This is a genomic window from Pseudomonas alloputida, assembly GCF_021283545.2.
GTDB lineage: Bacteria > Pseudomonadota > Gammaproteobacteria > Pseudomonadales > Pseudomonadaceae > Aquipseudomonas > Aquipseudomonas alloputida.
Genome location: NZ_CP128540.1, coordinates 4,826,490 through 4,880,432, shown reverse-complemented (window position 1 = coordinate 4,880,432; position 53,943 = coordinate 4,826,490). Strand labels below are relative to the sequence as shown.

The window sequence follows — 53,943 nt, the reverse complement described above, 5'->3', positions numbered from 1 at the left end:
CTTGCTGGCGGTGTAAGGTGCGGTGAACGGGCGTGGGGTGTGCGCCGAGATCGAGCCGTTGTTGATGATCCGCCCGCCTTGCGGCTGCTGGCGACGCATAAGGCCGAAGGCGGCGCGGGCGCACAGGAATACACCATCGACGTTGGTGGCGATGACGTTGCGCCAGTTCTCCAACGGCAGCTCGTCGACGGGTACAGCGGGGGCGTTGATGCCGGCATTGTTGAACATCACATCGAGGCGGCCATGCACCTCCTCGATGGTGGCGAACAAGTGCGCGACGCTTTGCTCATCGCGCACGTCAGTGGGAACGGCCAAGGCCTCACCGCCCGCTGCTAGCGCTTGCTCGACGACGGCTTGTAGCGGTTCGGCGCGGCGCCCGGCGAGGACCAGGCTGAAGTTGTCCTCGAGCAGGGCGAGGGCGACGGCACGGCCGATGCCACTGCCAGCACCGGTGACCAGCGCGACTTTCTTGTTTTGGCTCATCGATAGGCTCCAACAGGTTCAGGCGGCGTTGGCGGTATGCCCGACAGGGCGAGGACCGACGTGCAGGTGCAGTTCGCCGATACCATCGATGCCGGCGTGAAGGGTGTCGCCCGGGTTCAGCGGTGCCACGCCGGGCGGGCTGCCGGTCATGATCAGGTCGCCCGGGCGCAGCGGCAGTTGGCGAGACAGCCTGCTGATCACTTCAGCCAATGCCCAGGTCTGCTGGCTGAGGTGTGCACGTTGGCGCTCCTGGCCATTGACCTGCAGCCATAGCGACGTATCCAGCGGCCAGTCGCATTCACTGGCAGGGACGATGGCGGTCATCGGTGCCGAAGCCTCGAATACCTTGGCGGCTTCCCACGGCAGGCCCTCGGCCTTGGCCTTGCGCTGATGATCGCGACGGGTCATGTCCAGACCGGCGGCAAAGCCGAACACGTGCTCCAGGGCATGCTCGCGGGCGATGTTGGCGCCGCCTTTGGCGATGGCCGCGACCAGCTCGATTTCATGGCAGAACTCGTCGGTCTGCGGCGGGAAGGGCAGTTCGCCCAGTGCCTCGACCACGTTGCTTGCCGGTTTCATGAAAAACACAGGCTCCTGCGGCGCCGCGCCGTAGGATTCCGGCCACGGGTAGTTGCGGCCGAGGCAGAACACCCGGCCGACCGGGAAGCGCGCATCGCTGCCGCGGATCGGCAGGCTGACGATGGCCGGCGGGTTGAACAGGTAAGTCATGGGTGGATCCTCCTTACTGGAGTGGTCAGCGTATCCAGCGGCTGGCCGGCAAAGTTGGACGAAAGCGGGGTTGGGTTGGACTATCCAAGGCACCTGTACCGGCCCTTTCGCGGCTGAAGCCGCTCCTACAGGGATAGCGTCAAACCCAGGGGCAATACCGTCCCCCTGCAGGCACGGCTTTAGCCGCGAAGAGGCCGGTACCGTCAATACACGCCTTGGCTCAGCCCGCAGTCTTCAGCTCGATGCGATACAGCTTCCCAAGCAGCAGCGAGTAAGACAGTGTGCCCATCAACGCCACACCACCGATGAACCAGAACGCCATGGCGAACGAGCCACTGGCGTGCACGATGGCGCCGATCACGATCGGTGTGACGATGCCGCCGATGTTCGCCGCCAGGCTGGTAATGCCGCCGGTCAGGCCGATCAGCTCTTTTGGCGCCACTTCCGACACGGCAGCCCACGACGACGAGGCTATGCCCTGGGCAAAGAACGCCAGGGTCAGCACGGCGATGCACAGCACATTGGAGTCGGTGAAGTTCACCAGCACGATCGACATCCCCAGCATCGAGCCCACCACCAGCGGCAGCTTGCGGGCAAACGACAGCGAGTAGCCCTTGCGGATCAGCAGGTCGGAGACGATGCCCGCCAGGAGGATGCCGACCGTGGCACCAATGAACGGCATGACCGCGAAGATGCCGACCTTGATCAGCGTCAGCTGGCGTTCTTCGATCAGGTAAGTGGGGAACCAGGTAAGGAAGAAGTACAGTGCCGAGGTGCTGGCGAACTTGCCCAGGCAGATCGCCCAGACCTGGCGATAGCGGAACAGTTCGGCAACCTGGCGCCAGTCGAAGCGCGTACGTTCCTGGCTGCTCTTCACCAGGCCACCGCCGTTCTCGATGTAGGCCAGTTCTTCCTTGCTTACCTTCTTGCAGTTCAGCGGGTCGCGGTACAGCACCAGCCACACGACGCCGAACAGGATGCCGACCAGACCGGTGCTGTAGAACACGTGGCGCCAGTCATAGGTGGTCGCCAGCCACAGCAGCGCACCGGTGAACAGCGCGGTGCCCAGGTACTGGCCACATACGTAGATGCTGCTGGCCATGCCGCGCTCGCGAGCGGGGAACCATACCGTAACCGCACGGCTGTTGGCCGGGAAGGCCGGGGCCTCCATGGCGCCGACCGCCAGGCGCAGGCCGAACAGTGAGGCGAAGCCGCTGGCCAGGCCCTGGGCCACGGTGACCGCCGACCAGCTGATCAGCGACACGCCATAGGTCAGGCGTGAGCCGAAGCGGTCGGCAATGAAGCCAGCCGGTACCAGGGCCAACGCGTAGGTCCAGGCGAATGCGGAGAAAATCAGGCCCATCTCGACCTTGTCCAGGCCCAGGTCTTTGGCCATGAACGGCGCTGCGATGGAAATGTTCACCCGGTCGACGTAGTTGATGATGGTCGCCACCAGCAGCAGCGACAGCATGAACCAGCGGCGGCGGGTAGGCAGGCGCTGGGCGGGGGCCGCGTCCAGCGTGTACGACGACGCGGCGCGGGGGGTAGGCGTGCTCGACATGAGTCGACCTCGTTTGTTGTTGTAGGTAGAGGTTGGGCTGCAGTCCCTTTTCTAAGGTGGTCGTACAACGCGGTGAATGCAACGGGGTATTTAGACCGTTTTTTTCATTGGAGGCGGGGCAGTGCTGTGCTGTCCAAGAAATTTCTCAGCCAGGGTTTCGCCCGAAATATTGGCTGAATAGCGCATTCTCAGAGGGCTGCGTGGATTTTCGGTTGCGCAGGTTTTTGCATAAGGGGTTAAATTGCAGAGTTTGGACATCGTACAACTTAAAGCGCCCGTATCCCGGAGATTGCCCATGCCCCCCAAGCGCGAGGTTCCGACCTATGTCATGCAGCAGCGCAGCGAGCTGATGGATTTCTACATCCGCGACCAGCGCGGGCGTCCCGCCGAGACCGCGCCGCATCGTCATGAGTACTTCCAGATCCAGGTCAATCTTGGCGGCGACACGGTGCAACACATCGGCAGCGTGCAACGCCCATTCAGACGCAACACCCTGGCCTTCATCCTGCCGCACCGGGTGCATGTAATACCGCATCCGGCGGACAGCGACTTCGTGGTGATCAATTTCTCCCAGACGTTCCTGCTGCCGCACCTGGCCTGCGACCCGATGGACCTGGAGGAAGTGTCGATCCTGCAGGCGCCGGAGCTGTCGCCGTTCCGCTTTCAGGAGCATCTCGACTTCCACCTGAGTGACCCGGACTTTGCCGAGGTACGACAAACCCTCGAGCGCATGCGTGCGCTGGATGCCAACCGCCGTTTCGGCACCCGCGAAATCCTCAAAGGCCTGTTGCTGCAGCTGATCGGCCAGGTCTGTGGCCTGTATGCCGAGCCGCTGCGCGAACTGGCCGACAGCAACGCGGCCCAGCTCAGCCGCCGCGCCGCGCTGGGCCGCATGAGCGACTACCTGCGCCGGCATATCGACGACCCCGATCTGAACCTGCAGAAAGTCGCCGCCGCCACCTACCTGTCGCCGACCTACCTGACCCACTGGCTGCGCAAGGAAATCGGCAAGACCTTCAGCGAGCTGGTGCTGGAGCGGCGCATGCACGCCGCACGCAACTACCTGCTCAACGGCAGCCGCCCGGTGGGCGAGGTGGCGCGACTATGTGGCTTTGCGGACGAAGCCTACTTCTCTCGACGTTTCCGCCAGATCCACGGCCTGCCACCTGGCCAGTTCCGCCGCCAGCAACGTGACCCGGATACGCCGCAGGCGGCAATGCTTTAAGCCTGCCCGCTTCTGCCGTGGCGTACTACTGGTCCGGTTTCAGAGAGAGGGCGAGCAGGCAGGGGAGTCGGTAGCCCTGCTGTACGTCTTCCCCGCTCACCACCATGCGCTGGTTCTCGGTATCGACTACTATCGAATTCTCGGCGGTATAGAAACCATCCTCCGGCGAAAATGCGCCAAACTGACCGTAGCCGTGAGGGGATACGAAGCGAGTGTCGAGTTGGCCGTCTGATTGGTAGCGCACTGCCAGGTTGAAGTAAAAGAAACCACCGTACCCGATTAGCCCCCCCTCGGTTTCTTCAATATGGGACCACCCGCCGTCGATGCCGAAACGCACTACCTGCCCCTGGTTGAACTCGCGGGCAGGCTCGCCAGCATAGTCCAGCCGGTAGAGGGTCGGTTGGCTGCGATCGTCGTCGATCGAGTAGTGCTGGCCGTACAACGTGATGCGTTGGCTGCTGTCTTCTACCGTGAAGCCGCTATTGATGATCCCTTCGTCTGACCAGTGGTGGCCCACCTCGCCGAATTTGTCATCGAGACGCCCCGTCAGCGAGAGACCACTGGTTACTGAATACCAGCTCGAATCACATTTTATGTAAGTGCAGATCACGATGCGCTGCACCCCGGCGGTTGGGGAGATGACGGCAATGCCTTCAAGGCTGTGCAGTGAGCCTTCGGGAATCAGATTGCTCAACGCGAGCAGCCCATTTTCCCCGAATTGGGGGTCCCTTCTACCATTGCTGTCCAGGGCGACAACCACCGCTTTGAAATCCCCTGCTTCGTATCGAGCCGCGGTCGCCACCAACCCTTCCTGGTGGCAGGCCACTTTGTCCAGCACAAGATCTGCACCGAACAAGGCACGGGTGTCGATATAGCCCTTTCCTTGACCAAAGCCCAGATCGGGTTCGCCTTTTGCAATCAGCTTCCACAAATGAGTGGTACTTTCCCCAAAAAGCTCCACGGTCACCAGCAGATTGCCTGCCATGTCCTCCACTACTCCGGTGGCGTTGCGGTAGCGATCCGTGGTCAGCGTGTTGAAATTGACCATGCCGCTACCATTGAACGTGGTGTCAAGCTTTCCATGTGCGTCCAGGCAGGCAATGAAAACACTGTGTAGCCCATCGGGATCGGTTTGATGCCCAGTCACATAGAACCGGGCCGGCCGCACTTTGCTCCTCAGCACGCTGGTCGTCGACCCCATGTTGCCGCGGCCGCTTTGGGTGAAGTGGCCATGGCCTTTGTGGCCATAACTGAGATCGATGGGGGCCACGGGTAGCTGCTGAAGAGCCTTGGGGGTGAAGTGGTCATGGCCTTTGTGGCCATAACTGAGATCGATGGGAGCCACGGGTAGCTGCTGAAGAGCCTGGGGAGAGGGCGGCACTGGTTGGGTAGAAGGGAAGTGCTTCTTGGTTCGAATCATGGCGTTGAGCTCCATTCACAATAAAACCGCTGAACGCCTATTGAGCGATGCTTGGCCAGGATCGGCTACTGGCAGAAGTGACAGGTGCGTCAACGGCCTGGACATGCATGCATAGGTGTGAGCATGGGGCGGCAGACCTGGATACGCCGCAGGTAGCGATGCGGTAAGCTTGCTGCCATGAACCTCGACACCCGCATCAAATACCGCCACTTGCTGTGCTTCCTGGAGATTGCCCGGCAGGGCAGCCTGGCCAGGGCGGCCGATATCCTGTCGATCAGCCAGCCGGCGATTTCCAAGACCCTCAAGGAGCTTGAGGACCTGCTCGAGGCGCGCCTGTTCGAGCGTAGCCGCCAGGGTGTCGAGCTGACCCCGGCCGGCACCCGCTTCATGCGTTACGCCGGGCCCAGCGTGCAGGCGCTGCGCGATGGCGTCAGCAGCCTGCGCGGTGAAGCGCGGGCGCCGTCGCAGGTGCGCATTGGCGTGCTGTCCACGGTCGAAGGCCTGCTCATGCCCGAGGTGCTTTGCCGCCTGCATCAGCGCCATGAAGCGCTGGTGATCAGCGTGGTCACCGGGGTCAGCGCGCAGTTGCTTGGCCAACTTCACCTGGGGGAGCTGGAACTGGTGGTTGGGCGCATGACCGACAGCCCACAGATCCAGGGCCTGTCGTTCGAGCACCTGTACAGCGAGTCGATGAGCCTGGTGGTGCGCCCGGGTCACCCGCTGCTGGCCAGCACGCCCGTGGAGCGAGGACAGGTGGGGCGTTACCCGCTTGTGCTGCCGCCGGCCGGCACCACCATCCGTCAGCATGCCGACAGCCTGTTTGTGCAATGCGGCATCCAGATGCCGGCCCAGCGCCTGGAAACCCTGTCGCTGGCCCTGAGCCGGCGCTACCTGCTGGGTAGCGATGGCCTGTGGGTGGCGCCGCGTGATGCCGTGCTGCTCGACCTGCGCCGTGGCGAACTGGTCGAGCTTGACCTGGGTGTGCGTGAGCCGGGAGGGTCGGTGGGGATTTGCCGCAATGCCGCCTTGCCGTTGAGTTTGCCGGGGCAGTGGGTGGGTGAGGTGCTGCGGGAGGTGGCAGGGGAATATCGAGAGGGTAGGTATCCTTGAGGTTTCGGGGGGCTGCCTGGCCTGATGTTTCCCTCCTCAGAACCCGCAGAAATAAAAGGCCACAAAAAATCGGCAAACCAGGCACAAAGGGTCAATACTGGCCAATGGCTGTAAAGCTTCGATGAAGAAGCTTTTAATGACTGAACTTCCTTACGAAAACCCGCTCCTATGCCGGTAGCCATTGGTCATGGCCGCCTGATAAGCTCGCGGCTTTACCCTGATTGCCCTCATGGCGCATGAACAAGGAAATAGCATGAAACAGCATCGTTTGGCGGCTGCGGTTGCCCTGGTAGGCCTGGTACTGGCTGGCTGCGATCAACAAGCCAGCAGCCCCGAGCTGAAGACTCCGGCGCAGAAAGCCTCCTACGGTATCGGCCTGAACATGGGCAAGAGCCTGGCTCAGGAAGGCATGGAAGACCTTGATTCGAAAGCAGTCGCCCTCGGCATCGAAGACGCCGTTAGCAAGAAAGAACAACGCATCAAGGATGAAGAGCTGGTAGAGGCCTTCACCGCATTGCAGAAACGCGCCGAGGAGCGCCTGGCCAAGGCCAGCGAAGAAGCCGCCTCCGCCGGCAAGAAATTCCTCGAAGAAAACGCCAAGAAGCCAGGCGTGGTTACCACTGCCTCGGGCCTGCAGTACGAAGTGGTCAAGAAGGCCGACGGCCCGCAGCCCAAACCGACTGACGTGGTCACTGTCCACTACGAAGGCAAGCTGATCGATGGCAAGGTCTTCGACAGCTCCGTCGAGCGTGGCAGCCCGATCGACCTGCCGGTCAGCGGTGTGATCCCAGGTTGGGTCGAAGGTTTGCAACTGATGCACGTCGGCGAGAAGTACAAGTTGTTCATCCCGGCTGAACTGGCCTATGGCGCACAAAGCCCAAGCCCGCTGATCCCGGCCAACTCGGTACTGGTGTTCGATCTGGAACTGATCGCCATCAAGGACCCGGCCCAGTTGCAAGGTGCCGAGCCGCAGGCCGAAGCCCCTGAAGAAGCACCTGCCAAGTAACATTGGCTGGTTGTCGGAAACGCCCCACATTGTTGGGGCGTTTTCGTTTGTGCCGATTGGACGAACCTGCAACAGCTGATACTGTCCGAGGAAATGCAGCGTGAAGAAGTAGGATGTTTCTGACGCAAATCGTTTGCGCCGCAGGTAGTCATGGCGTGAAACGACTGTGTAAAAAACGCCCGATCTGACCGGGCCCCTTGCCTGGCAGGCACCTGGGGGCGGAAACGTCGCCCTGTTCACAAGGTTATCCACAATAAATGTGGATAACCTTTTCCTCTCGGAGGCTCCATGAGCGCACCCTGGAATTTTGCCCGTTTCCTGCCATTGGCCGAGCGCCTGCTCAGCCGCGGTCGTTTGCCGGCCTTGTTGTTCGCGGTGGCGCGCAAAGGCCCGCGCCTCGGCCAACTGCGTGAAGATGTGAAGCTGCTGCAGTCGCTGTGCCTGGCCTGGTGGAGGGGGGAGTACCGCGCCATCAGCCCCAAGGCACTGGTCACTGTCGTGGCGGGCCTGCTGTATTTCGTCAGCCCCATCGATGCCATCCCGGACTGGTTGCTGGGGGTGGGTTTCCTCGATGACATCGCGGTGCTGGGCTGGGTACTGAAAACCGTGGCCGACGAGTTGGCGCGCTTCAAGGCCTGGCGCGATAGCCAGGCACCCGAACGGCTGCGCGTGGTCGAGCGCCTGCCGGCTACCCCGGAAGCGCTGCGGCTGGAGCGCAACAAGTAATGAAACCGGCCTGAATCTCACCTCAACTGCACAGACCTCGGAGTTGGTAATATAATTGGCATAAGGGTTATGCCTACGGATTACATGCTGTAATCCTTTTTAAAGGGGTTTGTAATGGGTATTCAGGTCATCAGCCGGGACGGTCAACCCGAGTACGCCGTAGTTCCCTGGGAGCAATACCAGGCGTTGCTCAGCGCTGCAGGGCAGGCACCAGCCGAGGCGGTTTCCAGTGAGGCGCAGGGCGTTGCTGCCAGTGCCCCTCTGCCAGCCTTCAGCGAAGTCGCCCAGATTCGCCAGGCCAAGGGCATTGCCCCGGAGCAACTGGCGCGCAATGTCGGGGTGAGCCCGGCGTATCTGGCCATGATCGAATCGGGTGAACGCCAGCCAGATGCTGCCATCCGCCGCGCCCTGGCCTGGCATCTGGGGGTGGCTGGCTGGAGCGAGCCATCATGAGCCAGGTCAGGATCAGCCGTCAGCACTGGGATAACCTGCTGGGCGAGCTTGACCTGGCCCGTCGTCAACGTCACTTGCTGACATACCGAGCGCTGATCGAGCGCTTGCAGCTCCCCAGCCCGGCCATGCAGACGCTGACTGCCGCGCTGGAATACCTGGCGGTGCTGGATGCCCGTGCCGAGCAGCCATTGCGCAGTTCGCTGGTGATCAGCCAAGGCGCCAGCCGGTTGCCGCGTACTGGCTTCTTTGAGTGCGTCGAGCGCCTGGGGCGGTTTACCGGGCCGGTCGATGGCATGGAGGCCGCCTCGTGGCATGCCTCTGAGGTGGTTCGGGTGTTCGAGTACAGCTATCCCGAAACGGCCTGAAGCGTTGCCCATTCCAGCCTATTCGTTATAGGTGGTGACCCTGAGCGAAAAGGCAGGGCCTGCTGGCCAATTTCCACCCGTCGTTCTCCGTTGCCGCCGCCACCGTATTCGCGGGTAAACCCGCTCCTACGCCTGATTGGTGATTGGGCACAGGCCCCCGTAGGAGCGGGTTCACCCGCGAATAGGCCGGCACAGGCAGCGCATCCCTGTGAATCAACCCGCACCCCCTGCCATCGGCATCCACCACTTCCAATGCCTCCAGGTGCTGGTATCGGCCAAACAGCTCCAGCAGCTGCCCGATCGTGGCATTCAAGTGCACTGTCGGTTGTTCAGCCAGTGGCACCTGCGTCAACGCTGGTAAAAGCCCGCTGTCGCGCACCCCCATCTCCTGTGGCCGCCCTAGCAAATAGCCCTGCACCAGGTCCACGCCCATCTCCACCAGCACCGCCAGCTCTTCCGCCAGCTCGATGCCCTCGGCAATCACCTGTGCCTTCGATGCGCGGGCGATCTGCAAGATAGAGCCAACAAACTCGCGCTTGAGCGGGTCACGGTGGATGCCGTCAATGAAGTGCCGGTCGATCTTCACGTACTCGGGGCGCAGCTCCGACCACAGGCGCAGGCTGGAATAGCCCGCGCCCAGGTCGTCGATGGCAATCGAGAAGCCCATGTCGCGATAGTGGTGCAGGGCATTGGACAGCAGCTGGAAGTCGTCGGTGGGCGTGTGCTCGGTCAACTCGATCACCACCCGGCTGGGCGGCAGGCCAACCTGTTCGAGCAGTTTCAGGGTCAGGCCGGAGGGGTAGTGCGGCTCCAGCAGCGATTCAGGTGAGATGTTGAGAAACAGTTTGCCCTGCAGTTGCTGCTCGCTGAAGCGTCGGCAGGCGCTTTCTCGGCAAGCGGCCTCCAGCTCGGTCAGGCGGCCGGCCTGGCGGGCGATGGTAAACAGGTTGAGCGGCGCATGCAGCGGGCTATTGGATGGGCCACGGCTCAGCGCCTCATGGCCGAATACCCTATGTTCACTCAGGCACATGATTGGCTGGAACAGACTGTGAATACTGCGCTGAGCCAGGATGGCACTCAAGGCACTGAGCTGTTCGGCAACGGTCATGATGGATTCCTGAAAAGTAAGGGCCGGGCATCTGCATGCCCGGCCCTCATATTTCACGACAGCACGATGACTGTTTGATGACAGATCACATTATTCTGCCATCATTGCTGAGGTGCCTTACTTCTTGGCCACCTTGGTGCTGGCACTGAGGTAGTCGATCAGGATGCGACCGGTTTCCGCGAGGTAAGCGTCGTCTTCCGGCTTGGTATTTTCATCCTCGACCGGCAGAGCGTCTTCGTCCTCTTTCTTCAGCTCTTTCAGCGGTTCTTCACCCTTGGCCTTGCGGCGGGTGTTTTCCAGCGCCAGTTGCTTGCTCTCGATGCTGTCGTGGCGTGCGCGGCGTTCCTGCTCGTTGAGGCTGACGGTTTTCTCGTTCATCAGCTTCTGGGTCAGGGCCAGGCGGTCGCGGATGTAGGTGAACTCGGCATCCTTGTCGCTGCGCGCCTCATGTTGCGCCTTGAGCTGGGCCAGGAACGGCCTGAACGGATCGGCCGCAGGCTTGACCACCGGGCGGATGGTGTCCCACGGCATGGCCTCTGGCAGGGCGCTCTCGCCGATTTCCTTGGTGTCGATGATCGAGGGGTAGTCGATGTCCGGCAGTACCCCCTGATGCTGGGTACTCTGCCCGGAAACCCGGTAGAACTTGGCCAGGGTCAGCTTCAGCTCGCCATGGTTGAGCGGCTGGATGGTCTGCACGGTGCCTTTGCCGAAGGTCTGGCCACCGATGATCAGCGCGCGGTGGTAGTCCTGCATGGCACCGGCGAAGATCTCCGATGCCGAGGCCGACAGGCGGTTGACCAGCAGTGCCAGCGGGCCCTTGTAGAAGGCCCCCGGGTTTTCGTCTTCCAGCACGTCGACACGGCCATCGCTGTTGCGCACCAGCACGGTCGGGCCTTTCTCGATGAACAGGCTGGTCAGCTCGGTGGCTTCCTGCAGCGAGCCGCCGCCGTTGTTGCGCAGGTCGATGACCACGCCGTCGACTTTCTCTTTCTGCAGTTCGGTGAGCAGCTTCTTCACGTCACGCGTGGTGCTCTTGTACTCGGGGTCGCCAGCGCGGTAGGCCTTGAAGTCCAGGTAGAAGGCCGGGATCTCGATGATGCCCAGCTTGTAGTCACGCCCGTCCTGCTTGAGCTTGAGCACCGACTTCTTCGCCGCCTGTTCTTCAAGCTTCACCGCTTCACGGGTGATCGACACAATCTTGCTGGTCTGGTCACTAGGCGCATTGCTGGCCGGGATGATTTCCAGGCGCACCACCGAGCCTTTCGGGCCGCGGATCAGCTTGACCACTTCGTCCAGGCGCCAGCCCACCACGTCGACCATCTCCTTGTTGCCCTGGGCCACGCCGATGATCTTGTCAGCCGGTGCCACCTGCTTGGTCTTGGCTGCCGGGCCCGCTGGCACCAGGCGCACGATCTTGACCTGGTCGTTGTCGCTTTGCAGCACTGCACCAATGCCTTCGAGCGACAGGCTCATGTTGATGTCGAAGTTTTCGGCGTTGTCCGGCGACAGGTAGTTGGTGTGTGGGTCGTAGGACTGGGCAAAGGTGTTGATGTAGGCCTGGAAGATGTCCTCGGCACGGGTCTGGTCCAGGCGCGTGAGCTGGTTCTTGTAGCGCTTGATCAGGGTTTCCTGGATCTGCTTGGGTTCCTTGCCGGCGATCTTCTGGCGCAGCACTTCGTCTTTGACGCGTTTGCGCCACAAGTCGTCGAGCTCGGCCTGGTTCTTCATCCACGGCGCGTCCTTGCGGTCGATCAGCAAGGTTTCCTTGGTGGTGAAGTCAATCTTGTCCACACCCTTGTTCAGCTCGGCCAGGGCGAAGTCCAGGCGTTGCTTGACGCGGTCGAGGTAGCGCTTGTAGATGGTGAAGCCCGGGTCCAGGTTGCCGCTCTTGAGGAAATCGTCGAATTGCGTTTTCCATTTATCGAATTCGGCAATGTCGGCAGCGGTGAAGTAGCTGCGCGCCGGGTCCAGCAGCTTGATGTAGCTGTCGTAGATAATGACCGAACGGGCATCGTCCAGGGGCGGCTTGCTGTAGTGGTGGCGCTTGAGCAATTCCACCACGTTGAGGCTGGCGACGATCTCGTCGCGGTCGGGCTGCAGGCTGTCCCACTTGTTGGCGGCCGCCGCATTGCCGCCGAGCGTGAGGCTGCCCAGGCCGATCATCACAGCCAGTGCGGTGCTTGGAAGGAAATGCTTCATGCTGATTCGACGTGGAGGCAATTGATCACGCATAGTAGGCCGTCTTTTCCGTTGCCGGTTCCATGGAGCCGGGCAAATACTGCAAAAGGCCTGAGGTAAGCGACCTCAGGCCCAGTCATGATTCAACTATGGAGGCACTGTGAAGGCATTGCAAGGCGTTGACGGACATGTGGAGTGGGTCGAGGCCGAACGCCCGACCTGTGACGCGGGCCAAGTGCGCATTCGCGTGGCCGCTGCGGGGCTGAACCGCGCCGACCTGCTGCAGATGAAAGGTTTGTACCCGCCACCACCAGGTGCCAGCCCATACATGGGGCTGGAGTGTTCCGGGGTGGTTGAAGAGGTGGGGGCTGGTGCCGCCTGGCGCGTGGGTGACCGCGTTTGCGCCCTGCTGGCCAGCGGCGCCATGGCCGAGGAAGTGGTGGTCGATGCCCGTCACGTATTGCCGGTACCCGAAGGCCTTGGCCTGCATGAGGCGGCAGCGTTGCCGGAGGTGTATGCCACCGCCTGGCTGAACATCTTCCAGCTCGGTGCAGTGAAGGCTGGCGAGAAGGTGCTGGTGCACGCCGGCGCCAGTGGCGTTGGCTCGGCCGCCATCCAGCTGTGCAAGGCGTTCGGCAGCCCGGTATGGGTCAGCGTCGGTTCGCAGGACCGCTTGGCCTACTGCCAGGCGCTGGGCGCTGCGGGTGGTGTGGTACGTAACGAGAACCTGGACGCGCTGGAAGGTTTTGGCCCGTTCGATGTGATTCTCGACCCGGTGGGCGCCAGCTACGGTGAGCTGAACCTCAAGCTGCTGGCCCGTGACGGGCGCTGGGTGATCATCGGCCTGATGGGCGGACGCAAGTTCGAGCTGGACCTGGCCCAAGTGCTGGGCAAGCGTCTGGAAATTACCGGTTCCACCCTGCGCAACCGTGATGACGGCTTCAAGGCCGAGCTGTTGCGCGAACTGCAGCAGCAAGTATGGCCGCTGTTCGCCGAGGGGCGGTTGTCGCCGCAGCTGGTCGACACCTATCCGGTGGAGTTTGCCCAGGCGGCGTATGCCGAGCTGGAGACCAACCAGGTGTCGGGCAAGCTGGTGATGGTGATCGACCCTAGCCTGGTGTAAGCGGGGCTGGCCCCTTCGCGGGTTTACCCGCGAAGGGGCCGGCACAGCCCATAAAAACCTTCAGCTCCAGCTCAGAGTCGGCCACCCATTGATCTCGGCATGCTCGCGCAACACTGCGTCCGGGTTCACCACATGCGGGTGATCCACTCTCAACAACAACGGCAAGTCATTCCTCGAATCGGAATAGAAACTCGCGCCCTCCAGGTTTTCCTGCTCCTGATCCAGCCATTCCAGCAACCGCGTGATCTTGCCCTCACGATAGGTCAGCACCCCGTGGGTCTTGCCGGTGTACACCCCGTTCACTGCCTCCAGCTCGATGGCCAGGTACTCATCCACGCCCAGTCTCGCGGCAATCGGCCCGACCAGGTGCGTCCCCGAAGCGGAAATGATCAGGGTGCGATCCCCACGCTTGCGGTGCTCGGCAATGCAGCGGCAGGCGTCACCGTAAATGATCGGTTCGATCACTTCTTCGACCCACGGTGCCACCAGGTGCTCGACTTCTTCCAGGGTACGCCCGGCAATCGGCTCCAGGCTGAAGGCCATGTAGTCCTCCATCTGCAGGTGGCCCCTGCCATAGGCTTCCATCAGTTCATGGTCGCGGCGCAGGAAATCCTTGCCGTCGACCCAGCCCAGCCGGGCCATCTGCTCGCTCCACAGTGATGCGCAGTCGCCGTGGATCAGGGTTTCGTCCAGATCGAAAATTGCCAGTGCCATTGTGTTGAGTCTCCTTAAGCCACTTCCCGCAGCGCAGTGGGGTCGATCGACACGCTTACCCGTTTTCCGTCCGCGTGCAAGTCGGCCGGCGAGCGGTTGAGCACATCGACCACCAGCTCCACTTCGCGTACCCGTACCCGGTAGCGGATCACGTTGCCCAGCAGGCTGTGGCTGCGCACCTCGGCGTCCAGCTCGCCGTGCTCGCCAAGGGTGATCGACTCCGGGCGGATCGCCAGGCGGCTGGCCACCGGGCGCTGCAGCAGGCGGCTGGCGCTGTCGGCGTCGAGCAGGTTGTAGTTGCCGATGAAACCGGCGGCAAACAGGTCCACGGGGGCGGTGTAGAGGGTTTCGGCATCGCCGCTCTGGACGATGCGCCCCTGGTTCATCAGGAAGATGCGGTCGGACATGGTCAGCGCTTCCTCCTGATCGTGAGTGACGAAGATGGTGGTCAGCCCCAGTTCGCGCTGGATGGCACGAATCTGCTCGCGCAGGTGCTTGCGGATACGCGCATCCAGCGCCGACAACGGTTCGTCGAGCAGCAGCAGGCGCGGGCGGGTGACCAGTGAGCGTGCCAGGGCCACGCGCTGGCACTGGCCGCCGGAAAGCTGGTGCGGGTAGCGCCCGGCGAACTTGCCCAGCTCCACCAGCTCCAGTACCTCGCGTACCCGCAGCTGGCTTTCGTCGGCCTTGACCTTCTGCATGCGCAGGCCGAAGGCGACATTCTGCTCCACGGTCATGTTAGGGAACAGCGCGTAGCTCTGGAACACCATGCCGATGCCACGCTTTTGCGGGCTTAGCGGCACGATGTCGTGGCCGTCGAGCAGTATCTGCCCGCTGTCCACCGAGGTCAGCCCGGCAATGCAGCGCAGCAGGGTGGACTTGCCGCAGCCGGACGGGCCGAGCAGGGTGACGAATTCGCCGCGTTCGATGTGGCAGTCGATGCGCTCGAACACCGGGCTGCCGGCGTAGCTTTTCTGCAGTTTCTGTACGCTGACGAAGCTCATGTCAGGTCTTGTCCTTGTTCAGGCGGTTGGCGACCCAGGTCAGTACCAGCACGAAGGCGAAGTAGGAGATGACCAGCGCGCTGTTGAAGTGGCCGCTGCTGTTGCGCATGTTGTTCAGGTACACCTGCAGGGTCTCGTAGCGGGTGCCGACCAGCAGGTTGGCAAACACGAATTCGCCGAACAGGAACGAGAACGACAGCAGCACTGCCACCATCAGGCCCTGGCGCAGGTTCGGCAGCACCACCAGCAGTGCGGCCTGCCAGGTGCTGGCGCCGAGCAGCTGCGCGGCGTCCATCAGGTCGCGCAGGTTGATGGCCTGCAGGTTGTTGGTGATGGCCCTGTACATGAACGGCAGGGCGATGGTGAAGTAGCAGCCGATCAGGATCCACGGTGTGCCGACCATGGCCATCGGCCCGCTGCCATACAGCTGCAGCAGCCCCACCGACGACACCACCGGCGGGACCGCGAATGGCAGCAGGATGAGGATGTTCATCAGCGCGTCGAGCCGCGGGAAGTGGTAATGCACCACGAACAGCAGTGGCAAGATCAGCACCACCGACAGCAGCAGCGCGCCTACGCACACCAGCAGCGACTGGCCGAAGGCCGCGAGGAAGCGCGGCTCGCTCCACAGCGCCGCATACCACTTCAGGGTCAGGCCACTGGGCAGCAGGCTCGCCGACCAGCTGGTGGCCAGCGAGTAGAGGAGGGTGCCGGCCAGGGGCAGCAGCAGGATCAGGAACAGCAGGTAGACCACGAGGCGGTGGTACCAGCCGCCGGAACGGATGTCAGCGCGCATGGTAGCTCCTTTTCAGCAGCCATTGATGTACCACCGTGACCAGCGTCATCAGCCCCACCAGCACCATCGCCAGGGCGCTGGCCAGGTTCGGATCAAGGCTGATGTCACCCGCCACCAGGCCGGCGATGCGGATCGGCAGTACGTTGAAGTTGCCGGTGGTCAGTGCGTACACGGTGGCGTAGGCGCCCAGGGCGTTGGCCAGCAGGATGACGAAGGTGCCCAGCAGTGCCGGGGCCAGCACCGGCAGGCCGATGTGTCGCCAGAACTGCCAGTGGTTGGCGCCCAGCAGTGCGGCTGACTCGCGCCAGTCTTCGCGCAGAGCGTCGAAGGCGGGGTACAGCAGCAAGACGCCCAGCGGGATCTGGAAGTAGGTGTACACCAGGATCAAGCCGCTTTTGGAATAGATACTGAAGTCCTCCAGCAGGCCGACCTGCTTCAGCAGCAGCGTCAGCGCGCCGTTGAAGCCAAGCAGGATGATGAAGGCAAAGGCCAGCGGTACGCCGGCAAAGTTGCTGGTCATGTTGGCGAAGGCGCTGACGAAGTCGCGCAGCTTCGAGTCCACCTGGCGCAGTGAATAGGCGCCGAGGGTAGCGATGACGATGCCGAACACGCTCGACCAGAAGCTGATTTCCAGGCTGCGTTGCAACGCCTGCCGGTAGAACTTGGAGGCGAACACCTTGCTGAAGTTGTCGATGCCCCAGCCGGCCTCCGATTGCAGGCTGTTGATCGCCACCCAGGCCAGCGGGGCGACCTGGAAAATGACGAAGAACACGGCGAACGGCAGCAGGCAGAGCAGGGCCAGGTAGCGGCCACGTATGCCGCCATTCACTTCAGCAGCTCCCGGCAAACCGTCTTGTCGTGCGCGGCACCCAGCAGCTCGCAGATGGTGCCGCACAGTTCGGTTTGCAGCGGTTTGGCGGCCGGGTCCAGGCTGAAGGCATCGCCGAAGACGAACAGCGGCACTTCACGTTCTTCCGCCAGCAGGCCGTTGTGCGAGCGGTCGTTGTTCATGCCGTGGTCGGCGGTGACCAATACCTGGTAGCCCTCTTCGAGCCAGCCGGGCAGGTAGTCGGCCAGCAGGATGTCGACGCTGCGCGCAGCGTTGCGATACTGGCTGCTGTCCAGGCCGTGGCGGTGGCCCACGTCGTCAACGCTCATCGGGTGCACCAGCAGGAAGTTGGGCGCGTGACGGCGGCGCAGGTACTCGCCATCGGCCAGAAGGTGCGAATCGGGGTAACGGTCGTCCCAGTAGAACAGCCCGTGCTGGATCGGCAGCTTCGGCGCGTGGGTGTGGCGGTCACGCTGCGGGTCGAAGGGCGAGCGGTTGTACAGCTCGCTCATCCAGTGATAAGCCGCCGCTGCAGTGCCCAGGTTGGCCTCGCGGGCGTAGTGAAACACGCTGCGTTGGTTGGACAGGCGGTTGATGTTGTTGTGCACGATGCCGCTGTCGATCGGTGGCACGCCGGTGAGGATGCATTCGTACAGCGGCCGCGACAGCGATGGCAGCTCGCATTCCACGCGGTACAGCGCGGCGCGGTCGGCCTCGACGTAGGCGTGCAGGTGGCCCATCGCATGGTGGGCGACCTGATAGTTGAGGCCGTCGAGCAGGACCAGGATGACGTTGTGTTGCATGTTTTCTCCAGTCATGAACCGCGTTGGCACCTTCGCGGGTAAACCCGCTCCTACATGTATCGCGTATCCCTGTGTAGGAGCGGGTTTACCCGCGAAAGGGCCGGATCAGGCACTACAAAGCCCAGCCCCTTACTCCATCTCGATGATCACCTGCTCCTGCCACATCTGCGGCAGTTTCTTCGAGGTGGCTTCCCAGGCTTCGGCATTCTTGATCGGCTGGGCGGCAGCGTACTGGTCGTTGGGCAGCAGCTTGGCCTGCACATCCGCCGGCAGCTTCAGGTGCTCGGCCCGGATCGGCCGCGCATGGCCCTTGGCCAGGTTGATCTGCCCGGCGTCGCTGAAGATGTATTCACGGGTCAGCTTGGCCGCGTTGGGGTGCTTGGCGTACTTGTTGATGACCGTGGTATAGCCGGAAATCACCGAGCCGTCCGAGGGGATCAGCACTTCAAAACGCTTGGGGTCGATCTGTTCACGGTAGCTCAGGCCGTTGAAGTCCCACACCACGCCAACTTCCACTTCGCCCTTTTCCAGGGTCTGGATGGTCGGGTTGGCCAGTGACAGGCGCTTCTGCTGCGCCAGCTTGGTGAACAGCTGCAGGCCCGGCGCCACGTTGCTTTCGTCACCCTTGTAGGCGATGGCCGCAGCCAGCACACCGTTGGCGGCCTGGGCGGCGGTGCCGACGTCACCGATGGCGACCTTGTACTTGCCTTTCTCCAGGTCATGCCAGGTTTTCGGCCGTTCCTCTTCCTTGACCAGGTCCTTGTTGATGATGAAAGCGATGGTGCCGGTATAGGCCAGCGCCCAGTGGCCGTCCTTGTCCTTGGCCCATTCCGGCACCTGGTCCCAGGTGCTTGGCTTGTAAGGCTGGCTGACGCCCTTGGTCACCGCGATCGGGCCGAAGGCGGCACCCACGTCACCGATGTCGGCGCTGGCGTTGTCCTTCTCGGCTTCGAACTTGGCCAGTTCCTGGGCCGAGCTCATGTCGGTGTCGCTGTGCTTGAGGCCGTACTTGCTGGCCAGGTCTTCCCAGGTGCCTTTCCAGTTTGCCCAGGCGTCGGGCATGCCCACGCTGTTGACAGTGCCTTCCTTGCGGGCGGCGTCTTCCAGGGCCTTGAGGTCAGTGCTGGCTGCCATGGCCGTGGTGCACAACGCGATGGCCGAACCAAGCAGTGACGCCATGAAGAACTTTTTCATCCGAAGCTCCTTTGGGTGGGTGCCTTTGCGATCGTTGTTCTGGGTAAAGCCGTTGCAAGCCTTTGACTGGCACCTTTGGTCTAGGTCAGCAAACCTTGAGCCAAGGTAGGCCGCTTGCGTGACAGTTTGATGTAGGGAGGGGGCCGGCAAGGGCCCTGAAGCTACAGCGTAGACCAGGTAATCGCCCCGGTTCTGCTGGCTTGGCGCGTTTCTGGCAGTGCCTGGCCCAAGCTTTGTCACAGGATGTTCATCAGCCCTGCATAGGCTTGCACTATTCTCAACCTGCCCTGTGATGGGGCTGGACTAGTCCAGATAGGTAACCTTTCGATGCAGTCGACGCCCCCGCGTGCGGTAACAGCCATCTGCCATGCCCTGCAGGAGCAGATCGAGCATGGCCTGCTGGCGCCGGGCGGCAAGCTGCCGGCCGAGCGGCGGCTCAGCGAGGTGTTCGACACCACGCGCATTACCCTGCGTGAGGCCTTGGTGCAGCTGGAGGCCCAAGGCTTGATTTACCGCGAAGAGCGCCGAGGCTGGTTCGTTGCGCCGCAGCGCTTGACCTACGACCTCATCGAGCGCAGCCACTTCCATGCCATGGTGCGCGATCAGGGGCGGGTGGCCAGTACCGAACTGCTGTCGGCGAGGCTGCAGCCGGCTTCGGCGGCCATCTGTGCACGCTTGCAGCTGCCGGCGTTGTCCAGTGTGGTGCGCGTCTGCCGGTTACGGCGGATTGACGGGCGGGCGGTGCTGTATGCCGAGCATTACCTCAACCCCCGGTACTTTCCAGGCATTCTCGAACACGACCTGGCGCAGTCACTGACCGAGATTTATGGGCGGGTGTATGGCATCGAGTACGGGCAGGTGTGCTTCGAGATCCTGCCGACAGCGTTGCCGGTGGAGGCGGCAAGCGCCTTGAAAGTGTCGGCGGGCAGCCCGGGGTTGCACATTACCCGGGTCAACAGCGACCAGCATGGGCACTTGATCGACTGTGACCTCGAGTATTGGCGGCACGATGCGATCCGCATTCGTGCCCAGGCTGGATGAGGTGTTGCCTTCTTCGCGGGTCAATCCGCTCCTACGAGCCGGCCTCTGTCATTCCACCCCCACCGGCTGTCACCACCTGCACCGACAACCGCGGCGTCGCCAGGTCCAGCCCGGCTTCATCCAGCTGCCGCTTCAAGGCCAGGTTGAACGCCCGCGACACCTCCCACTGCTTGATCGGCGCGGTCTTGAACCGCGCTCGCAAGATCGCCGACCCTGACTCGAAGCTCTCCACCCCCTGCAGCTCGAGCGGCGACCAGATATTACGGCGCATCAGCGGGTCGTTGCGCAGCTTCTGCCCCACTTCGCGAACCAGCGAGATCGCCTGGTCGATGTTCATGCTGTGCGGGATTGCCACGCGGAAGATCGCGTAGCCGAACTCCCGCGAGTAGTTCTTGATGCTCTTGATTTCGCTGAACGGGATGGTATGCACGATGCCGTCGATGTCGCGCAGGCGCACGGTACGAATGGTCAACCCTTCCACCGTGCCGAGGTGGCCGCCGACATCCACATAGTCGTCGATGGCCAGCGAATCTTCGATGATGATGAACAGGCCGGTGATCAGGTCGGCCACCAGCGACTGCGCGCCAAAACCGATGGCCAGGCCGATCACACCGGCACCGGCCAGCAGCGGGGTGACGTTCATGCCCATGTTGGCCAGGGCGACGATGACCGCGATGATGAAGATGACCACGAACATCACGTTGCGAATCAACGGCATCATGGTTTGCGCACGGGCGTTGGCCAGCCCCCGGCGCGAGCGCACCAGGGCATGGTGTACGGCGGTGTCTGCAAGGATCCACACCAGCCAGGCCACGATCAGCGTGCCGGCCAGGCCCAGCAGGCGCAGGCTGATGTCATGGCCGTCGCCCTCGGCGAAGCTGATCATCGACACGCCCCACACGCGCAGGCCCAACTCGATGAACACCAGCCAGATGAACAGGTGCACCAGCAGGTAGCCGAAGTTGCGCAGGCGTTCGGTGTACACCGCCTGGCGCTTGCTGGCCCGCTTGGGGTTGGCGGCATGGCGTCGCACCAGGCCGTTGAGCACCATGCACACCACCACCAGCACGGTGCACATCAGCGACTGGCGCAGGGCGGTGCTGGTGTCGCCGGCGGAGACGAAGGTGGCGAACAGCGAAATGGCCACCAGAATCAGCGCCGGAATGAACCAGAAGCTGCCGAGGATCTCGATGGTATCGCTGAGGGTACGTCGGGTCAGGCGTCGCGACAGTGGCTGATTGCGGATCAGGTGGGCGATCGGCCGGCGGAAGCGCAGGATGAACAGCCCGGTACACAGTGCCGCAATCACATTGGCCAAGGTAGCCAGGGTGTGGGCCAGGTGGGTACCGAGAGCAACCAGCATGCGCGGATCGCTCATCGCCTCGCCAAACGCGGCGAAGCTGCCAATCAGCCACAACGGGCGAAACGCCTGGCGCCGCAGGATGTGCAGGGCGCGGTGGCGGTGTGGGCCGTCCAGCAAGGAAAAGGCGATGACGCAAATGGCCGAAAAGCAGGTACCGACCACCAGTGCGTAGGCCAGCACCATGGCCAGGGATTTGCCCAGTGATGGCGGCAGCACGAAACTCAGGTACACCGTGAACACCAGCGCTACCAGCCAGGGGCCGAGCTTGCGCAAGGCAAAGCGCACCAGGTCCCAGGTCCGCGGGTGCTGTGGCAGTTCCTCGCTCAGGCCAAAGCGCAGGCGGACCCGATGGCCGACCCAGTTGAAGGCATAGGCCAGCACGCTCCACACGGCAATCACTGCAGCAAAACCGAACAGGATCGCCGGCCACTGGTGCACGGGCACCACCAGTTCCGCCAGTTCGGCCTGGGCCTGTTCGATTTCCGCGGCCCAGCGGTGGAATGGGCTGGCATCGCCGCTGAACTGTTTTTCAAAGTCATGCAGGGCACCGCCGATCAGGCCGAGTACGCCCTGTTCAACGCTGGGTTGCGATTGCCGGGTGGCGTCGCGCAGTTTTTTCAGGTCGGCCAGCAGCTTGGCCCGTTGCTGGTCGTTTTCGAGGTTCTTGATCACCTCGTCCAGCGACTTGCCCAGCGGCTCGGTGGCCTCTGGTTGCGCGGGCGCACTGCCGCCCAGCAGGCCAGGCAAGCCCGCCGCTTGTACCGGGGCAATGAAAAGCAAGAGCAACAGGAACAGGTAACGCAGGAGGGCAGGCACTGGCAAATCTACCTCAGGTCAAACGATTGACCGAGTGTAGAGGTTTATGTCGGCAGTTTCTCGAGGATCTTCCAGCAGGTGAGGCCGAAAATACCCAAGGTGCCGACCCACATCATCAGTACACCGATGTTGCGTTCGCGCATGCTGAAGCCGATGGTCAGCAGCATCAGGAACAGGAACACCGGGACGAACAGTGACAGGAACGGGGACATGGACAGCAATCCTTTTGCAGTGGGGCCATGTAACAAGCATAGCGCTTGACCAACGAGGCGTGATTGACCTTGAGCACGTTTAAGCAGGCGCGGCCTGTTCGAGGCGTCGAACCGCCGCGAACAGGCCGCGCCTGCTTACATCAAGGCAGCTCGCGGCTACGGTAGAACGCGGTCAGTACCTTCACCAGGTGCGCCAGGTCATGGCTGCCACACAGCTCGCGAATGGAGTGCATGGCAAAGGTCGGCAAACCGATATCCACCGTGCGCACACCCAGGTGGCTGGCGGTGATCGGCCCGATGGTCGAGCCACAGCCCATGTCGCTGCGCACCACAAAGCTCTGCACCGGTACTTCCTCGGCCATGCACAAGTGGCGGAAGAACCCGGCCGTCTCGCTGTTGGTGGCGTAACGCTGGTTGTTGTTCACTTTGATCACGGGCCCGGCGTTGAGCTTCGGCCCGTGGTTGCCGTCATGCTTGTCGGCGTAGTTGGGGTGCACGCCGTGGGCATTGTCGGCCGACACCATCAGCGAGCGCTGGACGGTGCGCACGTAGGTGTCGCCATCGGGCAGCAGGCGCTGCAGGGTCTGCTCCAGCATCGGGCCATCGGCACCGCAGGCCGAGCAACTGCCGACTTCTTCGTGGTCGTTGCACACCAGCACACAGGTTTCGTCGCTGTCGGCGGCCAGCAGGGCCTGCAAACCGGCGTAGCACGACAGCAGGTTGTCCAGGCGGGCGCCAGCGATGAAGTCGCCATTCAGACCGATCAGCGCGGCGTCCTGCGTGTCATAGAAGCTCAGCTCGTAGTCCAGCACCACGTCGGCGATCAGCTCGTGCTCGCGGGCCAGTTGCTCGGTGAGCAGGGCGCGGAAGTCGATGCGTTCGTCACCGGCCACTTGGGCGAGGATGGGGGGCAGTTCGTTCTGCGGGTTGATCGCCCAGCCTTCGTTGGCGGTACGGTTCAGGTGGATCGCCAGGTTGGGGATGATCGCGACTGGCAGCTTGAAGTCGATCAGCTGGCTTTCGACCTTGCCGTCACGGCGGTAGGTGACGCGGCCGGCCAGCGACAGATCGCGGTCGAACCAGGGGGCCAGCAACGCGCCGCCATACACTGCCACGCCCAATTGCAGGAAGCCCTGGCGCTGTAGCTCGGGCTGAGGCTTGACCCGCAAGCACGGGCTGTCAGTGTGGGCGCCGACCATGCGGATGCCATTGAGCAGCGGCGACTGCTTGCCCAGTTTGATGGCGATGATTGAAGAATCGTTGCGGGTGACGTAGTAGCGGCCGCCAGTCTCGGTGTCCCAACTGTCGCGCTCGTCCAGGCGCTTGTAGCCGGCCGCCTCAAGGCGCTGGACCAGGCTGGCGGTGGCATGGAAGGGCGTGGGGGAGGCCTTGAGAAATTCGATGAGGCCGGTATTCAGTGCGTCGCGCATAGCTCACTCCAGACAGCAGTGGCGCGAGTTTAACGCAGAATGTCGACAATTTGTGTCTGCATCTTCGCAGCTAACCCCCGCTACCACAGGTATTGCACAGCCCCTGAGCGCAGTGCGGCCCTTGCAGGAGCGGCTTTAGCCGCGAAGAGGCCGGTACAGGCCCCGCAAAATCAGAACGGCGCAGGGCACTCGAACTTCAACCGCTGCCCGGACACCGGGTGGGTAAAGCTCAGCATCGAGGCATGCAGGCACAGCCGCTCATGGGCCGCCAGGGCTTGCGGGTTGGCGTACAGGCGATCACCCAGCAGCGGGTGCCCGATCGACAGCATGTGCACGCGCAGCTGGTGCGAACGCCCGGTAATCGGCGTCAGCTCCACCCGACAGTGATCGCCGCAGCGTTCCACGATACGCCAGAAGGTCAGGGCGTGCTTGCCCTGCTCGTGGTCCACCACATGCCGTGGTTTGGTCGGTGGGTCGTAGCGCAGTGGCAGGTCGATGCTGCCGCTGTCCAGCGCCGGCTGGCCCCAGCACAGTGCGGTGTAGGCTTTTTCGGTTTCACGGTCGTGGAACTGGCGCGACAGCTCGCGGTGGCTGTCGGCATCGCGGGCCAGCAGGATGATGCCGGAGGTTTCCCAGTCCAGACGGTGCACGATCAGCGCATCGGGGTAGCCGTTTTCCTGCAGACGGGTGATCAGGCAGTCCTTGTTGTCCTCGGCACGGCCAGGTACCGACAGCAGCAGGGTCGGTTTGTTGATCACCAGGATGGCGGCGTCTTCGAAGAGGATCTGGACATTCGACAGCGGCATTGCAGGTCTCACGAAAATAGCAGTAAACGCTGGGGCCGCTTTGCGGCCCTTCGCGGGCAAGCCCGCTCCTACAAAGGATATGCGTCCCCTGTAGGAGCGGGCTTGCCCGCGAAGGGCTGCAAGGCAGCCCCAAATTGTCGACTACGCGGATCAGCGATCCGGCAGGGTGATGTTCAGCTCCAGAATCGAGCAGCTGCCCTGGTTTTCCAGCTCGATATGCACATCATCGTTGCCGATGTTCACATATTTGCGGATCACTTCCAGCAGTTCTTTCTGCAGCGCGGGCAGGTAGTCCGGTTCGCTGCGTTGGCCGCGCTCGTGCGCCACGATGATCTGTAGACGCTCTTTCGCTACCGACGCGCTGGTCTGTTTCTGTCTGCCACGAAAGAAGTCAAAAAGGTTCATGGTTTATTTGCTCCCGAAAATGCGCTCGAAGAATCCCTTCTTCTGTACATCGATGAAGCGCATCGGCTTCTCTTTGCCCAGCAGGCGGTCGACCGCATCACTGTAGGCCTGGCCGGCATCGCTCTGGTCATCGAGAATGACCGGGATACCTTGGTTGGACGCCTTGAGGACGGCCTGCGATTCCGGGATCACACCCTTGAGCTTGATCGACAGGATTTCTTCCACGTCGGCCACGCTCAGCATTTCGCCTTTGACGACGCGCTCAGGGTGGTAGCGGGTGATCAGCAAATGCTCCTTGATCGGCTCTTCACCGTTTTCGGAGCGGCGCGACTTGCTCGACAGAATGCCCAGCATGCGGTCGGAGTCACGTACCGACGAAACTTCCGGGTTGGTCACCACGATGGCTTCGTCAGCGAAGTACATGGCCAGGTGAGCACCTTTTTCGATACCGGCCGGCGAGTCGCAGATGACGTACTCGAAGTCCTTCTTCAGGTCCATCAGTACCTTTTCCACGCCTTCCTGGGTCAGCGCGTCCTTGTCACGGGTCTGGCTGGCGGCCAGCACGTACAGGTTCTCGAGGCGCTTGTCCTTGATCAGGGCCTGTTGCAGGTTGGCTTCGCCGTTGACCACGTTGACGAAGTCGTACACCACGCGGCGTTCGCAGCCCATGATCAGGTCGAGGTTACGCAGGCCCACGTCGAAGTCGACAATGACGGTCTTGTGGCCGCGCAGTGCGAGGCCGGTACCAATGGCGGCGCTGGTAGTGGTCTTGCCCACACCCCCCTTGCCGGAAGTAACCACGAGAATCTTGGCCAAGGTGTTTCACCCCTAAAAATAGTCGGGACACTTGTCCCTGCAAAAAACTGAAATAGCTAAATAAAGGCAACGGTAAAAAAGTTGCTCTAAAAATGCTGGCAAGTATCCGTTAAAGACGGGTGATGTTCAACACGTCACCAGACAGGCTGACTTGCACGCTGGTCCCCCACAGCGGATCCCGGCGCAGGTCTTCGCAGACTTTGTACTGGCCGGCGATCGAGACCATTTCGGCGGTCATCTGCTGGCAGAAGATACGCGCCTTGGTGTTGCCTTTGATGCCGGCCAGGGCGCGCCCGCGCATGGCGCCGTACACATGGATGTTGCCATCGGCCAGAAGTTCCGCACCTGGGCTGACCGAAGCCGTCACAACCAGATCACCTCCCTGAGCATAGATCTGTTGGCCACCGCGTACTGGCGAAGTAATGATGCGGGTCGGGCGCACCTCGGGTTCGGGGGGCGGTGGTGGCGCCGGGGCCGGTTCGGGCTTTTTGACCACCTCGGGCTCGGGCTCCAGCGGCCGTTCGCGGGCCCCCGAGGGCGGCAGCACCGGCAGGTCGATGGCGATGGCGGCGGCGATGTCCTCGATGCGGTTGGCGCGGATGGCCAGGGTACGCAGGCCGTGGTGTCGGCAGATCCGCATCAAGCCGGGCAGGTCGATTGCCCCTTCGTCGGCCGGCAGCTTGTCCAGCGCCAGCACCAGCGGTGTATTGCTGAAGAAGTTCGGGGCCTGGGCGACTTTGGCCGCCAACTGGCGGTCGAGGGCTTCAAGGTCATTGCGCGCCAGTTCCAGTACCGTAATGGCGAGCATGCTGCCCTTGAGCTGGAACACGGAGGCGGTGTCGGGTGTGTGGTTTGGGCTCATGGTCTGCATAGACGGCTTGTTGCGAAAAAAGTGCCCTGACTTATAACGAGAACACCGGTTGCCCGCAACATGCACTGATCCGTTGTAGAATGCGCGGCCTTTGTCTTTCCGGATGCTTCAATGGAACGCCCGCGTTTTCGTCCCTATTTCCTTCACCCCAAGTTCTGGGGCCTGTGGCTGGGCCTGGGCCTGCTGTGGTTGGTGGTCCAGTTGCCGTACCGGGTGCTGCTGAAGATCGGTGCCGCGCTGGGCGCCGTCATGTATCGCTTTGCCGGTGAACGTCGGCGCATCGCCGCGCGCAACCTGGAGCTGTGCTTCCCGGAGCTGTCGGTCGACGAACGGCAGCGTTTGCTCAAGGCCAACTTCGCCTCTACCGGCATCGCCTTCTTCGAAATGGCCATGAGCTGGTGGTGGCCCAAGGCCAGGCTGGCGCGCCTGGCCCATATCGAGGGCCTTGAGCACCTGCAGGCCGCCCAGCAGGCGGGGCAGGGCGCGATCCTCATGGCGGTGCACTTCACTACCCTGGAAATCGGCGCCGCGCTGCTCGGCCAGCAGCACACCATCGACGGCATGTACCGCGAACACGGCAATGCACTGTTCGACTTCATCCAGCGCAGCGGCCGCGAGCGTCACAACCTTGATTCGCTGGCGGTGGAGCGCGAGGACGTGCGTGGCATGCTCAAGCTGCTGCGTTCGGGCCGGGCGATCTGGTACGCACCGGACCAGGACTACGGCGCCAAGCAGAGCATCTTCGTACCGTTGTTTGGCATCCCCGCGGCGACGGTGACCGCTACCACCAAGTTCGCCCGGTTGGGGAAGGCGCAGGTGATTCCGTTCACCCAAAAGCGGCTGGAGGATGGCAGCGGCTATCGGCTGGTCATCCACCCGCCGCTGACGGATTTCCCCGGGGAAAGCGAAGAGGCCGATTGCCTGCGCATCAACCAATGGGTCGAGAGCGTGTTGCGCGAGTGCCCCGAGCAGTACCTGTGGGCGCACCGCCGGTTCAAGTCGCGGCCCGAGGGTTCGCCGCGGCTGTATGACAAGAAGAAGCGCTGAAAACACATCTACCCCAGGAAGGACGCCATGGCACCACCCCCGGTAACCGGTCTCATCCTGTCTGGCGGCGGCGCCCGCGCCGCCTACCAGGTCGGTGTGCTGGCGGGCATCGCCGAGTTGCTGCCCGCCGGCGCGGACAACCCTTTTCCGGTCATCGTCGGCACCTCCGCCGGGGCCATCAACGCCGTCACCCTGGCCAGTGGTGCGGTGCACTTCAATGACGCCGTGCAGCGGCTCACTGCCTTCTGGCAGAATTTCCGCAGCCATCTGGTCATCCGCAGCGACTGGCCCGGGGTCGTGCGCCAGGCCAGCCGTTTCGTTGGCCACAGCCTGCTGGGGCTGGGTGGCCAGGCCCCCGTGGCGTTGCTCGACAGCAGCCCGTTGCGCAGCCTGCTGCAAACGCACCTGAACCTGGATGGCATCGGCCACGCCTTGGCCGCCGAGCAACTGCGCGCCGTGGCGGTGACCGCCTTTGGCTACGAGTCTGGTCAGGCGGTGACCTTCTACCAGGGCCGCGGCACCATCGAGGCCTGGCTGCGCCACCGGCGTATCGGCGTACCCGCACCGTTGACCATCGACCACCTGCTGGCCAGTGCGGCGATCCCGCTGCTGTTCGCCCCGGTGCAACTGGGCGGCGAGTATTACGGCGACGGTGCAGTGCGCCAGTCGGCGCCGATCAGCCCGGCCTTGCACCTGGGCGCCAGCCGGGTGCTGGTGGTCGGGGTCAGCGGAAACCCGCAGCGGCCAGCGCCACCTGTACCGCCCCAGCGTGTGTTCAGCGGGCAGCAGCCGAGCCTGGCGCAGATCGGCGGGCACATGCTCAACAGTACGTTCATTGACAGCCTGGAAGGCGATATCGAACTGCTGCAGCGCCTCAACCACTTGAGCGGGCTGTTGCCGGCGCACCTGGATGCCCGGCGCCTGGGGCTGGCACCGATCGACGTGCTGGTGGTGGCGCCCAGCCAGCCGCTGGATGAGATTGCCGCTCGGCACCGGCGCGAGTTGCCGGCGGCGTTGCGCCTGTTTTTACGTGGGCCGGGGGCAACGCGCACCAGCGGGGCGGGGGTGTTGAGCTATTTGCTGTTTGAGGCCAGCTATTGCAGTGAACTGATCGAGTTGGGGCGCAAGGATGCCTTGGCCAAGAAGCGCGAGCTTTGCGAATTCCTGGGGATTTGAGGTTGCCTTTGCGGGCCCTTTCGCGGGTGAACCCGCTCCTGCGAGGGATTGTGTAATGCCTGTGCAGGAGCGAAAGGGCCGCAGCAGGCTTACTCGGCTATCTGCAACTTGCGCGCCTGGGTATACACATACCGCACCTTTTCATACTCGAACGGCGAATTCAGCTGGCCATAGCGGAATTTGGTCGTATAGCGCTTGTCCACCACACGCAGGGCGAAGATTTCCGGGTGATCGGTGCTGGCTTCGGCCACGTTCAGGTAGTTGACCGCCTGCTCTCCCGCATAGTCCACCACCAGCCCGGTGGTATCGCGCAGGTTCGATGGGCCTAGCACCGGCAGCATCAGGTACGGCCCATCCGGCACGCCATAGAAGCCCAGGGTCTGGCCAAAGTCCTCGCTCTGGCGCGGCAGGCCCATGCTGGTCGCCGGGTCCCACAGCCCACCCACGCCGATGATCGTGTTGAACATCAGTCGCGCGGTGATTTCTGCCGAGCGCTTGGCTTTGAGCTGCAACACGCTGTTGAACAGGTTCGGCACATCGCCAAGGTTGTTGAAGAAGTTGCTCACCCCCGTGCGCACGAAGCTTGGGGTGACATACTGATAGCCATTCACCAGCGGCAGCAGCACCCATTGGTCCAATCGGTAGTTGAAGTGGTAGATGCGCCGGTTGATCGACTCCAGCGGGTCGTACACGTTCAGCGCCTGCAGGGTTGAGCGCTCGAACTCGCGCTGGTCCAGCCCCGGGTTGAATTTCAGCTCACGCAGCGGGTCGAGGAAGCCATCGGCTTCGGGCACCAGTGGCGCGGTGCCGATCACCTGCGGGTCGGCCTCGACCACACTGGCTCGGGGTGCGGTTTCGGCGGCCAGGGTGTGGCCAGCGGCAAGCAGGGCAGTGGCGAAGAGGAGTTTGTTAACCACGGAAGAACTCCAGCATGGCGTCACTGTTGACGCGGTAGTTGAGGTTGCCGCAATGGCCGCCATGGGGGTAGAGGGTCAGCCGTTCGCCGAACACCTTGCGCAGGAAGCCAATGTCGCCCGGGCCGAGAATGACGTCGTCGGCGTTGTGCATCACGGCGATCTTGTCACTGCTGCGCAGGTAGTCTTCCAGGGCATACAGGCTGACCTGGTTGACCAACTGCAGGATGCTGTTGCCGTCGGTGCGGGCGCGCCACATCGGAATTACCTGTTCGGTCATGTAGCAGTCGAAGTCGCACTGCAGGGCGCGCTTGAAGAACGGCGTGAGGCTGCTGCCTTCGGTGATCGGGAACTTCGGCGGAATGATCAGGCCGCGGCGGTTGATCAGGTCGGAAGTGAAGGCGATGTCCGCTGCCGAGAAGCGGAACGAAGTGCCGATCAGCATGGCCATCTGTTCGTTGGACAGGTGCTGGCGCGACTGCTGGAAGTCGTACAGCAGGGCGTCGTTCAGGTCGATGTAGCCCTTGTCCTGGAAGTAACGGGTGAGTTTTTCCAGCATCAGCTCGTAGAACGTGGTGCTGCGGTCGATGCCCTTGACCTGGGTCTGCACCAGCTTGTCGAGGTTGTTGATCGAGGTGTAGAGGTTGACCGGTGGGTTGAGCAGCAGCACACGCTTGAAGTTGAAGCTGCGGCGGGTTTCGTCCAGGTGGCTGACGAAGGCGGCGTCCAGCGCACCCAGGCTGTAACCGGTGAGGTAGAAATCACTGACCGGCAGGCGTGGATGATGGGCGCGCACGGCCTGCATCACCCGGTACATGTCTTCGGCGTCTTCCTGGCTGATGCCGGGGGTAGCAAAGCGCGAGGCCGCACTCATGAAGTCATAGCTGGTGGGCGATGACAGTTGCACCACGTGGAAGCCGGCCTGGTAGAACAGCTTTTTCAGGTATTCATTGATGCTGCTGCTGTAGGGCGCGCCGGTGCCGGCGATGATGAAGATCAGCGGCGCTTCGTGATCCTGGCGGGCCAGGCGGTACTTGAGCTTCTTCACTGCCCAGAAGTTGTCGGGCAACGTGAACTCGCGCTCCGGGCGCAAGTTCAGGCTGTAGTCGGACTGAGTGATTTCATCGTCGCTGGGCAGCTCAGGGCGCTTGTCCGGCGGCGTGGTGGCGATGGTGGCCTCGAACGGGTTGGTAAGAGGGTAGCCATAGCTGGCAGCGTCGATATCCCGCGCTGAAGCGGCCACAGCCATGAGCAAGCTGCCGAGCAGGGCAGCGAGGCGCAAAGATCGAAGCATGTAATCCCCCAAAAGAACGCAAGGTCGAGCAGTGTGCAGGCTAGGACCACAACCAGGCGGGCAAAGTTGCCCGCTGCGGTGGCATTTGGCGTACTTGCTATCTGCAACATAGCTGCCGGGGTGTGATTTTGCCTTAGAAACGGGCATAAGCGATCATGGATGCTTTCGATTACCGCTATTGGAGAACAGGATGTCTCGTTCGCTGCCGACGGCGCTGTTGCTGCTGTTCCTGGGGGGTTGGCTCGCGGCCAGTTATGGCGTGCGTTACGGCCTGATGGAGGACGGCCAGTGGGTAGGGCTGTGCGCAGTGCCGACCGCCTATTGGCAGTGCGAGGTGCGTTCGCTGCTGGGGTTGGGCATTCACCATCAAGTCATGGCCTGGGGCGGATTGGGCCTTGCGCTACTGGCCCAGTTCGTTTCCGCGCGTGCCGGCTGGTGGCTGGCAGTGTTGGCACTGGTGTTCGCGGTGCCGGCGCTGGTGCTGTACACCGCCAGCATTGCGGTGTTTGCGCTGGTGCTGGCGGGGTTGCGCCTGGTCAGGCAACCCCCATTGTAAGCAGCTGCGGGATCGCGCCAGCTTTCAGAAATTGAGCAAGACAGTTGCTCCCACAAGGTCCGCGCCGGGCTCAAGGGATATGCAGTATCAAGCCTGGCGCATCCGCAGGCTTCGCCACAATGCCGCTGTCATCAGCACACTCACCACCGCCCAGCCCCAGGCCTGCTGGTTCTCCAGCCCTTCCACGAACAACTGCGGCGCCACCCCGGCGCCGACGATGAACGCCAGCAACGCCACCTCCGCCCGTCGCGCCCGCACCGGCCACAGCACATAAACCAGCGCCGGCAACGCCAGCGCCGCGCTGGGGAAGCTGCGGTAGCGTGGGTCGAACACCATTGCCAGCATGCTCACCGCCGCAGCGAAGCCCGCCGCCAGCAACAGCCAGCCGGCTCGCACCTGCAGCCAGGCGAACAAGCGTTCACGCCAGCCGGCCCGCCGCGCCAGCGCCAACAACGCATGGGCCAGTACCAGCAGGTTCAGCCCGGCCAGCATCAGTGCCCACAGCCATTCCCCGGCAAAGCGCGCATGGGTGCGCATCAACTCGCCCCACAGGCCCAGGCAAGCGGCGCCAAACGCTGCCAGCAGTGGCAGCAGCACGGCGGCCATCGGTGTAGCGGGGCGCCCGGCCAGCACCAGCATGATCACCGTCAGCACGGCGCTGGCCAGCAACCACTGCGGCCAGTCATGCAGGTTGCTCACGGGCCCTTCGAGCACGCCTTTGTCCTGTCGGTCCGCGTCGTATAGCCCCCAGTAACCACCCACCGCGCCCTCATTGGCGCGTTTCCAGGGCTGATCGAAGGCTTCGATCAGGTTGTAGTGCCAGCCATTGCGCTCGGCCATGGCCACGAAGCCACGGATGAAGCGCGCCTCATTGACCCGGCTGGGCACCGCCGTTTCGCGTTGGCGGCCTTCGCTGGGCCAGCCGGTTTCGCCAATCAGTATGTCCTTGGGCGCGAAGCGTGTGCCGAACACCCGGCGCACATCGGCAACGTGGGCCAAAGCATCGTCGATGCCACGCGGGTCGTCCTCCCAGTAGGGCAGAAGATGGATGGTCAGGAAGTCCACTACCGGGGCCACCTGCGGGTGCTGCAGCCAGAATTCCCAGACATCGGCGTAGGTCACGGGCACCTTGACCTGGCGCTTCACCCGTGCGATCAATTTGGCCAGGTGGGCACCGGTCACCTCCTTGCGCAACAGTGTCTCATTGCCGACGATCACGGCGCTGACCACGTCAGGGTTGGCGTTGGCAGCAGCGATCAGCAGGTTGATTTCCTTCTCGGTGTCGGCCGGGTGGGCGTTCACCCAGGCGCCCAGCATCACCTTCAGCCCATGCTTGCGTGCCAGCGCCGGGATTGCCTCAAGACCGCTCATGGAATAGGTACGGATGCACTGAAACCGCTCGGCCAGTAACGCCAGGTCGGCGTCCATCCGCGCTGGGCGCAGGCGAAACGGCTGGTCGTAAGGCGACTGGTCTTTGTCGAACGGCGTGTACGAAGCGCATTGCAGCTTGTGTGCAGGGCTGGCCGCATCGGGCAGGTGCACAGGCTTGCCCAGCCCGTACCAGAGCCCCCCCAGCCCGACCAGGGCCAGCAGGCAGGCTAGCAGGTACAACGGCAATAACAGGCGGCTACAACTGGGCATGTGGCGGTCCATCGTCTGGCACAAAAGGTTAGATAGTAGCCCGGCGCCAAACCTTTGGCATGCAAGGATCGCGCAGGCCGAGGTAGGCCGATGGCGCTAATGGCATAGTGCTGTCGCATATGGGGCGGGTGCAGGTCGCAGCTGGATCAGGTCGTCTTGTGTTGCAGGAAGATGATGCAATCTCCAAGACCTGACGAGGGGATGCTTTGATGGCAACTTTGAAGAAAATGCGACGTTTCCTGGGCGTGGGCACCGCCCTGGTAATGGCCATGAGCGCTGCACAGGCTATGGCCAAAGAAGTAAGCATTGGTTACGTGGATGGTTGGGCCGACAGCGTGGCGACCACCAACGTGGCTGCCGAAGTAATCAAGCAAAAACTCGGCTATGACGTGAAGTTGCAGGCCGTGGCCACGGGAATCATGTGGCAGGGTGTGGCAACGGGCAAGCTCGATGCCATGTTGTCGGCCTGGTTGCCGGTGACTCACGGTGAGTACTGGGCCAAGAACAAGGACAACGTGGTCGACTACGGCCCGAACTTCAAGGACGCCAAGATCGGCCTGATCGTCCCCGAGTACGTCAAGGCAGTGAGCATTGCCGACCTCAAGACCGATAACAGCTTCAAGGACAGGATTGTTGGCATCGACGCAGGCTCCGGTGTGATGCTCAAGACCGACCAGGCGATCAAGGACTATGGCCTGACCAGTTACAAGTTGCAGGCCAGCTCGGGTGCGGCGATGACTGCGGAACTGGGCCGTGCCTATGCCAAGCAGCAGTCGATTGCGGTGACCGGCTGGGTTCCGCACTGGATGTTCGCCAAGTGGAAGCTGAAGTTCCTCGAAGACCCGAAAGGCGTATATGGCGCGGCAGAAACCGTGAACAGCATCGGCAGCAAGGAACTGGCCACCAAGGCACCGGAAGTGGCGGAGTTCCTGAAGAAGTTCAACTGGCAGTCCAAGGACGAGATTGGCGAGGTGATGCTGGCGATCCAGGAAGGGGCCAAGCCTGAAGCGGCCGCCAAGGACTGGGTCGCCAAGCACCCTGATCGTGTGAAGGAGTGGACTGGCAAGTAAAAGCCTTCCAGGGCCAATGTTGTTTCTTCGCGGGTAAACCCGCTCCTACGGGTGCGGGTTTACCCGCGAACGGGTCATCACTTTGTTACGCAATCGGTAAAACACCGTTGCATCTAAGACTAAGGTCGTCTGGTTGGCGTCCATCGGCAGCATAAAGTAAGGGTGTGGGTTCCATCCCGTATCTGTGCTGCTAGGACAAAAACAATGAACGACAGCATTTACCTCTCGATACAAAACAGCCCCCGTTTCAAGGAGCTGGTCACCAAACGCGAACGGTTCGCCTGGATTCTCTCGGCGATCATGCTCGGCCTGTACTGCGCCTTCATCCTCCTGATCGCCTACGGTCCTCATGTGCTGGGCGCCAAGCTCAGTCCTGAGTCATCGATTACCTGGGGCATTCCCCTGGGCGTCGGCCTGATCGTTTCGGCATTCGTCCTGACCGCCATCTACGTGCGCCGCGCCAACGGCGAATTCGATGAGCTGAACAAGGAAATCCTGAAGGAGGCGCAACAATGATTCGCCAAGTCAAAGCCCTGGCCGTATTGGCCTGCGGAGCCTTCGCACCCGCCGTGTGGGCCGCCGATGCCCTGACCGGCGAGGTGCAGAAACAACCGCTGAACGTTTCCGCCATCGCCATGTTCGTGGCCTTCGTCGCCTTCACCCTCGGCATCACCTATTGGGCCTCCAAACGCAACAAGTCGGCATCGGACTACTACGCTGCCGGGGGCAAGATCACCGGCTTCCAGAACGGCCTGGCGATTGCTGGCGACTACATGTCGGCCGCCTCGTTCCTGGGTATTTCCGCGCTGGTGTTCACCTCGGGTTACGACGGCCTGATCTACTCGATCGGCTTCCTGGTTGGCTGGCCGATCATTCTTTTCCTGATTGCCGAACGCTTGCGCAACCTGGGCAAGTACACCTTCGCCGACGTGGCCTCGTACCGCCTCGGGCAAAAGGAAATCCGCACCCTGTCGGCCTCCGGTTCGCTGGTGGTGGTGGCGTTCTACCTGATCGCGCAGATGGTCGGCGCCGGCAAGCTGATCGAGCTGCTGTTCGGCCTGGACTACCATGTGGCGGTGATCCTGGTGGGTATCCTGATGTGCCTGTACGTGCTGTTCGGCGGCATGCTGGCCACCACCTGGGTACAGATCATCAAGGCTGTGCTGCTGCTGTCCGGTGCCAGTTTCATGGCGCTGATGGTCATGAAGCACGTAGGCTTTGACTTCAACACGCTGTTCTCCGAAGCGATCAAGGTACACGCCAAGGGCGAGGCGATCATGAGCCCCGGCGGCCTGGTCAAGGACCCGATCTCGGCATTCTCCCTGGGCCTGGCACTGATGTTCGGTACTGCCGGCCTGCCGCACATCCTGATGCGCTTCTTCACCGTCAGTGACGCCAAGGAAGCGCGCAAGAGCGTGCTGTACGCCACCGGCTTCATCGGCTACTTCTACATCCTCACCTTCATCATTGGCTTTGGCGCGATCCTGCTGGTCAGCACCAACCCGGAATTCAAGGACGCCGCAGGCGCTCTGCTGGGCGGCAACAACATGGCCGCGGTGCACCTGGCCAATGCGGTGGGGGGCAGTGTGTTCCTCGGCTTCATCTCGGCGGTGGCCTTTGCCACCATCCTGGCGGTGGTGGCTGGCCTGACCCTGGCCGGTGCCTCGGCAGTGTCCCACGACCTGTACGCCAGCGTCTGGCGCAAGGGCAAAGCCAACGACAAGGACGAGATCCGCGTATCGAAGATCACCACTGTCGCCCTGGGTGTACTGGCGATCGGCCTGGGGATTCTGTTCGAGAAGCAGAACATCGCCTTCATGGTCGGCCTGGCGTTCTCCATTGCGGCCAGCTGCAACTTCCCGGTACTGCTGCTTTCGATGTACTGGAAGAAGCTGACCACCCGCGGCGCCATGATCGGCGGCTGGCTGGGCCTGGTGAGTGCGGTGACGCTGATGATCCTTGGCCCGACCATCTGGGTACAGATTCTCGGCCACGAGAAACCCATCTACCCGTACGAGTACCCGGCGCTGTTCTCGATGGCCATTGCCTTCGTCAGCATCTGGTTCTTCTCGGTCACCGACAAGTCCAAGGCGGCTGAGGATGAGCGCGCGCTGTTCTTCCCGCAGTTCGTGCGTTCGCAGACTGGCCTGGGTGCCAGCGGGGCGGTCTCGCACTAACATCAATCCCCTGCATTGAAAACGCCCCGCTTGTCGGGGCGTTTTTTATTTCATGCAGTCGGCGATGGCCTCCAGACAGGTTGGTGCTCTGCCCATGCTCCCCTCATGTCGTGAGCGCCTTCATGGAGGACGGCACATTTGGGGGCTGGTCAATGAAGCCATACTGTTTAATCACCTTCGCTATCCAGGATGGCAACCGGGTATTGCGACCCGCTTGCCATTCACCTCACGTGGCTTTTTGAAGTGGCTATCCGCAGCGCGTCATATCATCCCAAGCAACAGTAATACCAACAGAATCACCAACACCACGCCGATTATGCCGGAAGGGCCATAGCCCCAGCTGCGCGAGTGGGGGAAGACCGGTAAGCCACCGATCAGCAGCAGAATCAGGATGATGATAAGGATCGTGGTCATGTCAAAGTCCTTGCGTGATTAGGGGGCAAGAGCCTGAGATTGCTGGCCTCTCGATAATTCGGACCGGTGCGGGTTGGTAAAGATTCCATCCCCGTGCAGCCGTCTACCCAATCATGCCCGCCCATTCACTGCCCTGATGAATCCTCCCGGATGGCGACGCCTTGATTAGACTCACCGGACTCCCTGTCAAAACAAGGCCTGCGACCATGCAAAAACGCATCATGATCACCGGCGCCGGGTCTGGCCTCGGCCGCGAGATCGCCCAGCGCTGGGCCCGTGAGGGCTGGCGCCTGGCATTGGCCGATGTCAACGAAGCCGGACTGCGCGAAACGCTGGAGCAGGTTCGCCAGGCCGGTGGCGACGGCTTCGTCCAGCGCTGCGATGTGCGCGACTATAGCCAGCTGACGGCCCTGGCCCAGGCCTGCGAAGCGAAGTTCGGTGGGGTCGATGTGATCGTCAACAACGCCGGCGTCGCTTCGGGCGGGCTCTTCGCCGAACTGACGCTGGAGGACTGGGACTGGCAGATCGCGGTCAATCTGATGGGCGTGGTCAAGGGCTGCAAGGCCTTCCTGCCGCTGCTGGAGCGCAGCAAGGGGCGCATTATCAATGTCGCCTCGATGGCCGCACTGATGCAGGGCCCGGGCATGAGCAACTACAACGTGGCCAAGGCCGGTGTGCTGGCCTTGTCGGAAAGCCTGCTGGTGGAGTTGCGTCAGGTGGAGGTGGCGGTGCACGTGGTGTGCCCGTCGTTCTTCCAGACCAACCTGCTGGACTCGTTCCGCGGGCCGAACCCGGCGATGAAGGCGCAGGTGGGCAAGCTGCTCGAAGGTTCGCCGATCAGTGCGGCGGACATTGCCGACTATATCCATCAGCAGGTCGCTGCAGGCGAGTTCCTCATCCTGCCTCATGAGGCAGGACGCCAGGCCTGGCAACTGAAACGCCAGGCCCCTGAGCGGCTGTATGACGAGATGGCCGAAATGGCGGTGAAAATGCGGGCAAAAGCCCCGTCGCGATGATTGGTCTGTAGGAGTAGTTACTCAAAAGTGTAAGAGGCTTCTGAATCGCAGTGGAACTATTGAGTAGCTGAATGCCTACGGGGCAGGCTCCGGTTTTCCCTTTCGCAGGAGGATCGGAACATGCTGGTAATAGGGCGCGAAGTAGGGGAGGTCATCGTGATTGGCGATGACATCCGGATCATGGTGGTAGAGACCCGGGACGGCGTGGTGCGCTTTGGTGTGGCTGCTCCGCGTGAGGTGCCGGTGCATCGAGCCGAAGTTTACAAGCGCATCAAGGCGTCCAAGCAGAGCAAGGCCTGAAGAGGCCTGGCCTGCTATTCGAGCAGCTCGCGGGGCACATCATGCTTGGCCAGCAACTGGCATTGCTGGCTTTCCAGGTCGAACAGGATGAAAGCCTGGCCTTTGGCCAATGCCTGGCGTACCCGTAGCACGCGGGTTTCCAGCGGGGTGTCGTCGCCGTTGTCAGTGCCGTCGCGGGTGACGAAGTCCTCAATCAGGCGGGTCAGGGTTTCGGCTTGCAATTGGTCGTAGGGGATCAGCATGGTCGGGCGGTGTCTGAAATAGGTATGGGCATGCTACGCGAAACATTCGAGGTGTTGGGGCCGCTTTGCAGCCCCAAGGGCGTTTAGCCTTTGTTTCCGACCAGGCTGTCCACGGCCGGTACCCGCGTGTCGCTTTCCATCTGCGCATCGTGCTCCAGCTGGTGGCTGAAGCGCTCAAGTGACGTATTGGCCGGCTGCGAATCGCTGGCAAATACGGGCGGGCTCAGCAGGTAGGCTGACAACAACCGGCTCAGCGCTGCCAGGCTGTCGATATGGGTGCGCTCGTAACCATGGGTGGCATCGCAACCGAACGCCACCAGCGCGGTACGAATATCGTGCCCGGCAGTCACCGCCGAATGGGCATCGCTGAAGTAATAGCGGAACAGGTCGCGCCGCACCGGCAAGTCATGGTCGCCGGCCAGTTTCAGCAGGTGCCGGGACAGGTGGTAGTCGTAAGGCCCCGACGAGTCCTGCATGGCCACACTGACCGCATGCTCGCTGGAAGCCTGCCCGGGCGCCACCGGGGCGATGTCGATGCCGACGAACTCGCTGACGTCCCAGGGCAGGGCGCCGGCTGCACCCGAGCCGGTCTCCTCGGTGATGGTGAACAGCGGGTGGCAGTCGATCAGCGGCTGGCGGCCGCTTTCCACCACAGCCTTCAGTGCCGCCAGCAATGCCGCTACGCCAGCCTTGTCGTCCAGGTGACGGGCGCTGATGTGGCCGCTTTCGGTGAACTCGGGCAATGGGTCGAAGGCCACGAAATCACCAATGCTCACGCCCAGTGCCTCACAGTCAGCGCGCGTGGCGCAGTAGGCATCCAGGCGCACTTCCACGTGGTCCCAGCTGATCGGCATCTGGTCGATCGCCGTGTTGAATGCATGCCCGCTGGCCATCAGCGGCAGCACGCTGCCACGGAATACCCCGGTATCGGTAAACACGCTAACCCGGCTGCCCTCGGCAAAACGGCTGGACCAGCAGCCGACGGGCGCCAGGGCCAGGCGGCCATTGTCCTGCAATTGGCGCACGCTGGCGCCGATGGTATCCAGGTGGGCAGAGACGGCGCGGTCGGGGGTGGCCTGCCGGCCTTTGAGGGTGGCGCGAATGGTGCCGCGGCGGGTCAGCTCGAAGGGGATGCCCAGTTCGTCAAGGCGTTCGGCCACGTAGCGCACGATGGTGTCGGTGAAGCCGGTGGGGCTGGGGATGGCGAGCATTTCCAGCAGCACGCGTTTGAGATAGTCGAGATCGGGTTCGGGGAGTCGTTCGGACATGTCCAGGCCTCCGGTCGGGTTAAAATTTTGCAGTCTTGTGGGAGCGGCCTTGTGTCGCGAAAGGGCCGCAAAGCGGCCCCGGCAATATCGGCAGCGAAGCTGAGACCCTAGGGGCGCTTCGCACCCCATTCGCGACACAAGGCCGCTCCCACAAAAAGCCGAGCAGTTGTCAGGCCAACGGCCGGCTATGGGGAAACAGCAGGTCGATAAAACGCTCGGCGGTGGGCTGCGGTTCATGGTTGGCCAGGCCAGCACGTTCGTTGGCCTCGATGATCACGTACTCCGGCTGCCCGGCATCACGCACCATGAAGTCCAGCCCCACCACCGGAATTTCCAGTGCCCGTGCCGCGCGCACGGCAGCATCGGCCAGCACCGGGTGCAGGCGTTCGGTGACGTCCTCCAGGGTGCCGCCGGTGTGCAGGTTGGCCGTGCGCCGCACGGCCAGGCGCTGGCCGGCCGGCAACACGTCGTCATAGCCAACGCCCGCTGCGCGCAAGGTGCGCTCGGTTTCGTCGTCCAGCGGAATGCGGCTCTCGCCACCGGTGGCAGCCTGGCGTCGACGGCTCTGCGCTTCGATCAACTGGCGCACGCTGTGCTTACCGTCGCCCAGCACCTGCGCTGGGTGGCGGATGGCCGCGGCCACCACCTCGTAGCCGATCACCACGATGCGCAGGTCGAACCCGGCATGAAAGCTTTCCAGCAGCACGCGGCTGTCGAACTGGCGGGCATGCGCCACGGCACGGGTGATGTCGTCGATGCAGGTCAGGTTCACCGCCACGCCCTGGCCTTGCTCGCCATCGACCGGTTTGACCACCACCGCGCCATGCTCTTCCAGAAACGCCAGGTTGTCATCGGCATTGCCCGCCAGCTGTTGCGCGGGCACCTGCAGCCCAGCGTTGTGCAGGGCATGCTGGGTCAGGCGTTTGTCCTGGCACAGGGTCATGGTCACGGCACTGGTCAGGTCGCTGAGCGATTCCCGGCAGCGAATGCGCCGCCCGCCCAGGCTCAGGGTGAACAGGCCGCCAGCGGCGTCGTCCACCTGCACTTCGATGCCCCGGCGCAGGGCCTCGTCGACGATGATGCGTGCGTAGGGGTTGAGGTCGGCTTGCGGGCCAGGCCCGAGGAACAGCTGCTCGTTGATACCGTTCTTGCGCTTGACTGCGAAGGTGGGCAGGTTGCGAAAACCCAGTTTCTGGTACAGGCGCTTGGCCTGGCGGTTGTCGTGCAGCACCGACAGGTCCAGGTAGGCCAGGCCACGGCTCATGAAGTGTTCGATCAGGTGGCGCACCAGCACTTCACCCACGCCGGGGCGGGTGCAGTGTGGGTCCACCGCCAGGCACCACAGGCTGCTGCCATGCTCGGGGTCATCGAACGCCTTGGTGTGGTTCAGGCCCATGACGCTGCCGATAATCGCGCCGCTGTCTTCGTCCTCTGCCAGCCAATACACCGGGCCACCCAAGTGCCGGGGGGTAAGCAGCTCGGCGTCGACGGGGAGCATCCCGCGCGCCTGGTACAGCGTGTTGATCGCCTGCCAGTCGGCGGGGTTCTGTGCCCGCCGCACGCGGAAGCCGCGAAATACCCGCTGCGCCGGGCGGTAGTCGGTGAACCACAGGCGCAGGGTGTCGGACGGGTCGAGGAACAGCTGCTGAGGGGCCTGTGCCAACACCTGCTGCGGTGCGGCCACGTACAGGGCGATGTCGCGTTCGCCCGGGTGCTCGTCGAGCAGATCCTCGGCCAGGGAAGCCGGGTCGGGGTAGGTGTGGCCTATCAACAGCCGGCCCCAGCCGCAGTGCACGGCACGCGGCTGGTCGTGTGGCTGGCTGCCGTCGCCGGCCAGGCGCGCCTGCAGGCGCTCGTAGGACGGCGCCTGGCCGCGCAGCAGGCGCTGACCATAAGCGATTTCATGGGCTTTCATCGGTCAGATTCCTTGTTCGCTCAGCCACAGGTTCAGCGCCGCCAGTTGCCACAGCTTGGAACCGCGCAGTGGCGTCAGCTGGCCGTGCGGGTTGCTCAGCAGGCGGTCGAGCATGGTCGGGTTGAACAACCCTCGGTCCTGGCTGGGGTCGGTCAACAGTTCGCGTACCCAGCCCAGGGTGGCACCTTCCAGATGCTTCAGGCCCGGTACCGGGAAGTAACCCTTCTTGCGGTCGATCACCTCATGCGGGATCACCCGTCGCGCCGCCTGCTTGAGCACCTGCTTGCCGCCGTCGGGCAGCTTGAAGCGGGCGGGAATGCGTGCCGACAGTTCCACCAGGCGGTAATCGAGGAACGGCGTACGCGCCTCCAGGCCCCAGGCCATGGTCATGTTGTCCACCCGCTTGACCGGGTCGTCGACCAGCATCACGGTGCTGTCCAGGCGCAGCGCCTTGTCCACGGCAGCCGGTGCGCCGGGGCGCGCGAAGTGTTCGCGCACGAAGTCGCCGGCAGCGTCGGTTTCCAGCAGCCAGGGGGCCTGCACGGTGTCGCGGTATTCGGCGTGGCTGCGGTCGAAGAACGCCTCACGGTAGGCCGCATAGGCGTCGTCGGCGCCGTCCACCTGCGGGTACCAGTGGTAACCGGCGAACAGCTCATCGGCACCCTGGCCGCTCTGTACGCCCTTGCAGTGCTTGGCCACTTCCCGCGACAGCAGGTAGAAGGCGATGCAGTCGTGGCTGACCATCGGCTCGCTCATGGCGCGGAAGGCGGCCGGCAGTTGGTCGATGATTTCGTGTTCGGCAATGCGCAACTGGTGGTGACGGGTGCCGTAGTGTTTGGCGATCAGGTCCGAATACTGGAACTCGTCGCCGCGCTCGCCGCCGGCATCTTCAAAGCCGATGGAGAAGGTCGACAGGTCGTCAACGCCCACTTCGCGCAGCAAGCCGACCAGCAGGCTGGAATCGACGCCGCCGGACAGCAACACACCCACATCGACGGCTGCCCGTTGGCGGATGGCTACGGCGTCGCGGGTGGCGTCGAGCACGCGGGTGGTCCAGCCTTCCAGGTCCAGTTCACGCTCGTCGGGGTGGGGGCCGTAGTGCAGTTGCCACCAGACCTGGCGTTCCACTTCGCCATGGCGGTCGATGCGCATCCAGGTGCCGGGCTCCAGCTTCTGCACGTTGGCCAGCAGGGTGCGCGGTGCCGGTACCACGGCGTGGAAATTCAGGTAGTGGTTGAGGGCCACCGGGTCGAGCATCGGGTCGATGTCGCCGCCCTTGAGCAGTGCCGGCAGGGTCGAGGCAAAGCGCAGGCGCTCGCCGTTGCGTGACAGGTACAGGGGTTTGACGCCCAGGCGGTCGCGGGCCAGGAACAGGCGCTGGTTGTCGCGCTCCCAGATGGCCAGGGCAAACATGCCGTTGAGCTTGGGCAGCAGCGCCGCGCCCCAGGCGTGGTAGCCCTTGAGCAGCACCTCGGTGTCGCCGTCGGACCAGAAGCTGTAGCCCAGCGCCTGCAGTTCCTCGCGCAGTTCGGGGAAGTTGTAGATGGCACCGTTGAAGGCCAGCGACAGGCCCAGCGTATTGTCGACCATCGGCTGCGCCGAGCCGTCCGACAGGTCCTTGATCTTCAGGCGCCGATGGCCCAGGGCGATCGGGCCCTGGCTATGGAAGCCCCAGGCATCCGGGCCTCGCGGGGCCAGGTGATGGGTAATGCGCTCTACCGCAGCCAGGTCGGCTGGGCGAGGGGCTTGGTCGATGGGGGTGAAACGTAACTCTCCTGCTAATCCGCACATGTAACGTAAACCCTTTGAGTTTCGGCACTCATGGCGTTACTGGCTTTTAGCTCGTACCATTTTTGTACCACTTTCCAGCGATTTCAGCTTATCAAGCTCAGCCCAGTCATTCGGCGAGTTGATCCACTTCGCGTATGTCGAAAGCAGCACCTGCACGCTATGCCCGAGCTGCGCGGCGATGAATGCCGGGTTCATGCCGGCCATCAGGCACATGGTCGCGTACGTGTGGCGCGTGTCATACATCCTGCGGCGTCTAATTCCAAGCTTCCGCAGTGCTGCAAGCCAGTAGCGTTTTTGACTCGTCTCGGAGCGTATGTACATCTCCGAGCGGTCACCTGTCCCACTGGGCGCGAACACATAATCTGAACGGGCCTCGGTGAGCGGTCTGGCTTTTTCGAGTGCATGCATGGCGCGATCGTTCAATAAAACTTGCCGGGTGCGCTTCGTTTTGGTGCGATCTTGGATCACGCCGCGGATCTGGATTCGGCACACGTTGGCAGTCTTCCCGCGCCTGTCGATCTCGCTCCAGCGCAGAGCCATCACCTCGCCAGGCCGCATACCGGTGTAGAAACAGAACTCGAAATACGCCGCGTAAATCGCCGTCAAACCGCTCGTCGTTTCGTACAGATGGGCAATGATCGAATCCGCTTCCTCTTTGGTGAAAGGGTCGACCTCACGCTTCGGCACTTTGGCGCCCGGGATAGACAGGGCCGGGTTTCGAACGATCAACTCGTCTGTCACCGCCTGCTGGAAGATCGACACCAGCAGGCCGACCACGCCCTTGCGGCGTACCGGGGAAGTCCACTTGATGTCGTTCATTATCTTGCGCAGGAGCACTGACGTGATGGTATCGATCGGCTTCTCGGCCAGGTACGGAACCCAATACACCTGCAGGGCAGAGCGATAGTTCTTCCGAGTACCCTCCACGATTTGCAAGCTGTTGAGCCAGTCCTGCGCGTAATCAAAGAAGATCGGGGTAGTTTGCTCCTGCACCACCACGCTGCGCGTATTGGGAAACAGCTCGGCGTACTTCTCTGCCGTCAGAGCGCCGAGCTTGTCCAGCCCCTTTACTTGAGCACGTAGACTCGCTGCTGCTGCGATCCCTTTCGGGGTCTGAGGGAGGGGGAGCGTCTCGCAGCACCGCTTCTTGTTCCAGGTGAAGCGAATTCGGATTGAGCGCCCGACAAGCTCGACTCCGGCCGGCAGGTCCATAGGCTTTCGATCCATTCGTCATATCTCCTTTTGCTGTACATGATCCTGCCGTTGATCTTCATCCACACCCAGTTGGGGATGATGCCTTTCTCACGCTTGCGCTGAAGCGCCTTCGCTGTACACCCCACCAACTCGCCCATCCGTTTCTCGGTGACCTTGTCGTGCACATGGTCCTCGGGCAGATTCTCTGCTGCTGCCATCTCTATTCCTCCTGACGCGTCAGATTTTGGTTGTCACGCCGACCTGTCGCGTCAGCTAAGAGCCGGTCGCACTGCTCCACGATCTGATCCAGCAGTTGCTGGCGCTCTGGTCGATACCCGGCCATGCTCTGGCGGTGCTGATCTGCCTCGACAAGAGCGCTGTCACGCAGGCTCTCGAACAGATCAAGGTCGACCATCACCTTGCCGGCAGACTTCTTGCGCAGAGCTTCGAGCTCGACCTTCAGCAGGTCTCGGTCGTTGCGGAGGAACATCTGGCCAGCCAGCGCGTCTTGAGCTGCGCAGCGGTGCTTTTCGCTCTCCGCCTTGAGCTGATCCTGCTTGACGATCGCGGCAAGAAACTCAGTGGCCGCCCTGCCAACAGCTTCATTGACTGCCATTTCGCCAGCCACGCCAGCCAAGTGGATCCGCGCCTGCAACTCCTCAATCTCCGCCAGCAGGGCGAGGACATTGGCCGGATTGGCGCCGGCGATGAAAGCCGCATTGGCGCGGCACTCTTCATCCGTTTTAACCCGGCAGTTGGCGAAGGCCTCCGCGATCATCCCGCTGTTCTCATGCGCCACGTAGGCGTACAGGAGGTGGCCGTGTTCATTGATGTGCTCGCCCTCCGTGACCCACTGGCCAGGTGTGGCGCGTTGGGCCAGCGCCTTCAGCTGTGCTTTATCGACGCTCATGACCGCTCTCCCATAGCTTGCTTCATCAGCGCGTACGTTTTCGGTGCGCGGCTACCCTTGCACCAGTCCAGGCCGACCTCATCAAGGAAGCACTGGCTGATTTCCTCCCAGTGGCGGGCCAGTCCTGCCCAATCCTTCCCGTGGCAGGCCATCTCGCCCATACGGGGCTTCCACTCAGGGATCAACTCAAGGAGCTTGATGCAGCGGTTCAGGTCGTCTGGATCGAGCGGATAGTCGAAGTAGCCATTCTTCGGCGTCAGTCCCAGCATGTGGTCGTGTATGGCCCGAGACGACATGCCCACCTCGCCGTTACGCATCCAGGCGGCGGCGCGCTGCTCAACGGGTGTATCGCCACCAGGTATTGACGTGTCGTAGCCAAGAGCGCACCCGGCAGCCTCAAGTGCCTTGGTGCAAGCCTGCTCCAGCTTCTTTTGACCCTTGATCTTCCCGTGCATGTAGTCATTCAAGACCGGCGTGATGGCGTCCAGCTGGCGCTGGTTCAGCTTGTAGCCCTGCAATACGATGCTCATGCCCGACCTCCCGCCAGCGCCGCCAGCTCAGCCACCAGGGCCTCGGTCCGCCCGTAGAACTTGCCCGCGTCCTCATTCACGAACCGCTCGAGCACGGTGGCCACCGCTTGCTGGTTGGCTAGGCCGCGCAGGTCCGTCTCGCTGATCGGCGTGTCGGTCGATGGCGCGTGCACGTATGCGTCCTGGCTGATCAGTAGCGTACGCACCGGCCGGATGCCCTTGCACTTGCTTACCCAGTTCGTATCAGGCACGCACCAGGGCAGCATATGCAGGCACCAAGCAGTCGCTGCGTTCGCCTTCTGGCTGCTGGTCCAGTACTCGCTAAGGCCGAACGCCTGGGCCGCGCCCCTGACCGTGTACGACCGGTCGTGACCCCATTCTGGAAGCTGCAAGAGATTGCAGCGCAGCACCTGCAGTTCCTCGATCGACGGGATGTGCCAGCCCCAGGTGCCACGGATGTTCATGTCCAGCACCTTGCGGGCGATGGCGCTGCCCTCGGCGGCCATGGCTAGGGTGTTGGCCATCCCATCGAAGCGCGATGTGGCGCCACGGATGCGCGGGCGTGGGCCTTCTTCCTGCCACCAGTGGGCGGCAACCTCGAACTCCCGGCCTGCATCGATCACAGCGTGTTCGGCACCATCGAAGAACAGCCGCCCGGCGAAGAAGCCGCCGCCAAGGGGCTGGCCGACAGTGGGGAGGTCTGCGGGGTTGATCGAGCGGCGCTTGTTCATGGCAGCCTCCGGAAGTGGTCGGCCAGCACCCGCCGCCCATCCAGGCCGCAAGCGGAAGACAGGTCCAGCACTTGGCCGAATGTGGTTTCGCGCTGCTGCAGGGCGTCCCACAACAGCAGGAGAAGGTCGGCTTGGTTCATTGATGTTGCTCCTGCACCACCTGCGACTCCTGCACCACCTGCTGCTGCATGGCCTGCACGCGCAGGGCGGTATCGATCTCCTGATCCAGCTCTTCGCCGGAGAGCCAGTTATCGCCGCGCACTACCAGCAGGTCTTCGTCAGGATCTTCGATGCGCTCGCGGTCACGCAGCCAGCGGTAACGGCGCGCATCTGCCGCCAGCTTGACGTGCTCGTCGATGCTGAACGCTGGCGCTTCATCGACGGTACCTTCAGCCACGCGGCGGGCGTGGATCTCTTCGCGGTCAACGATCACCCCGCGCGGGGCCTCAATCCCCAGGCGAACCTGACAGCCGTTAACCTGGGCCACGCTGACCCGGATGTTGCCGCCGATGATGACGGCCTTGCCGATGTTCCGGCTGAGCATAAGCATGTGAATCTCCTTATTTCGGGCAAGCCGGTGGCCTGCCGCGTTTGTTGGCTTTCGCAAAAATCAGGGTTGGATCAGGTCAGGCTGGCAGCGTCACGCCACCGCCAGGGCGCACTCCGCGCGCCGGCTTGCTATGCGGGTTTCAATCTTTCGCTCGCCGCTGTTACCGCCACGGCGGATGCGCATTGCATGGTCGTCGCCGATCATTCCGTGGATGGCCATGATCAGCGCCAAAGCAGTAACGGCAGGGCTGATGACGCCGCGCTTGAATGCCTCAGCAACCAGAGCAGCGCGGCGGGTTACGCCCCACTTTGTGCCCAGGGCGATCAGGCGTTTCTTCACTCCGTCTTCGCTGATGCCTAGGGTGCGGGCAGCCTCTTTCCCGGAGGCGCCACCAGCAATAGCCAGCAGGCACTCAAGCTCGCGAGGGGCTGCGCCATGGCCAAGCAGGCCTTGCCAGTTACCGAGGGTTATGGTTGCTGTCGTGGTCATGGTGGCGCTCCTTGCTGCGTGTTGGTGACATTAAAATTAGCTGTGCTTTATTTTTAAGTCAACAGCTCAGCTAATTTATTTTCGAGCAGCGCAAAAAAACCCGCCAGATGGCGGGTTCGTGACGTGCTGATCTGCCTAGATCCTGCTGAGGATCTTGCTTGGTGCCAAAATGTTCCCGACGTAGTGAATCTTGTCTATGTCTGACCAGTCTATGGTTCGGCGTTCGTATGCCGAGTTCACGGACATTACACTGACTCCATCCTCGCTCTCGAAGAGAAGCTCCTTGACCATGCTCTGGCCGTCGGAAGTGGTCACCATCACATACTCCCCTGGAACGAGCCGATGATTAGGCTCGCACACGGCGACCCACCCACTACGGATAGCGGGGGCCATTGAATCGCCCTTCAGTCGCAACGCATAGGCATCCTCATCCCTGGACCAGGTCTCTACCCATCCATCTGAGTTATCCAGGCCAACCCAATAGCCATCATTCCCAAGCTGGGCGGTACCCACGATTTCGATCCTTCGAGGTGCGGTTGTGATTGGCGGACCTGGCTCAACATTGCCAGCGTGAATGGACGGGTAGGTGAGATGCTGAACGCTTTGGGCGAGCCTGGGACTAACATCTTCTGGGGCGAAATCCAGAGCTTTCGATAGCCGCATGAGCGCATCCAGATTCAGAGCAAGCTTGCCAGTCATGTACTGGTTTACAGTGCTCTGTGGGGATTTCCACTCGCACCGCTCCCCTATCTCTGACTGAGTTAGCGTGAGCCCTCTGCTGCGGGCCTCTGATTTTCGCTTGTTGTAGATGTCCTTGAGTCTTGCGCTCTCGGCGATCTCTTCAGGCGTAAGTGGGCGTCTGTGTCTGGTTATCATCTGCAAACCCTATTAGCTGAGCTTATATCTTGCAACCAGCCTTGCTAATCAATGCTTGCGACAAAAATAAAGCGTGGCTAATATTTGGATGAGTTCCTGATCGAGAAGTCATCATGAAAGAAATTAAGCTGGCTGACTTCCTTCGGTGCAAAGGCACCCAGCCGCAGCTCGCCAAGGCCGTTGGCGTTACTCAAAGCGCGATTTCGCAGATGGCTAAATCGTCTCGCGATATCCGTGTCCGTGTTTTCGAGGATGGACGCATCGAGGTCATTGAGTTTCGCATTCTCAACCGTTGCGCAGCTGTCGGCAATGAGGCTCCGCCGACCTTGACGCAAACGATACCCCCAACTGCCAATCTGCGCAGCTCCACTGCGGTGGCTGTGAATTCATCCAGTGCCACGCAGGCCTCCCCATGACGTCCTCGTCATCCCAATTTTTGCTGTCTGGCTGACTTTTCTCCAGGCAACAAAAAACCCGCCGTAGGAAGCGGGTTTCTCTAACCAGTCCACGCCAATGGACTTTTTGAATCTTCGTTCTGTAGGAGGACGAGATGCACCCGAAAAATACCACCACGCCATCACCGGAGCAACTACCACTTTTGCGTCCGATGGATTTTGGCTCGCACGAGTTTGAGGGAGATGCGGTCTTTTCGATCAAAGCCGATGTCGGCTTGATGGAAGGCATTGGCCTAGCTGTAGGGCTCACCGAGGGCATTCACCAGCTCGCCCATCGCCTTGAGCTGGCGGCAAACATGGGGGAGCACATTCGCACGAACGAGCTTCGTGCGCTGGCGTTCCTGGCCGATGCTGCGAACACCCTGAATCGTAGCGCGCAGGTCGCTATCGAAAAATGGGAGATGCAGCCATGACTCGCCTGTCCACGCAAGAGGCGCACTTTTTCTCCTCGGGGGTTAAATATCGGGTCAACGCCGGCACGTCCTGCAACACCGCCATCACCGCGGCAGGCGCGATGCTTTCGAGCGTCAACTGCCTGCTCGGCAACCTCATCGGAGATGGCGCTGACGGCAGCAGCGAGCTCTACGCGATCCGCGTCCTGACCGTCCAGTGCGAGGCCCTGCTCGAAGCGATCGAGATTCCTGTGAGGGATATGGAAGGCCACGCGCCACAAAAACCTACCTCGCCAGATCGTGGCGCGGAGGCATCCCAATGACCACTTCAATCAGCGACCTGGGCGAAAAGGTCATGGCCCGTCTGCGCGTAATCGAGAGCTTCGCCTCCATCCTCATGGAGAACCATGCCTTTAAGGACGACAAGCAACGCGGGTTCGAGCCTCAGCTTGATTTCCATGGTGAATCCGCCATCCACGAAGCGATGTACATGCTGGCCGACCAGGCGCAGGACCAGCTGTTTCAGCTGATGAATGCCGCAGGGGGTGCCCAATGAAGACCCTTCAAAACATTGCTGATGAAGCCTACGACGACCTGATGGTGCTGCGGGAAAAGCTCAACGACTTCAAGACCATGTTCCTGGCCGTGAGCAAATTGCTGCCCGAGCCTGACACTGCAGGTCGCTTGGCCGGTATCGGGGCCATACAAGCCGAGGAGTGGGCGACCAATGCCGAGGAGTGGGCGCGGAAGATGGATGAAAATCTTCGAAGCCTTGAAGCCCAGCAGCACGCCGCGCCACAAAAACCTACAGCTGCAAAACGTGGCGCGGGAGGTGTGGCATGAACCTGATCACCATCCACAACAACCAGCTGCCCGTCGTCGAGTATCGGGGTCAGCGTGTCGTCACCCTGGCGATGATCGACCTGGCGCATGAGAGGCCGGAGGGCACGGCCGGTCGCAATTTCCGCGAGCATCGTGAGCGGCTGATTGCGGGGGAGGACTACTTCCAAGTTGGTTCCGACGAAATTCGTCGGAACAACCCTGGGGCTATTCCCGACAGTCTTCGTCGGAACGACGTTGTTCTGCTCACGGAGCAGGGCTACCTGATGCTGGTCAAGTCGCTGACCGACGACCTTGCCTGGACCGTCCAGCGCCAGCTGGTCAGCAACTACTTCAGGCCGCAGGCATTCCCTGTGCCTCGCACTCGCGCTGACGCTTTACGCCTCGCCGCAGACCTTGAAGAGCAGAACGAGATGCTGGTGCTTGAGAACCAGCAGCAGGCCAAGAAGATCGAGGCGCTGGAGAACCTGTTCATGCCTGGGGAGACGGTTCCGCAGTTCGCCAAGCGCCTCAACGGCGTGAATTCGCAGCTGATGCTGGCGTTCCTGGCCGAGCTGAAGTGGATCTACAACGCCGAGACCGACCCAGACCATTCTCCCAAGTATCGCGTGTACGCCATGGCGCGTGACAAGCACCTGCTCACCGAGAAGCCATACAAAGTCAGCAGCGAGGGCATGACCGGTTTCATCCGCTACGCCCCGGTGATGCTGGAGAAGGGCGCACGGCGCCTGCACGACCTGTACATCGCCGGGAAACTGCCCATGAAGAAGACCTGGGACGGCCAGTTCCATTACGAAAAATTCACTCCGGAGAAGCCCCTGTGACGATCAAATCAACCAAGCAACAAGCGCGTGACCGGATCGTCCAGGCGGCAGTGGATGTGGTCGAGGCCGAGCACCACTTCCGCGAGGCCCGCGCCGAAATCAAGGCCATGTACGAGGTGTATTTCCGCGCCCACGGTCGCCCAGAAGGTGAGTTCCTGCCGCACACCGACGCGTGGGAAGGGGTTCGTCTTTTCACTGCTGCGGCTAATGACCGTCGCGCCAAGGCCCGTCGAGTGCTGAGCAATGCCCAGGCTCGTATGGAGCGTGCTGTGAATGCGCTGGAGCGTGCCCAATGAGCAAGGTGATCGAGTTCGCCCAGGCTCCAGAAGCCGTTGTCATCAACGAAGAGTTCTTCGAGAAGTTCGCCGACGCCGCGTTGTTGATGATGTGCTTTGAAAGCGTTGCCGATGCGGTCGAGGTGGTCGGGGAGGGCGTCAAGATCCACGACCGCGACGAGATCCACGTAAAGCTGATCGAGGTCTGCATGGCTCTCGCCGTTCTGTTCCGGCGCCGCACTGGTCACGACGTGCAGCAGGTATCTGCCGATCATCTCGACGAGGAGCGGCGTTGCCTGTTGGCCGGGGAGGTGGCGCGGTTACTCATCCCCATCAAGGCATCCCCTATCAACCCGCTGCCAGCCAGTGCTTTCGCCAGCCTGTCAGACCACGCGTTGGCACAGGTCAGCTTCAACTACGCCAGCAGGGTCAGCGACCACATCAAGGGCAATTGCCCCACGGTGATTGAGCTCGATCTCGCGCAGACCCACTCGATGGATGCCATGAATGCGCTCAGCGTGCTGATCTCCAGGCTCGCCCCAACGGCGCTGCAAGGCAAACCCGTGAGCGCGGACAAGATAAGCGTGCCTGGCCCGGAGACCCTGCAATGAACAACCCGTCTACCCCCCCCCAGGCGCTCCAGCAGCGCGCTGGTGCAACGATCATCAATGGACCCTGGCCAACCTACACCCAGTTCAAGGGCCTGCCAGAGCGCGAGCGCTGGACGATCTACGAACTGGCGAAGGCTGGTCGCCAGGCGATGGAAGACAACGGCTTCGAGATGGCCGAGAGCTACGACGCCTTCGCGCGCCGCGTTTGTGAGGAGCTGCAACTGTGAGCACCATCCTGATGACCGCCTGCTGGCCGCTTGAAATGAGCGCTGCCCAGAAGTCGGTGCTTATCTCCTTGGCCGACAATGCCAACGATGACGGTGTTTGCTGGCCTTCCATTGCCAGGATCTGCGAGCGCACCTGCCTGAAAGAGCGTGCCGTGCGCAACGCGATCCGTTGGCTGGAAAGCGTCGGCTTGCTGGTGGCGAAAGAGCGTGCCGGGCGGTCGACCTACTACATCGTAACCCCGGCATCTTATGCCCCCGGCATTAAATGCCCCCCTGCACCAGATGCCGGGGACCCCGGCACCACGTGCCCCTCACCCCGGCACCAGATGCCCCCAGAACCGTAATAGAACCCAAAGGTGAACCATCAAAGAACCGTAAGAAGGGAAATGATGGGTTTACGGTCGAGCAGATGCTCGAGTTGGCACCGCCTGACCTGAGCGAGCAAACCGCCCGTGATTACTTCCAGTTCCGGAAGAAGAAAGGGCCTCTGAATCTGACGATCTGGAACAACGTACTGGCTGAGCTTGAAGGCTGTCGGGCGGCAGGGATCAGCCCCGACAAAGCCCTGGCCGAGGCGATGACGGCAGCTTGGCAGGGGTTCAAGACCTCTTGGATTGTCGACCGGCTGAAAAAAGAGGCTTGGGCATCTGGCACCAGAGGCGCAGGCCAATCGAACCACACCGACCTCGACAAGATTGACCACACCGAAGGCCTGGTTCGCCAGCCTGACGGGACCTACCGGGTAGCAAGATCATGACCACTCCACAGATTCTCAAGACCAAGCCGGCCGAGTGCCACGCACACGGCACCTACACTGACGAGCTGATCGAGTCGTTTTCTGGTGACCATTTCTGGAAGGGATGCCCGCGCTGCCAGTTCGACGCTGTCCACTCGACTGACGATGCGATCCGCAAGCCTGCGCTGACCATCCGGCGCGAACGAGCCGTGAATGCCAGCTTGCTGGCCTCTGGTATTCCTCTGCGCTTCCGGGCGTCAACGCTGGATAGCTACCGGACCGACACGCATCGCGAAGGCCAGGCCATCGCGCTGAACAAGTGCCGCGAGTATGTGGACGAGTTTGAAGCCAACTGGGATGCCGGTCGCTCGATGATGCTGCTGGGTGACGTTGGCACCGGGAAGACCCACCTGGCCTGCGCCATTGCTCAGCAGGTGATTCGCTCCTACGGCGCTTCCGCTCGCTACACCATGGCCATCGAGATCATCCGCGATATCAAGATGACCTTCGACAAGAAGTCCGAGCAGACCGAGCGCGATGTGTATTCCTCCTTGCTGGCGCCGGACCTGCTGGTAATCGACGAGGTAGGCGTTCAACACGGCAGCGACTTCGAGCGCCAGGTGCTGTTCGAGGTGATCGACTCCCGGTACCGGCAGCTGATGCCGACCATCGTGATCTCCAACCTGGGTCTAGCCGGCCTGCGCAAGTGCCTGGGGGATCGCGCTGTCGACCGTCTGACCGATGCTGGCGGACCTGCTGTCCTGTTCACCTGGTCCTCGGCGCGAGGTGAAGCATGAGCGAATTGGTAATGGGCTACCCCGAGGCCGAGCACGGCGTCCTGGGCGCGATCATGCTGGCGTCTCTCGATGGCAACGCCGCGCTTGTGGATGACATC

At 62.3% G+C, this 53,943-nt stretch carries 64 protein-coding genes (2 of these 64 running past the window's edge); 29 read left to right on the top strand and 35 right to left on the bottom strand.

Translation table 11 applies throughout. The features are described 5' to 3' along the window. The 3 genes from LU682_RS22620 to LU682_RS22610 form a co-directional block, all read right to left on the bottom strand. Positions 1-483: the 5' portion of an SDR family oxidoreductase gene (locus LU682_RS22620; protein ID WP_010952759.1), read on the bottom strand. 276 nt of this gene lie to the left of the window's left edge; the window shows 483 of its 759 coding nt (coding positions 1-483); it begins with the start codon at positions 481-483; the stop codon falls past the left edge of the window. A gap of 18 nt (positions 484-501) precedes the next feature. Continuing rightward, positions 502-1,212: a fumarylacetoacetate hydrolase family protein gene (locus LU682_RS22615; RefSeq protein ID WP_010952760.1), complete on the bottom strand. Its 711-nt coding sequence runs from the start codon at positions 1,210-1,212 to the stop codon at positions 502-504. A gap of 220 nt (positions 1,213-1,432) precedes the next feature. Continuing rightward, entirely contained in the window at positions 1,433-2,773 is a 1,341-nt protein-coding gene (locus tag LU682_RS22610; RefSeq protein ID WP_010952761.1) for an MFS transporter, read from the bottom strand. Positions 2,774-3,068: 295 nt separating this feature from the next. Here LU682_RS22610 and LU682_RS22605 point away from each other — a divergent pair, with 295 nt between their 5' ends. Next, a complete protein-coding gene (locus LU682_RS22605; RefSeq protein ID WP_010952762.1) occupies positions 3,069-3,998 on the top strand; it encodes a helix-turn-helix transcriptional regulator in 930 nt (309 codons plus the stop codon). Positions 3,999-4,023: 25 nt separating this feature from the next. Here the strand turns inward: LU682_RS22605 and LU682_RS22600 are convergent, their stop codons facing one another. Continuing rightward, entirely contained in the window at positions 4,024-5,418 is a 1,395-nt protein-coding gene (locus LU682_RS22600) for a hypothetical protein (RefSeq protein WP_110771776.1), read from the bottom strand. A 177-nt stretch (positions 5,419-5,595) separates the two neighbouring features. On the opposite strand from LU682_RS22600, the gene pcaQ reads away from it, so the two are divergent. From pcaQ to LU682_RS22575, 5 genes are all read left to right on the top strand, one after another. Further along, positions 5,596-6,528, top strand: a complete 933-nt coding sequence (pcaQ, locus tag LU682_RS22595) for a pca operon transcription factor PcaQ (RefSeq protein ID WP_010952764.1) — start codon at positions 5,596-5,598, stop codon at positions 6,526-6,528. A gap of 253 nt (positions 6,529-6,781) precedes the next feature. Continuing rightward, entirely contained in the window at positions 6,782-7,534 is a 753-nt protein-coding gene (gene bamJ / locus LU682_RS22590) for a BamJ family beta-barrel-assembly machinery protein (protein ID WP_010952765.1), read from the top strand. Between the two features lie 288 nt (positions 7,535-7,822). Beyond that, entirely contained in the window at positions 7,823-8,260 is a 438-nt protein-coding gene (locus tag LU682_RS22585; RefSeq protein WP_010952766.1) for a YkvA family protein, read from the top strand. 114 nt (positions 8,261-8,374) lie between these two features. Beyond that, positions 8,375-8,713, top strand: coding sequence for a helix-turn-helix domain-containing protein (locus LU682_RS22580; protein ID WP_004577645.1), 339 nt, complete (start codon positions 8,375-8,377; stop codon positions 8,711-8,713). Further along, complete coding sequence (locus LU682_RS22575) at positions 8,710-9,078, top strand: hypothetical protein (protein ID WP_003252539.1); 369 nt, start codon at positions 8,710-8,712, stop codon at positions 9,076-9,078. The genes LU682_RS22580 and LU682_RS22575 overlap by 4 nt, the downstream gene beginning before the upstream one ends. 25 nt (positions 9,079-9,103) lie before the next feature. Here the strand turns inward: LU682_RS22575 and LU682_RS22570 are convergent, their stop codons facing one another. Next, complete coding sequence (locus LU682_RS22570) at positions 9,104-10,186, bottom strand: EAL domain-containing protein (protein WP_049587252.1); 1,083 nt, start codon at positions 10,184-10,186, stop codon at positions 9,104-9,106. Positions 10,187-10,303: 117 nt separating this feature from the next. Next, a complete protein-coding gene (locus LU682_RS22565; protein ID WP_164721827.1) occupies positions 10,304-12,385 on the bottom strand; it encodes a carboxy terminal-processing peptidase in 2,082 nt (693 codons plus the stop codon). A gap of 139 nt (positions 12,386-12,524) precedes the next feature. Between LU682_RS22565 and LU682_RS22560 the strand changes: the two genes are divergently transcribed. Next, positions 12,525-13,487 (top strand): NAD(P)H-quinone oxidoreductase, encoded by a 963-nt coding sequence (locus LU682_RS22560; protein ID WP_010952769.1) that lies wholly within the window; start codon positions 12,525-12,527, stop codon positions 13,485-13,487. A 60-nt stretch (positions 13,488-13,547) separates the two neighbouring features. Here the strand turns inward: LU682_RS22560 and LU682_RS22555 are convergent, their stop codons facing one another. From LU682_RS22555 to LU682_RS22530, 6 genes are all read right to left on the bottom strand, one after another. Next, a complete protein-coding gene (locus LU682_RS22555) occupies positions 13,548-14,201 on the bottom strand; it encodes an HAD family hydrolase (RefSeq protein ID WP_060488984.1) in 654 nt (217 codons plus the stop codon). A gap of 14 nt (positions 14,202-14,215) precedes the next feature. Beyond that, on the bottom strand, positions 14,216-15,205 hold the full coding sequence (locus tag LU682_RS22550; protein ID WP_010952771.1) for an ABC transporter ATP-binding protein: 990 nt from the start codon (positions 15,203-15,205) through the stop codon (positions 14,216-14,218). Between the two features lies 1 nt (position 15,206). Next, complete coding sequence (locus LU682_RS22545; RefSeq protein ID WP_003252553.1) at positions 15,207-16,001, bottom strand: ABC transporter permease; 795 nt, start codon at positions 15,999-16,001, stop codon at positions 15,207-15,209. After that, positions 15,991-16,830 carry an ABC transporter permease gene (locus LU682_RS22540; protein ID WP_010952772.1) on the bottom strand — a complete coding sequence of 280 codons (840 nt, stop codon included), beginning with the start codon at positions 16,828-16,830 and terminating at the stop codon, positions 15,991-15,993. The genes LU682_RS22545 and LU682_RS22540 overlap by 11 nt, the downstream gene beginning before the upstream one ends. After that, positions 16,827-17,633, bottom strand: a complete 807-nt coding sequence (locus LU682_RS22535; RefSeq protein ID WP_003252558.1) for an alkaline phosphatase family protein — start codon at positions 17,631-17,633, stop codon at positions 16,827-16,829. The genes LU682_RS22540 and LU682_RS22535 overlap by 4 nt, the downstream gene beginning before the upstream one ends. Before the next feature lie 129 nt (positions 17,634-17,762). After that, positions 17,763-18,827, bottom strand: coding sequence for an ABC transporter substrate-binding protein (locus LU682_RS22530; protein WP_010952774.1), 1,065 nt, complete (start codon positions 18,825-18,827; stop codon positions 17,763-17,765). A gap of 327 nt (positions 18,828-19,154) precedes the next feature. Between LU682_RS22530 and LU682_RS22525 the strand changes: the two genes are divergently transcribed. Continuing rightward, positions 19,155-19,868: a UTRA domain-containing protein gene (locus LU682_RS22525; protein WP_003252562.1), complete on the top strand. Its 714-nt coding sequence runs from the start codon at positions 19,155-19,157 to the stop codon at positions 19,866-19,868. A 31-nt stretch (positions 19,869-19,899) separates the two neighbouring features. On the opposite strand, the gene LU682_RS22520 is transcribed toward LU682_RS22525, so the two are convergent. The 7 genes from LU682_RS22520 to minC all read right to left on the bottom strand — a co-directional run bounded on the left by LU682_RS22520 (position 19,900) and on the right by minC (position 26,587). Beyond that, positions 19,900-22,047, bottom strand: a complete 2,148-nt coding sequence (locus LU682_RS22520; protein ID WP_049587301.1) for a mechanosensitive ion channel family protein — start codon at positions 22,045-22,047, stop codon at positions 19,900-19,902. Between the two features lie 44 nt (positions 22,048-22,091). Next, positions 22,092-22,259: a hypothetical protein gene (locus tag LU682_RS22515; RefSeq protein ID WP_003252566.1), complete on the bottom strand. Its 168-nt coding sequence runs from the start codon at positions 22,257-22,259 to the stop codon at positions 22,092-22,094. A 140-nt stretch (positions 22,260-22,399) separates the two neighbouring features. Further along, positions 22,400-23,689, bottom strand: coding sequence for a M18 family aminopeptidase (locus LU682_RS22510; protein WP_232857207.1), 1,290 nt, complete (start codon positions 23,687-23,689; stop codon positions 22,400-22,402). A gap of 170 nt (positions 23,690-23,859) precedes the next feature. Next, complete coding sequence (locus tag LU682_RS22505; protein WP_019436776.1) at positions 23,860-24,495, bottom strand: RluA family pseudouridine synthase; 636 nt, start codon at positions 24,493-24,495, stop codon at positions 23,860-23,862. Positions 24,496-24,645: 150 nt separating this feature from the next. Continuing rightward, positions 24,646-24,900 carry a cell division topological specificity factor MinE gene (gene minE, locus LU682_RS22500; RefSeq protein ID WP_003252572.1) on the bottom strand — a complete coding sequence of 85 codons (255 nt, stop codon included), beginning with the start codon at positions 24,898-24,900 and terminating at the stop codon, positions 24,646-24,648. A gap of 3 nt (positions 24,901-24,903) precedes the next feature. Further along, the gene (gene minD, locus LU682_RS22495) at positions 24,904-25,716 is read right to left on the bottom strand and encodes a septum site-determining protein MinD (protein ID WP_003252574.1); all 813 of its coding nucleotides are present in this window, start codon (positions 25,714-25,716) and stop codon (positions 24,904-24,906) included. Between the two features lie 109 nt (positions 25,717-25,825). Further along, complete coding sequence (gene minC, locus LU682_RS22490; RefSeq protein WP_049587255.1) at positions 25,826-26,587, bottom strand: septum site-determining protein MinC; 762 nt, start codon at positions 26,585-26,587, stop codon at positions 25,826-25,828. Between the two features lie 111 nt (positions 26,588-26,698). Between minC and LU682_RS22485 the strand changes: the two genes are divergently transcribed. Beyond that, entirely contained in the window at positions 26,699-27,634 is a 936-nt protein-coding gene (locus tag LU682_RS22485) for a lipid A biosynthesis lauroyl acyltransferase (protein WP_010952779.1), read from the top strand. A gap of 27 nt (positions 27,635-27,661) precedes the next feature. Then, on the top strand, positions 27,662-28,810 hold the full coding sequence (locus LU682_RS22480; RefSeq protein WP_010952780.1) for a patatin-like phospholipase family protein: 1,149 nt from the start codon (positions 27,662-27,664) through the stop codon (positions 28,808-28,810). Positions 28,811-28,899: 89 nt separating this feature from the next. On the opposite strand, the gene LU682_RS22475 is transcribed toward LU682_RS22480, so the two are convergent. Next, complete coding sequence (locus tag LU682_RS22475; protein WP_010952781.1) at positions 28,900-29,646, bottom strand: MlaA family lipoprotein; 747 nt, start codon at positions 29,644-29,646, stop codon at positions 28,900-28,902. A 73-nt stretch (positions 29,647-29,719) separates the two neighbouring features. Then, entirely contained in the window at positions 29,720-31,018 is a 1,299-nt protein-coding gene (locus LU682_RS22470; RefSeq protein ID WP_232857210.1) for a serine/threonine protein kinase, read from the bottom strand. A 190-nt stretch (positions 31,019-31,208) separates the two neighbouring features. On the opposite strand from LU682_RS22470, the gene LU682_RS22465 reads away from it, so the two are divergent. Next, the gene (locus LU682_RS22465; RefSeq protein ID WP_014592050.1) at positions 31,209-31,574 is read left to right on the top strand and encodes a hypothetical protein; all 366 of its coding nucleotides are present in this window, start codon (positions 31,209-31,211) and stop codon (positions 31,572-31,574) included. 87 nt (positions 31,575-31,661) lie between these two features. Here the strand turns inward: LU682_RS22465 and LU682_RS22460 are convergent, their stop codons facing one another. Beyond that, a complete protein-coding gene (locus LU682_RS22460; protein ID WP_049587257.1) occupies positions 31,662-33,227 on the bottom strand; it encodes a glycoside hydrolase family 17 protein in 1,566 nt (521 codons plus the stop codon). Positions 33,228-33,424: 197 nt separating this feature from the next. Here LU682_RS22460 and LU682_RS22455 point away from each other — a divergent pair, with 197 nt between their 5' ends. The 3 genes from LU682_RS22455 (at position 33,425) to LU682_RS22445 (ending at position 36,462) form a co-directional block, all read left to right on the top strand. Continuing rightward, positions 33,425-34,285 carry a glycine betaine ABC transporter substrate-binding protein gene (locus LU682_RS22455; protein WP_003252589.1) on the top strand — a complete coding sequence of 287 codons (861 nt, stop codon included), beginning with the start codon at positions 33,425-33,427 and terminating at the stop codon, positions 34,283-34,285. 204 nt (positions 34,286-34,489) lie between these two features. Beyond that, positions 34,490-34,801, top strand: coding sequence for a DUF485 domain-containing protein (locus tag LU682_RS22450; RefSeq protein ID WP_010952786.1), 312 nt, complete (start codon positions 34,490-34,492; stop codon positions 34,799-34,801). Next, positions 34,798-36,462 (top strand): cation acetate symporter, encoded by a 1,665-nt coding sequence (locus LU682_RS22445; protein WP_010952787.1) that lies wholly within the window; start codon positions 34,798-34,800, stop codon positions 36,460-36,462. The genes LU682_RS22450 and LU682_RS22445 overlap by 4 nt, the downstream gene beginning before the upstream one ends. A 261-nt stretch (positions 36,463-36,723) precedes the next feature. On the opposite strand, the gene LU682_RS22440 is transcribed toward LU682_RS22445, so the two are convergent. After that, positions 36,724-36,876, bottom strand: coding sequence for a DUF3309 family protein (locus tag LU682_RS22440; RefSeq protein ID WP_003252624.1), 153 nt, complete (start codon positions 36,874-36,876; stop codon positions 36,724-36,726). A 206-nt stretch (positions 36,877-37,082) separates the two neighbouring features. On the opposite strand from LU682_RS22440, the gene LU682_RS22435 reads away from it, so the two are divergent. Then, positions 37,083-37,892: an SDR family oxidoreductase gene (locus tag LU682_RS22435; RefSeq protein WP_010952788.1), complete on the top strand. Its 810-nt coding sequence runs from the start codon at positions 37,083-37,085 to the stop codon at positions 37,890-37,892. A gap of 120 nt (positions 37,893-38,012) precedes the next feature. Continuing rightward, the gene (gene csrA, locus LU682_RS22430) at positions 38,013-38,192 is read left to right on the top strand and encodes a carbon storage regulator CsrA (RefSeq protein ID WP_004575804.1); all 180 of its coding nucleotides are present in this window, start codon (positions 38,013-38,015) and stop codon (positions 38,190-38,192) included. A gap of 14 nt (positions 38,193-38,206) precedes the next feature. Here csrA and LU682_RS22425 read toward each other — a convergent pair whose 3' ends face one another. The 12 genes from LU682_RS22425 to LU682_RS22370 all read right to left on the bottom strand — a co-directional run bounded on the left by LU682_RS22425 (position 38,207) and on the right by LU682_RS22370 (position 48,688). After that, positions 38,207-38,434, bottom strand: coding sequence for a YheU family protein (locus LU682_RS22425; RefSeq protein ID WP_004575803.1), 228 nt, complete (start codon positions 38,432-38,434; stop codon positions 38,207-38,209). Between the two features lie 83 nt (positions 38,435-38,517). Beyond that, positions 38,518-39,702 carry an osmoprotectant NAGGN system M42 family peptidase gene (locus LU682_RS22420; RefSeq protein ID WP_010952789.1) on the bottom strand — a complete coding sequence of 395 codons (1,185 nt, stop codon included), beginning with the start codon at positions 39,700-39,702 and terminating at the stop codon, positions 38,518-38,520. Positions 39,703-39,871: 169 nt separating this feature from the next. Beyond that, a complete protein-coding gene (ngg, locus tag LU682_RS22415; protein ID WP_003252632.1) occupies positions 39,872-41,617 on the bottom strand; it encodes an N-acetylglutaminylglutamine synthetase in 1,746 nt (581 codons plus the stop codon). A 3-nt stretch (positions 41,618-41,620) separates the two neighbouring features. Next, positions 41,621-43,408, bottom strand: a complete 1,788-nt coding sequence (locus LU682_RS22410; RefSeq protein ID WP_232914904.1) for an N-acetylglutaminylglutamine amidotransferase — start codon at positions 43,406-43,408, stop codon at positions 41,621-41,623. Between the two features lie 36 nt (positions 43,409-43,444). Beyond that, a complete protein-coding gene (locus LU682_RS22405; RefSeq protein ID WP_232867282.1) occupies positions 43,445-44,635 on the bottom strand; it encodes a site-specific integrase in 1,191 nt (396 codons plus the stop codon). A 187-nt stretch (positions 44,636-44,822) separates the two neighbouring features. Continuing rightward, on the bottom strand, positions 44,823-45,512 hold the full coding sequence (locus LU682_RS22400) for an ead/Ea22-like family protein (RefSeq protein WP_232867283.1): 690 nt from the start codon (positions 45,510-45,512) through the stop codon (positions 44,823-44,825). Further along, positions 45,509-46,042, bottom strand: a complete 534-nt coding sequence (locus LU682_RS22395; RefSeq protein ID WP_232867284.1) for a hypothetical protein — start codon at positions 46,040-46,042, stop codon at positions 45,509-45,511. The genes LU682_RS22400 and LU682_RS22395 overlap by 4 nt, the downstream gene beginning before the upstream one ends. Further along, positions 46,039-46,773 carry a hypothetical protein gene (locus LU682_RS22390; RefSeq protein WP_232867285.1) on the bottom strand — a complete coding sequence of 245 codons (735 nt, stop codon included), beginning with the start codon at positions 46,771-46,773 and terminating at the stop codon, positions 46,039-46,041. The genes LU682_RS22395 and LU682_RS22390 overlap by 4 nt, the downstream gene beginning before the upstream one ends. Beyond that, the gene (locus tag LU682_RS22385) at positions 46,770-46,913 is read right to left on the bottom strand and encodes a hypothetical protein (RefSeq protein WP_232867286.1); all 144 of its coding nucleotides are present in this window, start codon (positions 46,911-46,913) and stop codon (positions 46,770-46,772) included. The genes LU682_RS22390 and LU682_RS22385 overlap by 4 nt, the downstream gene beginning before the upstream one ends. Further along, the gene (locus LU682_RS22380; protein WP_232867287.1) at positions 46,910-47,323 is read right to left on the bottom strand and encodes a carbon storage regulator; all 414 of its coding nucleotides are present in this window, start codon (positions 47,321-47,323) and stop codon (positions 46,910-46,912) included. The genes LU682_RS22385 and LU682_RS22380 overlap by 4 nt, the downstream gene beginning before the upstream one ends. Positions 47,324-47,413: 90 nt before the next feature. Continuing rightward, positions 47,414-47,812, bottom strand: coding sequence for a LuxR C-terminal-related transcriptional regulator (locus LU682_RS22375; RefSeq protein ID WP_232867288.1), 399 nt, complete (start codon positions 47,810-47,812; stop codon positions 47,414-47,416). A 135-nt stretch (positions 47,813-47,947) separates the two neighbouring features. Further along, on the bottom strand, positions 47,948-48,688 hold the full coding sequence (locus LU682_RS22370; protein ID WP_232867289.1) for a S24 family peptidase: 741 nt from the start codon (positions 48,686-48,688) through the stop codon (positions 47,948-47,950). A gap of 113 nt (positions 48,689-48,801) precedes the next feature. Between LU682_RS22370 and LU682_RS22365 the strand changes: the two genes are divergently transcribed. The 13 genes from LU682_RS22365 to LU682_RS22305 form a co-directional block, all read left to right on the top strand. Beyond that, complete coding sequence (locus tag LU682_RS22365) at positions 48,802-49,104, top strand: Cro/CI family transcriptional regulator (protein ID WP_232867290.1); 303 nt, start codon at positions 48,802-48,804, stop codon at positions 49,102-49,104. A gap of 134 nt (positions 49,105-49,238) precedes the next feature. Beyond that, complete coding sequence (locus LU682_RS22360; protein ID WP_232867291.1) at positions 49,239-49,556, top strand: hypothetical protein; 318 nt, start codon at positions 49,239-49,241, stop codon at positions 49,554-49,556. Next, complete coding sequence (locus LU682_RS22355) at positions 49,553-49,858, top strand: hypothetical protein (protein WP_232867292.1); 306 nt, start codon at positions 49,553-49,555, stop codon at positions 49,856-49,858. The genes LU682_RS22360 and LU682_RS22355 overlap by 4 nt, the downstream gene beginning before the upstream one ends. Further along, positions 49,855-50,091 (top strand): hypothetical protein, encoded by a 237-nt coding sequence (locus LU682_RS22350; RefSeq protein WP_232867293.1) that lies wholly within the window; start codon positions 49,855-49,857, stop codon positions 50,089-50,091. Before LU682_RS22355 ends, LU682_RS22350 begins: the two co-directional genes overlap by 4 nt. Then, complete coding sequence (locus tag LU682_RS22345; protein WP_232867294.1) at positions 50,088-50,378, top strand: hypothetical protein; 291 nt, start codon at positions 50,088-50,090, stop codon at positions 50,376-50,378. The genes LU682_RS22350 and LU682_RS22345 overlap by 4 nt, the downstream gene beginning before the upstream one ends. Beyond that, the gene (locus LU682_RS22340) at positions 50,375-51,199 is read left to right on the top strand and encodes an ORF6N domain-containing protein (protein WP_232867295.1); all 825 of its coding nucleotides are present in this window, start codon (positions 50,375-50,377) and stop codon (positions 51,197-51,199) included. The genes LU682_RS22345 and LU682_RS22340 overlap by 4 nt, the downstream gene beginning before the upstream one ends. Beyond that, positions 51,196-51,495 (top strand): hypothetical protein, encoded by a 300-nt coding sequence (locus tag LU682_RS22335; protein ID WP_232867296.1) that lies wholly within the window; start codon positions 51,196-51,198, stop codon positions 51,493-51,495. Before LU682_RS22340 ends, LU682_RS22335 begins: the two co-directional genes overlap by 4 nt. After that, complete coding sequence (locus tag LU682_RS22330) at positions 51,492-52,085, top strand: hypothetical protein (protein WP_232867297.1); 594 nt, start codon at positions 51,492-51,494, stop codon at positions 52,083-52,085. Before LU682_RS22335 ends, LU682_RS22330 begins: the two co-directional genes overlap by 4 nt. Next, positions 52,082-52,312, top strand: a complete 231-nt coding sequence (locus LU682_RS22325; RefSeq protein WP_232867298.1) for a hypothetical protein — start codon at positions 52,082-52,084, stop codon at positions 52,310-52,312. The genes LU682_RS22330 and LU682_RS22325 overlap by 4 nt, the downstream gene beginning before the upstream one ends. After that, positions 52,309-52,656 carry a helix-turn-helix domain-containing protein gene (locus LU682_RS22320; RefSeq protein ID WP_232885718.1) on the top strand — a complete coding sequence of 116 codons (348 nt, stop codon included), beginning with the start codon at positions 52,309-52,311 and terminating at the stop codon, positions 52,654-52,656. The genes LU682_RS22325 and LU682_RS22320 overlap by 4 nt, the downstream gene beginning before the upstream one ends. A 65-nt stretch (positions 52,657-52,721) precedes the next feature. Beyond that, complete coding sequence (locus LU682_RS22315) at positions 52,722-53,069, top strand: phage replication initiator YdaU family protein (protein WP_232894294.1); 348 nt, start codon at positions 52,722-52,724, stop codon at positions 53,067-53,069. Then, on the top strand, positions 53,066-53,845 hold the full coding sequence (locus LU682_RS22310; RefSeq protein ID WP_232867300.1) for an ATP-binding protein: 780 nt from the start codon (positions 53,066-53,068) through the stop codon (positions 53,843-53,845). The genes LU682_RS22315 and LU682_RS22310 overlap by 4 nt, the downstream gene beginning before the upstream one ends. After that, positions 53,842-53,943 carry the beginning of a replicative DNA helicase gene (locus tag LU682_RS22305; protein ID WP_232867301.1) on the top strand. 1,308 nt of this gene lie beyond the right edge of the window, so only the first 102 of its 1,410 coding nucleotides appear in the window; the start codon lies at positions 53,842-53,844; its stop codon lies off the right edge, out of view. Before LU682_RS22310 ends, LU682_RS22305 begins: the two co-directional genes overlap by 4 nt.

Excerpts from the sequence above, each read along its gene's own strand:
- LU682_RS22570 (WP_049587252.1), bottom strand. The coding sequence starts at position 10,186 with ATGACCGTTGCCGAACAGCTCAGTGCCTTGAGTGCCATCCTGGCTCAG.
- LU682_RS22470 (WP_232857210.1), bottom strand. The coding sequence starts at position 31,018 with ATGCTTCGATCTTTGCGCCTCGCTGCCCTGCTCGGCAGCTTGCTCATG.
- LU682_RS22600 (WP_110771776.1), bottom strand. The coding sequence starts at position 5,418 with ATGATTCGAACCAAGAAGCACTTCCCTTCTACCCAACCAGTGCCGCCC.
- LU682_RS22450 (WP_010952786.1), top strand. The coding sequence starts at position 34,490 with ATGAACGACAGCATTTACCTCTCGATACAAAACAGCCCCCGTTTCAAG.
- LU682_RS22565 (WP_164721827.1), bottom strand. The coding sequence starts at position 12,385 with ATGAAGCATTTCCTTCCAAGCACCGCACTGGCTGTGATGATCGGCCTG.
- LU682_RS22355 (WP_232867292.1), top strand. The coding sequence starts at position 49,553 with ATGACTCGCCTGTCCACGCAAGAGGCGCACTTTTTCTCCTCGGGGGTT.
- LU682_RS22510 (WP_232857207.1), bottom strand. The coding sequence starts at position 23,689 with ATGCGCGACGCACTGAATACCGGCCTCATCGAATTTCTCAAGGCCTCC.
- LU682_RS22530 (WP_010952774.1), bottom strand. The coding sequence starts at position 18,827 with ATGAAAAAGTTCTTCATGGCGTCACTGCTTGGTTCGGCCATCGCGTTG.
- minE (WP_003252572.1), bottom strand. The coding sequence starts at position 24,900 with ATGAACCTTTTTGACTTCTTTCGTGGCAGACAGAAACAGACCAGCGCG.
- LU682_RS22370 (WP_232867289.1), bottom strand. The coding sequence starts at position 48,688 with ATGATAACCAGACACAGACGCCCACTTACGCCTGAAGAGATCGCCGAG.
- LU682_RS22340 (WP_232867295.1), top strand. The coding sequence starts at position 50,375 with ATGAACCTGATCACCATCCACAACAACCAGCTGCCCGTCGTCGAGTAT.
- LU682_RS22610 (WP_010952761.1), bottom strand. The coding sequence starts at position 2,773 with ATGTCGAGCACGCCTACCCCCCGCGCCGCGTCGTCGTACACGCTGGAC.
- LU682_RS22315 (WP_232894294.1), top strand. The coding sequence starts at position 52,722 with ATGCTCGAGTTGGCACCGCCTGACCTGAGCGAGCAAACCGCCCGTGAT.
- pcaQ (WP_010952764.1), top strand. The coding sequence starts at position 5,596 with ATGAACCTCGACACCCGCATCAAATACCGCCACTTGCTGTGCTTCCTG.
- minC (WP_049587255.1), bottom strand. The coding sequence starts at position 26,587 with ATGCAGACCATGAGCCCAAACCACACACCCGACACCGCCTCCGTGTTC.
- LU682_RS22550 (WP_010952771.1), bottom strand. The coding sequence starts at position 15,205 with ATGAGCTTCGTCAGCGTACAGAAACTGCAGAAAAGCTACGCCGGCAGC.
- LU682_RS22360 (WP_232867291.1), top strand. The coding sequence starts at position 49,239 with ATGCACCCGAAAAATACCACCACGCCATCACCGGAGCAACTACCACTT.
- LU682_RS22465 (WP_014592050.1), top strand. The coding sequence starts at position 31,209 with ATGTCTCGTTCGCTGCCGACGGCGCTGTTGCTGCTGTTCCTGGGGGGT.
- LU682_RS22505 (WP_019436776.1), bottom strand. The coding sequence starts at position 24,495 with ATGCCGCTGTCGAATGTCCAGATCCTCTTCGAAGACGCCGCCATCCTG.
- LU682_RS22485 (WP_010952779.1), top strand. The coding sequence starts at position 26,699 with ATGGAACGCCCGCGTTTTCGTCCCTATTTCCTTCACCCCAAGTTCTGG.
- LU682_RS22385 (WP_232867286.1), bottom strand. The coding sequence starts at position 46,913 with ATGAACCAAGCCGACCTTCTCCTGCTGTTGTGGGACGCCCTGCAGCAG.
- LU682_RS22350 (WP_232867293.1), top strand. The coding sequence starts at position 49,855 with ATGACCACTTCAATCAGCGACCTGGGCGAAAAGGTCATGGCCCGTCTG.
- LU682_RS22575 (WP_003252539.1), top strand. The coding sequence starts at position 8,710 with ATGAGCCAGGTCAGGATCAGCCGTCAGCACTGGGATAACCTGCTGGGC.
- LU682_RS22545 (WP_003252553.1), bottom strand. The coding sequence starts at position 16,001 with ATGCGCGCTGACATCCGTTCCGGCGGCTGGTACCACCGCCTCGTGGTC.
- LU682_RS22585 (WP_010952766.1), top strand. The coding sequence starts at position 7,823 with ATGAGCGCACCCTGGAATTTTGCCCGTTTCCTGCCATTGGCCGAGCGC.
- LU682_RS22605 (WP_010952762.1), top strand. The coding sequence starts at position 3,069 with ATGCCCCCCAAGCGCGAGGTTCCGACCTATGTCATGCAGCAGCGCAGC.
- LU682_RS22380 (WP_232867287.1), bottom strand. The coding sequence starts at position 47,323 with ATGCTTATGCTCAGCCGGAACATCGGCAAGGCCGTCATCATCGGCGGC.
- LU682_RS22400 (WP_232867283.1), bottom strand. The coding sequence starts at position 45,512 with ATGAGCGTCGATAAAGCACAGCTGAAGGCGCTGGCCCAACGCGCCACA.
- LU682_RS22435 (WP_010952788.1), top strand. The coding sequence starts at position 37,083 with ATGCAAAAACGCATCATGATCACCGGCGCCGGGTCTGGCCTCGGCCGC.
- LU682_RS22555 (WP_060488984.1), bottom strand. The coding sequence starts at position 14,201 with ATGGCACTGGCAATTTTCGATCTGGACGAAACCCTGATCCACGGCGAC.
- LU682_RS22425 (WP_004575803.1), bottom strand. The coding sequence starts at position 38,434 with ATGCTGATCCCCTACGACCAATTGCAAGCCGAAACCCTGACCCGCCTG.
- LU682_RS22535 (WP_003252558.1), bottom strand. The coding sequence starts at position 17,633 with ATGCAACACAACGTCATCCTGGTCCTGCTCGACGGCCTCAACTATCAG.
- LU682_RS22480 (WP_010952780.1), top strand. The coding sequence starts at position 27,662 with ATGGCACCACCCCCGGTAACCGGTCTCATCCTGTCTGGCGGCGGCGCC.
- ngg (WP_003252632.1), bottom strand. The coding sequence starts at position 41,617 with ATGAAAGCCCATGAAATCGCTTATGGTCAGCGCCTGCTGCGCGGCCAG.
- LU682_RS22390 (WP_232867285.1), bottom strand. The coding sequence starts at position 46,773 with ATGAACAAGCGCCGCTCGATCAACCCCGCAGACCTCCCCACTGTCGGC.
- LU682_RS22525 (WP_003252562.1), top strand. The coding sequence starts at position 19,155 with ATGCAGTCGACGCCCCCGCGTGCGGTAACAGCCATCTGCCATGCCCTG.
- LU682_RS22405 (WP_232867282.1), bottom strand. The coding sequence starts at position 44,635 with ATGGATCGAAAGCCTATGGACCTGCCGGCCGGAGTCGAGCTTGTCGGG.
- LU682_RS22420 (WP_010952789.1), bottom strand. The coding sequence starts at position 39,702 with ATGTCCGAACGACTCCCCGAACCCGATCTCGACTATCTCAAACGCGTG.
- LU682_RS22310 (WP_232867300.1), top strand. The coding sequence starts at position 53,066 with ATGACCACTCCACAGATTCTCAAGACCAAGCCGGCCGAGTGCCACGCA.
- LU682_RS22365 (WP_232867290.1), top strand. The coding sequence starts at position 48,802 with ATGAAAGAAATTAAGCTGGCTGACTTCCTTCGGTGCAAAGGCACCCAG.
- LU682_RS22410 (WP_232914904.1), bottom strand. The coding sequence starts at position 43,408 with ATGTGCGGATTAGCAGGAGAGTTACGTTTCACCCCCATCGACCAAGCC.
- LU682_RS22460 (WP_049587257.1), bottom strand. The coding sequence starts at position 33,227 with ATGGACCGCCACATGCCCAGTTGTAGCCGCCTGTTATTGCCGTTGTAC.
- LU682_RS22615 (WP_010952760.1), bottom strand. The coding sequence starts at position 1,212 with ATGACTTACCTGTTCAACCCGCCGGCCATCGTCAGCCTGCCGATCCGC.
- LU682_RS22445 (WP_010952787.1), top strand. The coding sequence starts at position 34,798 with ATGATTCGCCAAGTCAAAGCCCTGGCCGTATTGGCCTGCGGAGCCTTC.
- LU682_RS22580 (WP_004577645.1), top strand. The coding sequence starts at position 8,375 with ATGGGTATTCAGGTCATCAGCCGGGACGGTCAACCCGAGTACGCCGTA.
- csrA (WP_004575804.1), top strand. The coding sequence starts at position 38,013 with ATGCTGGTAATAGGGCGCGAAGTAGGGGAGGTCATCGTGATTGGCGAT.
- LU682_RS22330 (WP_232867297.1), top strand. The coding sequence starts at position 51,492 with ATGAGCAAGGTGATCGAGTTCGCCCAGGCTCCAGAAGCCGTTGTCATC.
- LU682_RS22395 (WP_232867284.1), bottom strand. The coding sequence starts at position 46,042 with ATGAGCATCGTATTGCAGGGCTACAAGCTGAACCAGCGCCAGCTGGAC.
- LU682_RS22440 (WP_003252624.1), bottom strand. The coding sequence starts at position 36,876 with ATGACCACGATCCTTATCATCATCCTGATTCTGCTGCTGATCGGTGGC.
- LU682_RS22345 (WP_232867294.1), top strand. The coding sequence starts at position 50,088 with ATGAAGACCCTTCAAAACATTGCTGATGAAGCCTACGACGACCTGATG.
- LU682_RS22455 (WP_003252589.1), top strand. The coding sequence starts at position 33,425 with ATGGCAACTTTGAAGAAAATGCGACGTTTCCTGGGCGTGGGCACCGCC.
- LU682_RS22515 (WP_003252566.1), bottom strand. The coding sequence starts at position 22,259 with ATGTCCCCGTTCCTGTCACTGTTCGTCCCGGTGTTCCTGTTCCTGATG.
- LU682_RS22325 (WP_232867298.1), top strand. The coding sequence starts at position 52,082 with ATGAACAACCCGTCTACCCCCCCCCAGGCGCTCCAGCAGCGCGCTGGT.
- LU682_RS22375 (WP_232867288.1), bottom strand. The coding sequence starts at position 47,812 with ATGACCACGACAGCAACCATAACCCTCGGTAACTGGCAAGGCCTGCTT.
- bamJ (WP_010952765.1), top strand. The coding sequence starts at position 6,782 with ATGAAACAGCATCGTTTGGCGGCTGCGGTTGCCCTGGTAGGCCTGGTA.